This is a genomic window from Plantactinospora endophytica (genome assembly GCF_016862915.1).
GTDB lineage: Bacteria > Actinomycetota > Actinomycetes > Mycobacteriales > Micromonosporaceae > Plantactinospora > Plantactinospora endophytica.
Map to the genome: position 1 here is coordinate 288356 of NZ_BONW01000004.1, position 57671 is coordinate 346026.

Genomic DNA, 57671 nt, shown 5'->3' on the forward strand with positions numbered 1-57671 from the left:
TCCTGCCCCGGCTTCGGCTCGTCGTAGCTGGAGTCCACCTCGACCGGCCGGTCGAGCAGTTCGGCGAGCGGGAGCAGCGTCTGTACGCAGCGCCGAGGCGCCGCCGAGAGCAGGCGTACCGGGCGGAGCAGGGCGAGCAGTCCGGCAAGTTCCCGGGACTTCGCCACACCGGCGTCGTCCAGCGGACGGGCGGTGTCCGGCCCCGACCAGGTACCCCGGCTGCCGGCCGGGGCGTGCCGGACCAGTCCCAGCAGCACGCTCACCGGTGGCAGGGCGGCGAAGTCCTCCAGCACCCGTACGTCGTGCGGATAGCTGACCAGCCGGACCGCCTCGGACAGCGGCAGCCAGCGTACGTCGTCGACCTCGGTCTCCGGCTGAAAGCCGCCACTGCCGGCCGCCCGCATGGACCAGAAGTCGACGGTCTTCGGGGTGCCGTCCCGCATCAGGTAGTGCACCGGCGGCAGCCGCACCTCCGGTACCCCGTGCACGTCGGCCTCCTCGGCCACCTCGCGTACGGCGGCGGTCAGCGGATGTTCGCCCGGATCGAGCTTGCCCTTCGGCAGCGACCAGTCGTCGTAGCGTGGGCGGTGCACCAGGCACACCTGCACGGTGTCGCCGGAGCGGCGCCAGACCACGCCACCCGCCGCGCGGATCGGGGTCAGCCCAGCCATGCCGTCCGACGTCTCCGGCTCGCCCGGCGCCACGCGTCGGGAAAGGCCGCCCGGACGGTGCGGACGGCGGCCCGTTCCCGTTCCACCAGCCGGCCGGCGGCGACCGCGACGGCATGGTCGGACGGGTCCTGCGCGGCGATCGACAGCCAGGTCTCCGCTGCCACCGCCGCGTCCTGGTGCTCGCCGAGCAGGTCCTGCACCTTCGCCAGCGCCTTGGCCAGCTTCGCCGCGTCGCCGCCGAGCACCCCGGCGACGGCGTCGACGGCGTACCGGGCGCGCTTGCCGTTTATCCGGACCGCGTGCCAGCGCTCGTCCGGGGCGTACGGGTCGAGGTCGGCGGCGCCGTCGACCTCGTCGTCCCCGTCGGTCAGCCGGTGCCACGGCCGGGCCACCAGCCGGGGCAGCACCTCGTCGGCCGGCCCGCCGGCCCGGGCGGTCAGTTGTGGCGTACGGGCGGCGTCGACCAGCGCCTCGACCAGGGCGTGGTAGCGCGTCGAACTCAGCGCCTCGTCGACGGCTTCCAACGCCGCGGAATGCCGGGCGGCGAGCACCCGGTCGATCCGGTCCACCGCCGCCGAATCGAGCGGGCTGAGCGGGTCGGTGGCGGCGGTACGGGCCAGCCTGGCCCGCAGCACCTCGGCGTCCCGGGCCTGCCCCAGCACTCCCGCCAGCCACTTCAGTTCGTCGCGCAGCGGCTGTGCCCACGCCCTGCGGACCAGCGGCCCGAACGTCCGCAGGTCGCTGCGGAGCCGCCGGCAGCCGACCCGCATCTGGTGTACGGCGGTGTCGTCGTCGCCGACCGGTGCCCGCAACCGGACCAGCGGATCGTGCGCGAGCAGTCGGCCGACGCTGCGCCGGACGGCGAAGGTCACCACGTCACCGGCGCTGGGCCGCTCGGGCAGCGTGCCCGGTGGCACCAGTTCGGGCGGTGCCCCGGCGGCCGGGCCGAGCGCCCGGACGTGTTTCGGCGTGAAGTCGCCGGCCCGCGCGCCGGCTCCGGTCAGCGCCGACTCCACCGTGTCGAGCAGGTCCCGTCCGCCGTCCTTGCGTTCCACCTCGATCTCGCGGAACGTCGAGCGGACCTGCTTGCCGTCCCGCACCTGCACCGCGTCGTCGGCGAGTTCCGCCAGCACCCGGTCGGTGTCGTCGCGCAGCTCGTACGCCCGCCGGACGGTCCGGACCACCACGGCCGGCCGCAGTTCCACATTCCGCGAGTACGCGGTCACCAGGGCCACCAGTTCGGCCGGCGCGTTCTTCGGGCGGCCGGGCCGGGAGATCTCGTGCCGGACCCCCGGGCTGTCGGCCGGTAGCTTGACCGTCCAGGGCAGCTCGTCACCCTTGCGGTGCCGCAGCGACACCCCGGCCCGGGCCAGCCGTAGGTCGGTGGTGTCGAAGTAGGTCGCGGTGAGCGTCACCGGCGGCAACTCGACCACCCGTACGCCGTCCGGCAGCACGCCGGACAACTCGGGCAGGGTGAAGTCGGGGTCGACGTCGTACTTCCGTTCCTCCTCCAACATCCGCCAAGCCTAGTCCGCCATCCCGGACCCAGCGGTCGTGCGCCGATCTGCGGGCCCGCTCCTCCGGTTCACTTGGCGTTCCCGGCGACCCGGCGCAGCAGCGCCTCCTGGAGGTTCACCAGCGGCGCGTCCAGGCTGCCCCGGCGCCGGGTCCAGCAGCCGTCCCCGGCCAGCTCGAACGCCTCCACCTGCGGGCTCATCGCGGCGGTCAGCAACTCGTCCAGCTCGGTCCGGGCGACCGGGTCGGTGACCTGCACCAGGGCCTCCACCCGGCGGTCCAGGTTGCGGTGCATCAGGTCGGCGGAGCCGATCCAGAACTCGACCGCGCCGTCCGACCCGCCACCCTCGGCGGCCGGCGTGGCGACACCGCTGCCGAACCGGAACACCCGGGAGTGTTCGAGGAACCGGCCGAGGATCGACCGGACCCGGATGTTCTCCGACAGCCCCGGTACGCCGGGTCGCAGCGTGCACATGCCCCGGATCAGCAGGTCGACGTGCACCCCGGCCCGGGAGGCCCGGTAGAGCGCGTCCACGATCGCTTCGTCGACCAGCGAGTTGACCTTGAACTGGACCAGTCCCGGCAGGCCCCTGCGGACCTTTTCGATCTCGCCCTCGATCCGCTCGATCAGGCCGCGCCGGATGCCCTGCGGTGCCACCAGCAGCCGCCGGTACGACGTCTGCCGGCTGTACCCGGTGAGCACGTTGAACAGGTCGGTGAGGTCGGCGCCGATCTCCGGGTCGGCGGTGAGCATCCCGAAGTCCTCGTAGAGCCGGGCCGTCTTCGGGTGGTAGTTGCCGGTGCCGATGTGGCAGTACCGCCGGATCTGGTTGCCCTCCTGCCGGACCACCAGCGCGGTCTTGCAGTGCGTCTTGAGCCCGACCAGGCCGTAGACCACGTGGCAGCCGGCCCGCTCCAGCACCCGGGCCCAGCCGATGTTGGCCACCTCGTCGAACCGCGCCTTGATCTCGACCAGCACCACCACCTGCTTGCCGGCGGCGGCGGCGTCGATCAGCGCGTCGACGATCGGCGAGTCCCCGCTGGTGCGGTAGAGGGTCTGCTTGATGGCCAGCACGTTCGGGTCGGCGGCGGCCTGCTCGATGAACCGCTGCACGCTGGTGGAGAACGAGTGGTACGGGTGGTGCACCAGGATGTCGCCGTCCCGCAGGGTGGCGAAGACGCTGCGCGGTACCTCGCCCTCGGCCAGCCGGGGATGGGTGGCCGGGACGAACGGCGGGTCCTTCAGCTCGGGCCGGTTGGACTCGTTGTAGACCTGCCAGAGCGCGGTCAGGTCGAGCAGCCCGGGCACCCGCAGTACGTCCTGACTGTCCATGTCGAGTTCCCGGACCAGCAGGTCGAGGACGTGGTCGGAGACGGAGGCGGCCACCTCCAGGCGTACCGGCGGACCGAACCGGCGCCGGGCCAGCTCCCGTTCCAGGGCTTGCAGCAGGTCCTCGTCCCGGTCCTCGTCGACCTCCACCTCGGCGTTGCGGGTGACCCGGAACAGGTGGCACTCGACCACCTGCATCCCGGAGAAGAGCTGGTCGAGGTGGGCCGCGATCAGGTCCTCCACCGGCAGGAACCGGTAGCCGGGCGCCTCCCGTTCGACCCGGACGAACCGGGGTACGTTGTTCGGCACCTTCACCCGGGCGAAGAGTTCCGAACCGTGGTCGGAGTCCCGGACCACCACCGCCAGGTTCAGCGACCGGCTGGAGATGTACGGAAACGGGTGCGCCGGATCGACGGCGAGCGGGGTGAGCACCGGGAAGATCTGTTCCCGGAAGTACGTCCGCAGCCGCTGCCGCTCCGGGGCGGCCAGCTCGGTCCAGTGCAGCAGGGCGATGTTCTCGGCGGCCAGCTTCGGCATCACCTCGTCGACGAAGCACGCCGAGTGCCGGGCGACGAGTTCGGCGGCGCGCTCGGAGACCAGTTCGAGTTGGGTGGTCAGCGGCATCTGGTCGCCGCCCCGGACCGGCAGTCCGGCCTGCAACCGGCGCTTCAGCCCGGCGACCCGGACCATGTAGAACTCGTCCAGGTTGTTGGCGAAGATGGCGAGGAACTTGGCCCGCTCCAGCAGCGGCGTGTCCGGATCCTCGGCCAGGGAGAGCACCCGGGCGTTGAAATCCAGCCAGGACAGCTCCCGGTTGAGGAACCGGTCCGGCGGCAGCGGCTCGAACGGCTCGGGGTCCGGCTCGGCCTTCGGCTCGGTCGTCTCGGGCCGGGCGCCGAGGCCACTGTCCGGGGTGGGACTGCCGGGGCCGGTCGCCGGCCCGCCACGCCGGACCCGCGACGGGTTGTCGGCCAGGCCGGTCGCCGGGGTCCGGTCCGGTCCGCCGGCCGCACCCCGCGCCGCGTCGGCGGCCTGGTCCTGCCCAGCCGCCCGGTCCGGCTCCGCCGTCCCGTCCGGCTCGACGGTGCCGTCCGGCTCGGCGGCCGGCTCGCGGTCGGCGGGCACGGAGGCCCGGCCGGCCCTGGGGGTACGCGTCGCGCGGCCCGCGCCCGTCGTCGACGAGGGTGTCGCGGTGCGCCGGGATCGTCCTGTCTGCCGGGATTCGTCCGCGCCGTCCGTTGCCGGATCCGGCGTCGACCGTTCGGTGGCGCGGGACCGCGCCTGTCGCGAGGAAAGGGGGCGGCGGGACGGCGGGGTGCTCACCACCCCATCATTCCCCGGCGGCGGTTAACGGAAAATGAACTTGACCGACCGGGTCAGGGGAAGGTCGGCAGCGTGATCCTGACGAGGGTGCCGGTGTCGTCGTGCTCCAGTCGGACCCGTTGACCCAACCGGAGAAGGCGCAGGCCCGAGGCGTCGAACGCGGTCGCCGGAAAGCCGACCCGGGTGCCGTCGTCGAGCAGCAGCGTGCCGGTCCGGGTCTGCGGGTCGTAGTCCGCCACCGTGCCCTGCATGCCCAGCACCGTACACCGGTCGCCCGGGTGACGGGTCCGGCCGAGTGGGTGGCGCAGCGCCGACGACGGCAGTTCGGTGCGGGTCAGCGGGTCAGCGGGTCAGCGGGTCAGCGGTCCGCGCCGGCCGGTGCCGCTCGTCTCGTCACCGCAGTGGTGTGCCGGCCGAGACCGAGTACGGCCGCCGCCCGCAGGTCGGCCGGGGTGTCGACGTCCCGGCGCAGGGTGGGCCAGGCGCCGGTGAGCGGACGGGCGCCGGAGGACGCGTGCGCCGCCGCCGAGTGCGGGCCGAACCGGGGGTCCAGGGCGGCGCCGGTGGCGGCGGTGAGCAGTACCGTGCCGGTGCCGGGGGCGTCCGCGACGAACCGGCGTACCCCGGGCGGCCCGGCCTCGGCGGCCCGCAGCGCCTCGGCCAGCTCGTTCGGGCGCAGCGCCGGCAGGTCGGCGGTGAGTGCCGCCACCGGGCCGCCGGAGACGAGTCCCGCACCCCGGGCGAAGGCGGGATTGAGCCCGGCCGTCGACGGCTCCGGCACGATCCGGACACCGGGCCGGCCCAGCGTCCGGGCGGCCTGCGGGTCGCCGGTCACCACCAGCAGTTCCCGAACCGCCGCACAGGCCAGTACGGCCTCGACGGTGTCCTCGGCCAGCGCCAGGGCGAGCAGTTCGTGCGGTACCCCGTGCACCGCGCCGCGCAGCCGGCTCTTCGCCGCGCCGAGGCGCTTGACCGGCACCACCACGGTCCAGTTCCGCTCTCCCACACGACAATCCTGCCAGCCCTGCGCCGCCGGCCGGGATGTGGCGTTCCCCGATCCGGGGGCACCCCTGGCTGGCCGTACCCGGGGCGAGCAGGCATGATTTCGCTGCGGGCGGACCCCGGTCGGGCCGCGCCAGGATGGGACGACGAGGAGGCAGAGTGGCACGGCGCAGGCTGGGATTCTGGCGACGGTTCGCCGTGTCGGTGGTGAAGCCGACGCTGACCGTCTGGACCCGCCGCGACTGGCGGGGCATGGAGCACATCCCGTCGTCCGGCGGTGTGATCCTGGTGCCGAACCACCTCTCCCACTTCGACCCGCTCGTCTCGGCGCACTACATCTACGACGCCGGCCGCTGGCCCAGCTACCTGGGCAAGGCGAGCGTCTTCAAGGTGCCGGTGATCGGGAAGATCCTGCTCAAGTGCCGGCAGATTCCGGTGGAGCGCGGCACCGTCGACGCGGCCCGGTCGCTGGACGCGTTGGACCGGGCGGTCCGGTCCGGTGCGGCAGTGGTGATCTATCCGGAGGGCACCACCACCCGGGAGCCCGAGCTGTGGCCGATGCGCGGCAAGACCGGCGCCGCCCGGCTCGCCCTGGCCACCGGTGCCCCGGTGGTCCCGATCGCGATGTGGGGCCCGCAGCGGATCTTCGACCCGCGCACCAAGAAGTTCAGCCTCCGGCCGCGTACCCCGGTGACGGTGGTCGCCGGCCCGCCGGTGGACCTGAGCCGGTGGGCCGGAGCGGCGCCCGGCAAGGCGGTGCTGGACGAGATGACCGACGCGATCATGCTGCGGCTGCGGGACATGCTGGCCGAGATCCGCGACGAGACGCCGCCGCCGATCTGGTCGCCGCAGCAGAACCGCCGTGTCGAGGAGCAGCAGAACCCCGGTGCCGACGGGCAGCAGAACCTCGGTGCCGACGGGCAGCAGAACCTCGGTGCCGACGGGCAGCCGGGCGGGCGGACCGAGGAGCAGCCGGAGCGGCGTACCGGGGACCGGGCATGAGCCACGCCGTGGTGCTCGGCGCCGGCTCCTGGGGTACGGCCTTCGCCAAGGTGCTCGCCGACGCCGGCCGGGACGTGGTGATTTGGGCCCGTCGACCGGCGGTGGCCGAGGCGATCCGCAGCACCCGGACCAATCCCGACTACCTGCCCCAACTGCGGCTGCCGACGGCGGTACGCGCCACCTCCGACGCCGCCGAGGCGATCACCGGCGCCGACCTCGTGGTGCTGGCGGTACCGGCGCAGACCCTGCGCGGCAACCTGGCCGAATGGGCCCCGCACCTCGACCCCGACTCGACGCTGGTCTCCCTGATGAAGGGCATCGAGCTGGGCACCACCAAGCGGATGAGCGAGGTGATCGTGGAGACCGCCGGGGTGGCGGCGGACCGGGTGGCGGTGGTCTCCGGTCCCAACCTGGCCGCCGAGATCGCCGCCGAACAGCCCGCCGCGACCGTGGTCGCCTGCACCGACACCGAGCGGGCGAACCTGGTGCAGGCGTCGGTCACCACGCCGTACTTCCGGCCGTACACCAACGACGACGTGATCGGCTGCGAGTTGGGCGGTGCGGTCAAGAACGTGATCGCCCTCGCGTACGGCATGATCACGGCGATGGGGTTGGGCGACAACACCCGGGCGACCCTGATCACCCGAGGGCTGGCCGAGACGGCCCGGCTCGGGGTGGCGCTCGGCGCCGACCCGCTCACCTTCGCTGGCCTGGCCGGCCTCGGCGACCTGGTCGCCACCTGCTCGTCGCCGCTGTCCCGGAACCGGACCTTCGGCGAGCACCTGGGCCGGGGCGAAACCCTGGAGGAGGCGCAGGCGGCGACCCGGCAGACCGCCGAGGGCGTGAAGAGCTGCCTCGCGATCCGCGACCTGTCCCGGGCGCACGGGGTGGAGATGCCGATCACCGAGCAGGTCGAGCGGGTCTGCCACGAGGGCGCCGACCTGAGTTCCGCGATGGCCGTGCTGATGAGCCGCAAGCCGAGGCCCGAGTGACCGGGGTCGGTGCCGACCGAGGGGAGAAGACGGTGTCCGACCGCTCCGACTACGGCGACGGCACCCGGGTCGTCCACGCCGGGCTGCCGGAGCCGGTGCCAGGGCAGCCCTTCCTGCCCGGTCCGGTCTTCGCCGCCCCCTACCATCTCGACCCGGCGATCGGCCCGGAGGCGACCCCGAACGGGTACGGCCGGCCGGACAACCCGACCCGGCGCGGGCTGGAGTCGGCGATCGGCGAACTGGAGGGCGGCAACTGTCTCGCCTTCTCCAGCGGACAGGCGGCGATCACCGCCGTACTGCTCTCGGTGCTCCGGCCCGGTGACACCGTGCTGCTGCCCACCGACGGCTACTTCCCGGTACGGGCGTTCGCGGCCGAGACGCTGCGCGGGATCGGAGTACGGGTCGACTTCGTACCGACCGCCGGGCCCTATCCGGCGTTCGACGGCGTACGTCTGGTGCTGGTCGAGACGCCGGCCAACCCGGGCCTGGACGTCTGCGACATCGCCGACCTGGCAGCTCGGGCGCACGCCGCCGGGGCACTGCTCGCGGTCGACAACACCACCGCGACGCCGCTCGGCCAGCGTCCCCTCGACCTCGGCGCCGACCTGGTCGTCGCGTCCGGCACCAAGGCGCTGACCGGCCACTCCGACCTGCTGCTCGGTTACGTGGCCAGCCGGACCGCCGGGCTGCTCGACACGATCCGGGGCTGGCGGACCACCACCGGCTCGATCCCGGGCGCCTTCGACGCGTGGCTGGCGCACCGTTCACTGGCCACCCTGGACCTGCGGCTGGCTCGGCAGAGCGCCAACGCGGCGGCGGTGGCGGCAGCACTCCGGGCCCGGCCGGACGTCTCCGCCGTGCGCTGGCCGGGGCTGGCCGACGACCCGGCGTACCCGATCGCCAGCCGGCAGCTCCGGCGGATTCCCGGGATCGTCGCCTTCGACCTCGGCGACGCCGACCGGGTGGCCCGGTTCCTCACCGCCAGCCGGCTGGTCTTCGCGGCCACCTCGTTCGGCGGCCTGCACACCAGCGCCGACCGGCGGGCGCAGTGGGGGGACGACGTCTCCGCCGGCTTCGTCCGGCTCTCCTGCGGCGTGGAGGACACCGCCGACCTGGTCGCCGACCTGGTCGCCGCGCTCGACGCCGCCGGTGGTGGCGCGTAGCGCCGCGACCCGTCCGGGCGGGCCGCGCCCGGAACCCGGGTGCGGCGCGGTGACTCGACCCGGCGTGAGGACAGCGCTGCGGATCCTGCCCGCCCTCGTCGCCACCGGCCTGCTGGCCGCCGGCTGCACCGACCCGGCCCCCGACACTCCGCCCGGCCCGACCGCGACCGTCAACCCCGGTTCCGGCCCGGCAGCGGGCGGCACCCCGGAGTCTGGCCAGCATGGTCCGGCGGCGAGCGGCAATCCGGGGTCCGGCCGGGATGGTCCGGCGGCGAGCGGTCCGGTACCGGCCGGTGCCGGGACGACGATCTCCTGCGCGCACGTGATCGACCGGTCCGAGGCGCCACCGGAGGGCTGGACGGTACTGGCCGACGCGGTGGCGCTCACCCCGGACCGACTCCAACCGTCCTCGACCGGTGGGAGCGACCCGGCCCGACTCTTCGCCAAGACCGGCCTGCTCGTACGCGCCGACGCCCGCGTCGACCTGATCGTGCCGGCGACCTCTGCTGGCCGGCCCTGGATCGGCTGGGGCAGCCCGGCCCGCCCCGCCCGTACCCTGCACTTTCCGGGCTGCGCCGCCGAGTCCGGCTGGCTCGCCTTCGCCGGTGGCTTCTGGGTCGACGCGCCGGCCTGCGTGCCGCTGACGATCCGCTCCACCGGACGCGAGCAGCAGTCCCGGCCCGAGGAGCTGACCCCGATCGAGGAGGTGGCCCGGATCGAGGTCGGCGTCGACTGTCCGGGGTGACCGAGCGGCTGCGGTCCGGCGCGGTGTGCCGGCGGGATCGGCCGGACGATGCGGTCGGCACGGACGTGACCAGGGTCGGCTGGGGCGGCGACGTCGACTGTCCCGGGTGAGCGAGCACGATGCGGTCACACCCGGGCGACGGGGCAGGCGGTCGGCGTTGCCGGAACCGGGCGAATGTCCCGTTTCCGGCGACGGTGAGCCGGCAACCGGCAGCCGACCGTGACGTCCCGGCGGGCGGGCAGGGGGGTGCGGGACTACCCCGGGTACGGCAGGGTATGGACATCGGTCGGCTGGCGGTCGGAACCCGGCCCCGGCTCGGCCGTCGTACCGGGAGGCACACCATGGCGAACTCGGAAGTACCGGTCGTGGTCGGGCTCGACAACGGCGGCAACAGCAACAACGCCACCGTGCTGGACGCGACCGGGCGGTTCCTGGTCGACCAGTTGGTCGAGAACCCGTGCCGGGTGCTGGAGGGGCCGGAGGCGGCGGTCGAGGCGCTCGCGGCGGCGATGGAGCAGGTGCTGGCGCGTACCGGTACCCGACCGGAACTGGTCCGGGCCGTCGGGCTGGACACTCCGGGGCCGGCCAGCGCCTCCGGGGTCATCTCCTCGAAGGGCTCGACGAACTTCTCCCAGCCGGCCTGGCGCGGCTACGACATCCGCAGTGCCCTCGAACGCCGGCTCGGGCTGCCGGTGGTCTACCACAACGACGGCAACGCGGCGGCGCTCTACGCCCACCACTCCTACTTCGGCGCCGACGCGCCGGAACGCTCGTCGGTCTCGGCCATCGTCGGCACCGGGCTCGGCGGCGGCGTGGTCGAGCGGGGGCAGGTGGTCACCGGCACCGCCGGGATGGCCGGCGAACTCGGGCACGTGCACATCCCGATGTTCGGCCTGCTCGCCGAGGGGCAGCCGGTACCGGCCTGCAACTGCGGGTTCGTCGCGGACGTGGAGAGCGTCGCCTCGCTCACCGGCATCCGGCGCAACCTGCTGCCGTACTGGCTGACCCGGTTCGCCGGGCACCCGCTCGGCGAACTCGATCCGGTACGCGCCGCCAAGCAGGTCCGGTCGTACGGGGTGGACGGCGACCCGATGGCGTTGCGGATCTTCGAGCAGCAGGCGATGGCGCTGGGCCGGCTCTTCACCATCGTGGCCAACTTCACCGACCCGGACGGGTACTTCGTCGGCGGCGGGGTGGTGGAGGCGACGCCGGAGTTCCGGGACTGGTTCCTGGCCACCGTCCGGGAACACACCACACTGCGGGCCGAACAGGCGGCGCGGGCCCGGTTCGCGCTGGTGCCCGATCTCGACATGGCGGGTGCCCGGGGCTCCGCGATCGCCGCGTTGAAGCTGCTCGACGGGGCGGTCACCCCGGCACTCCGCTAGCTACCGTACGTGTCGATGGTGCTGGGGGTAGTCGGCGCGGTAGGGCCTACCCCACCCTGATCCGCTCAGGGTCGCGGAACCCGGGGATCGGTCCGGGATCGCGCCGGATCCGTTGCCGTGCCGGCGCGACCACGCTGGTCACATGATGTCCGGATCCCATCCCCAGCCGTGGACCGCCCGCCCGCTCACCCTGGTCGCGGCGCTCGGTCTGTCCCTTACGGCGGCCCTGGGCGTCGCGGCGCACCTCGCCCCCGACCCCGGGATGAGTCCGCTGTCCCTGACCATCAGCGACTACGCCGTGTCGAACAACGGCTGGCCGATGAACCTCGCGATCCTGGTCCTCGGCGTGACCTCGTTGGCCGTACCGCTGGCGTTGCGGGCCGCCCGGGTCGGCGTGGGACGTCTCGCCGAGGCGCTGCTGTTGGTCTGGTGCCTGGGGCTGATCGCCTCGGCGCTGATCCCGACCGACCCGATCGGGGTCGTCGAGCTGAGTACCCAGGGCTACGTGCACCGGTACGTCTCGGTGGCCGCCTTCGTCGCCCTGCCGGTCGCGACGCTGCTGGCGATCCGGCGACTCGCCGCCGACGCGCGCTGGCGGGACGCCGTACGCCGGTTGCGGGCGCTCGCGGTGACCAGCGTGCTCGCCCTGCTCGCGCTCTACTACGTCGCGTTTCCCGGCGGCCGGGTGATGATGGGTCTGGTCGAGCGGATCCTGGTGGTGGTCGAGCTGGCGCTGCTGGCGGTCCTGGTCGGCCGGCTGTACCGCTGCACGGGTTCGCGGACGCGCTCGACGCCGAGCCGGCCGCCGAGGGTTGCCGGTGACCGGGCCGGGCAGGTTTCACACCTCACCTCCGCCCGGTGACGCCCACTCAGGACCGGGTGGTGGCGATCCGTTCGACCAGGTCGCGGTAGTCGGCCTTCATCGGCAGCTCGCGCTCGATCCGCAGCCGGCGGCGGGTGGTGACCGCCTCGGTGCCGCGCACCGGGTCGTGGCCGGGGCGCTGCTGGCTCTCCCACCAGAGGCCGACTCCCCGGCGCTGCCAGGCGGGCAGCTCGGCGAAGTTGATCCCGTGCTGGAACAGCAGCTCGTTCTTCTCCGACGTGCTTGCCCCGTCGAGGGTCCGAGTGGCGTCCCGGGCGGAGTGGCCGGCCTGGCGCAGCGTCCAGTAGCACCAGCCGTTCAACGCGCAGCGGGCCGCGTCGGACTGCCGCCAGGAGAAGTAGTCGACCACGTCGCCGACGTCGACGCCCAGCCAGAGCCGGGAGTCGAAGTGCGCCGACTCGCCGGCGGCCCGGGTGAACTCGGCGCTGGCGATCCCGGCCGAGATCGACACCAGCTTCTCCACCCCGCCGCCGAACAGGCCGTGGTCGGGGGCAAGCAGCACCGAGATCTCGTCGCTCTCGGTGTACGCGTACCGCGCGCCCAGCTCGGTCAGCAGCGTCCGGGCGGTGTCGACCATCAGCTCCCCGAACCGGGGGTCGAACGGCTTGTCGAAGTGTTCCTCGGTGAACCGGGTGAAGCCCCGGCCGTCCAGCCGGAGCACCGTCCAGGCGCCGGGCAGCACCCGCAGCGAGTGGAAGTACTCCCGGGCCCGCTGTCGCGACTCGAACTCGTCGTCCCGCATCGTCGCTCGCTCCGGTCAGTCGGTCGGGTAGCGGGCCTGGAAGTCGAGGCGCGCGTCGGCCTGCTCGGCGATCCGGCTCAGGACGTCGTCGAGTTCCAGGAACGCCGCCCAGCGCTGCTGGTCGCCGACGACGGCCAGCCGGTCCACGACCCGGTTCTCCAGGTCGGTTTCGCGCCGCCCCTTCCAGACCTTGTCGGCGAGGCTGACCAGCAATTCCTCGATCGTCACGTCCGGGGAATCCCAACTGGCGTGGGTGGCGGCGAACCGGGCCAGGTCCGGATGGACGCCGTACCCGAGCAGGATCTCCTCCCCGGCGGGCTCGTGCCGGGAGCCCGGTCCGGAGAGTTCCTCGGGGTGGCGGGTCTTGCCGATGTCGTGGGTGGCCGCGCCGAACAGCACCGCCCGGTGGTCGACGGGAAGGTCGGGGTGGCGCTGCCCGAGCCACTCCAGGAGTTGCGCCGCGACGTCGTGCACCGCCCGCAGGTGCGCGGCCAACCGGGCCGGGGCGTGCAACGCGAGAAGCAGTTCGGCGGCCTCCGCCGGCAGTGGCCGCAGCGGCGGCGTACCGGGATCGGCGAGGGCGCGGTGCAGTGGGGTGGCGGTCACGACGATCAACATTAGCGACGCGGCCGGGAGCCGTCGGCCGAGTTTTTCCCGGGGTCCTTGGACCGCCACACCCCCTGCCCGCCGACCCGGACCGGCGGAACAGGGGGCGTGGGGCACCGGAGCTGGGCGGGCCGAGCCTTGCCGGGGGGACGCAGCTCGGTGACCGCCTGACCTCCCCCCGGTCAGGGGAGAATGGGGGAGGCGTCCAGCGCGGTGGTGAATGCGGTCCAGGCGGCCGGTGTGAAGAGCAGCACCGGTCCGGCGGTGTCCTTGGAGTCGCGGATGGCCACGGCGTCGTCGGCGGCCCCGGCGAGCAGGGCGAACTCGACGCAGGCGCCCTGGTCTCCGCTGTGGCTGCTCTTGCGCCAGGGGGCCCGGCCGAGCAGGTCGGTCGTCTCCGGTGACATCTCACAGTCCTTTCAGGAGGCGGTTGATGGTGTCGCGGCTTTCCGCGGGACTCAGCGCGACGGCCCGCAGGTGTTCCATGATCTTCGCGCAGGTCCGCAGGTCGTGCGGCCGGTCGAGGATCAGTTGTCCGGCGACCGTCTCCACCGAGGCGAGGGTCGGATCCTCCGGGTCCTCGAATTCGAGGATGTGCAGTGACCCACGGGTGCCTCGGTGGTAACCGGCCTTGAGCGGGATGACCTGGATGGTCACGTTCGGCAGCTCGGACATCTTGAGCAGGCTCTTCAGTTGCGCCGCCATCACCGCGTCGCCGCCGACCGGGCGGAGCAGCGCGCCCTCGTCGACGATGGCGTCGAAGATCGGCGGGTCGGTCTCCTTCAGTCGTTCCTGCCGGCCGATCCGGATCTGCACCCGCTGCTCCACCTCCTCGTCCCCGAGGGTGTGCGGCCCGCCCCGCATGATCGCCCGGATGTACTCCGTGGTCTGGAGCAGGCCGGGCACCACCGACGGCTCGAAGTTGGCGATGGCGGTGGCCTCGGCCTCGACCGCGATGAAGTCGATCGTGCGGCGGTCCAGGATGTACGAGTAGGAGACCCACCAGCCAGGCTTCCGGGCCTCCTTGGCGAGCGCCACCATGTCCTCCAGCTCGCTCTCCGGCCGCTTGTAGAGCGTGAGCAGGGCGCGTACCGAGGCCGGGCTGACCATCGTCTGCGCGTTCTCGTACCTGGAGAGCGTGCTGCGGGTGCTGTTGATCTCGTCGGCGGCCTGTTCGAGGGTGAGCCCGGCCGCCTCGCGGGCGTGACGCAGGGCGATCCCGAGGCGGCGGGCACGGAACGACTTCGGAGCCATGCATCGATCCTGTCACATGGAACCGGGAATGTGTGCATGAGAGAAGGTACGTGAGAGTTGCATTCACGCGTTCACAACTGGCAATCTGTCATCACGTCCTCACCGCCGGTGGTCGTGTCGACGGTGGCTGTGGGTGACCGAAGGGGAATGAGGCGCACGGCGATCGGACCTTCCCGTACCCGATCGCCGTGTCCCTCCCGCCGGCAAGCGGACCTGGAGGTGACAGATGACCGCGACCCCGTGCTGGCCTCGGGTTTCCCGATGCCGGTGGTGTGCGCGACCCGTGTTGCGGGACAACGAGGGGGCGTGGATCCACACCGACCTGGCCTACGTGTGCCGGGACCGGTGGGGTGGGCTGGCCGGCACGACGGCCCAGCCGGAGGCGGCCCGCCGTGGCCGCTGACCGGCACGGACATCGGAGTGACCGCGGGTGGGGAGACCACCCGCGGTGTCGGCCGGGGCGGTCACGGTGACCCGGTTCCTGGTGGTGCTCACCGACGTGCGCCCGCTGACCAAGGAGGGCCGGGACGAGCGGATCGAGCCGGAGCGGCGCCGTCAGGTGGTGGGCGCCACCAGCCGGGAGGCCGCCGACCGGATCGCCAGCGCCTTCACGGCACTGGGCATGGTGCGGGCGGGGCGGCAGCGGGTCAAGGTGCTCGCCGTCGGCCGGAAGAGGTCACTGGCCGCCTGACCACCGACCCCGCCAGCCGGGCCGACCGGCCGGGTCGAGCCGGTGCGGCCGAAAGTCAGCCAGGTTGGCCGGCCCGAGTTGGGCCGCTGCGGCCGGGAATCCGCCAGTCGGTCGCCCGAACGAGGCCGGTGCGGCCGGAGGATCAGTCGGGCCGACTGCCGGAACGGAGCCGGTGCAGCCGGAACCAGGCCCGGCGGACCAGCAGGCCCACCTCGACCGCAGCTCGGCTGCGCCACCTGACGATCAGGGTGAGCAGCGGAACGACCAGCGCCGTCGTGCCGACGACCACGACGGCAACCGGCGGGTACGGGCCGACCGTGAACAGCAGCATGCCGAGCAGGATCGCGGCGAGCCGGAGCGGCGCGGTGACGAACGAGAACCGGTACCGGTTGGCCCGCACCAGCGCGCGGGTCGGCGCGGACAGCCGGCGGAACCGCCAGCGCAGCAGCGCGAACACCGCCGCCGCGCCGGCCAGTGCCACCAGCACCCCGACGGCCGCCGCGACCGGCCGGGACGCGATCGCCTCCTGCGACATTCCCACCAGGAAGGCGACCAGTAGGAGCACGACGCAGCCGAGATCGGTCAGCAGCCAGATCGCCCGCCCGGCGTTGACCGTGCCGGCCCGGATGGCCGCCGGATCGTCGGGCACCGTCTGGAGCACTCCGGCCATCGCCGGCGAGGCGCGTACCGCCCGGCCCCGGTCGCTGTCCAGGCTGGCCAGGCCGTACAGCGCCGACACGTCGTCGGGGGCGAGCCGCAGCGCCTCCAGGTAGGCGGCCCGGGCCCGCCCGAACTCGGCCATCCGGCGCTGCACCCTGCCCTCGGCGACGTGCGCCCAGACACTTGCCGGGTCGAGTTCCCGGGCCCGCCGGGTCGCGGCCAGGGCGGCGAGCACCTTCCGGGTACCCCGGCCGCGCAGCAGCGCCTCGGCCCGGGCGAGTTCGTTGCGGGCGTCGTCCGGATCGAGGGTACGGGCCAGTTCGGCGGCTGCCAGCGCCTCGGGGATCCGGCCCAGGTGGCGCAGTGCCAACGACCTGTTGCGCTGCAACTGCGGGTTGTCCGGGGTACGTCGGGCCGCGATGTCGAGCACCGTGATCATGTCGCTCCAGCGGCCCTCCCGCTGGTAGCAGTGGCCGAGTACCTGGAGGGTGTGGCTGTCGCCCGGGTCGGGGCGCAGCGCCTCGGTGACCAACGGGTACGCCGCCTTGACCCGGCCGACCGCGGCGAGCTGCAACGCCCGCTCCAGCAGTGACGCCTTGACGTCCGTGGCCGGGCCGGCGGCCGGTGCGTCCCCGTCGGCGGTCGAGCCGGTCCCGGTCCCATCGCCGCCTCCTCCGGCCCCGGCTCCGACTCCGGCGGTCATCAGAGCAGCTTTCGCCGCTTGAGGTAGCTGACCAGGTCGTCGTACACGCCGCCCTCGTTGGCGAACATCGCGACGTTGCGGGCGGTGGCGAACCACGGCTTGGTGGACGGGCGCACGTCCTTGAGAGCCCGGTCGAAGTCGCGCTGCTCGATCATCCGTACCTCGCCGCGCCGGATCGAGTCCGCCATCGCGTACTCGGCGGCGGACTCGCAGAGGTGCGCCAGGTCGGCGCCGGAGAAGTCCTCGGTGGCGCCGACGATCCGGCGTACGTCGATGTTGGCGATCGGCCGGTCCCGGAGGTGGTACTCCAGGATCGAGGTGCGGGCCGGCGCGTCCGGCGGCAGCACCAGGACCACCCGGTCGAGGCGGCCCGGCCGGCGCAGTGCGGGGTCGACGTCCCACGGGGTGTTGGTGGCGGCCAACACGAAGACGCCCTCGTTGTTGCCCTCCACACCGTCGAGTTCGGCGAGCAGTTGGTTGCCGATCGTCCGCATCCCGCTGGAGGTGACCTTGGAACGCTTGTGCCCGAGCGCGTCGACCTCGTCGAGGAAGAGTACGCACGGCGCGCTGCGCCGGGCCGTCTGGAACAGCTCGTGCAGGTTGCGCTCGGAGTTGCCGATCCACATGTCCAGCACGTCCACGATGGACAGTGAGATGAACTTGGCGCCCATTTCCCCGGCGATCGCCTTGGCCAGGAACGTCTTGCCGCAGCCGGGCGGGCCGTAGAGCATCAGGCCGCCGCGCAGGCTCTTGCCGTACAGCTTGCGCAGTTCGGGGTTGCGCAGCGGGCCGAGGAAGGCCAGTTCGAGCCGTTCCTTGACGTCGGTCATCCCGCCGACGTCGCCGAGCCGGACGGTGGAGATCTCGACGTCGAACATCCGGTCGGCGTCCCCGGTCACCGGTTCCGGCTGGTCACCGGCGGGCGAGAAGCGCGGCGGTACCACGTCCGCGAGTTCCTGCTCGTAGGCGGCGAGCGGATCGTCGCCGGGCAGCCCCGGGCCGGGGTGCGGCCGGGCCGGGCGCTCCGGTCCGGTGCCGGTGCCGCCGGCCGCCGGTCCGGTCGGTACGCCGGTCGCTGCGCCGGATGCAGCAGTGCCCGATGCGGGAGTGCTCGGTGCGGAAGTGCCCGGTGCGCCGGTGCCCGGTGCCGGCGTGCCGCCGCCGAGGGCGCGTTGCATCAGCGTCTGCGCCTGCGGGTCGGCCGGATTCCGGGCGAGTGCCTGCCCGACGTGCGCGATCGCCTCGGCGGCGCGGCCGGCGTCGAGCAGCAGCCCGGCCAGATGCAACCGCAGCGGGACGTCGTCCGGGTTCGCGTCGACCGCGGTGGTCAGGCTGTCGATGACCGAATCGGAACTCACAAGACGAGCAGCCTAGACGGCGCCGCCGACGGGGGCGACACACCGGTAACACGGTTCGCTCCGATCCCTCGGATGCCCGTCCGCCACCGGTTACCCGTTGTGCTCGCGTCGCTTCCTCCGGTGGAGGTTTCCCGGCGCTGAAAAGGGGTGTAGGTCCGGAAGTTCGCCACGCAGAGTAGGGTCACCCGGTGAGCGCCGGCCACCGGCGGCGGCCGGGGGCCCGGGCGGACCGACCGGCCATAGTGACGCGAACGATCAGCGGTGACGCCGACCAGCGGTGACGCGAACGAAAGGTGACCGGAGTGACCACCCCAGGCAAGACCCGCGTGGCCGTCGTCTTCGGCGGCCGCAGTACGGAGCATGCGATCTCCTGCGTCAGTGCGGGCAGCATCCTCGCCGCCCTGGACCCGGACGAGTACGACGTGGTTCCGGTGGGCATCACCCGGGCGGGTCAGTGGGTGCTGACCGACGGTGACCCGGCCCGGTTCGCCATCACCGACCGTCGACTGCCGGAGATCACCGCCGCTGCCGGCGCCACCGTCGTGCTGCCGGCCGACCCGACCGGCGACGGCCTGATGGTGCTGGACCCGGCCTCGGGGCCGCAGGCGCTGGCCGGGGTCGACGTGGTCTTCCCGGCCCTGCACGGCGCCTACGGTGAGGACGGCACCATCCAGGGGCTGCTGGAGATGGCCGGCATCCCGTACGTCGGCGCGAACGTCTTCGCCTCGGCGGCGGCGATGGACAAGGAGTTCACCAAGAAGCTGGCGGTCGCCGAGGGCATCCCGGTGGGGCCGTACGTGGTGCTGCGCAGCGGGGTGAGCCTCACCGAGGAGGACAAGGAGCGGCTCGGGCTGCCGGTCTTCGTCAAGCCGTCCCGAGCGGGTTCGTCGGTCGGGATCAGCAAGGTCACCGACTGGGCGGCTCTCGACGCCGCCGTCGCGCTGGCCCGGCAGGTCGACCCGAAGGTGCTGGTCGAGGCGGCGATCATCGGCCGCGAGATCGAGTGCGGGGTGCTGGAGGCCGAGGCCGGTGGCGGCCCCGAGGCGTCGCTGCTGGCCGAGATCCGGGTCGCCGAGCACGACTTCTACGACTTCGAGGCCAAGTATCTCGACGCGAGCGACTTCGACATCCCGGCCGACCTGCCGGACCGGGTGACCCGGCAGGTGCAGGACTACGCCTGTCGTACGTTCACCGCGCTGGACTGCGCCGGTCTGGCCCGGGTCGACTTCTTCGTCACCCCGGAGCTGGACGTCTACCTCAACGAGATCAACACGATGCCGGGGTTCACCCCCACCTCGATGTTTCCGCAGATGTGGTCGGCGACCGGACTGGAGTACCCCAAGCTGGTGAACCGGCTGATCCGGACCGCGCTGCGTCGAGGCACCGGTCTGCATTGACGAACGTCCGTACGCCGCTCGTCCGGGGGCGGTCGGCCGGGCCGGGGACGGTACGGCGTGCCGGATCCGCGCCGGTCCGGAGATGTTCCCCCGTCGTGGGTGCTGGTCAGCCGGCGCTGGGTGCCGGTCAGCCGGCGCAGCCGGACGGCACGTCCGGCACCGAGGGTACCGAGGCGACCAGGGTTTCCGACACCGGTGCCGCCCACTGCACCGTCTGCTCCTGCTTCGCCGGCACGGTGAGCCGGACCGGCACCTCACGGTCCACAGTGGTCAGTACCAGGCCGTCGGTGCCGTGTTCGGTGAACCAGCAGACCCCGTTGACCATCCAGAGGTCGGCGACCGCCGGAACACTCGGCCGGGCGACGCCGCAGGCCAGCGTGACGGCCGGGTCGCCGTACGCGGCGTTCTGCTCGGGACCGGCGGTGACCGGCCGCTGGCCGAGGTCGCGGAGCGTGGCGGGCAGCCGGGACAGCAGAGCCCGACAGACGGTGGCCGGTCGCTCGGCCAGCGCCGGGGCGGCCATCTGCACCGGAGTGGTCGCCTGCGGGGCGGCCGAGGTCGGCGTCGGGGCGGGCCGATCGGCCGGGTCCGGGTTGAGCTGGCCGAAGACCAGTACCGCGACGAGGGCGGTCAGCGGCAGGGCGACCACCGTGGCCCAGAGCGCCGCCTGTCGGGTGGTCCGGTCCGGCCCGTTCGGGGTCGGTGAATCCACCGCACCGGCCACCGCCGCCCCCGGCCCGGTCCGTGCCGTCCCCGGCGTGGTCTGCGCTGCCTCCGGCTGCTCTGGCCTCGTCGCCCGCTCCACTTACAACCGCACCACGGAGCAGGTGAGCGTGCGGGTGATGCCGGGCACCAACTGCACCTTGCTGACGATCATCTTGCCCAGCTCGTCGACGGTGTGTGCCTCGGTGAGCACGACCACGTCGTACGGCCCGGTGACCGCGTCGACCCGGACGACTCCGGCAATATCCGAGATGTGCGCGGCCACGTCACGTGCCCTTCCGACCTCAGTCTGGATGAGGATGTACGCCTGGACCACGACCCGCCTCCCGTCCGCCGCCGAGCGGCTAGACCGTGAAAATACCGTACGGAGCAGGTCGGATCCCGATCGGTGGTCGGAGGAGACACGATGAGCGATCGAATCGGCCGGCCCGGTGCGGTTGCGGTACCGGGCCGGGGAGTGGCTGGCGGTAGCTGGCCGCAGGCCCGGCCCGAGCCAGAGTTAGTACAGACCGGGGCGGATCGGGTCGGACCGGGCGACGAGTGTGCGCGGAGGTCGATGTGAGCGTCGCGCGGGCCGGTGAGTTCGGCCTGATCGCCCGGGTCACCGCCCGGCTGGGCACCGGCCACGCCACCCTGCTCGGTCCAGGCGACGACGCGGCGGTGGTACACGCCCCCGACGGCCGGGTGGTCGCCTCCACGGACGTACTGGTCGAGGGCCGGCACTTCCGTCGGGACTGGGCGAGCGCGGTGGACATCGGGCATCGGGCGGCGGCGGCGAACCTGGCCGACGTGGCCGCGATGGGCGCGGTGCCGACCGCGCTGCTCGTCGCGCTCTGCATGCCGCCGGACCTGGAGGCGCAGTGGGCCGAGGAGCTTGCCGACGGGCTGGCCGCCGAGGCGGCCCGGGTCGGCGCGAGCGTGGTCGGCGGGGACATGTCGGCCAGTCCCACCCTCACCATCGCGGTCACCGCCCTCGGTGACCTGGGCGGCCAGGCCCCGGTGGTGCGCAGCGGGGCACGGGCCGGCGACGTCGTCGCGCTGGCCGGCCGGCTCGGGTACGCCGCCGCCGGCTACACGGTGCTGTCCCGAGGGTTCCGCACCCCGAAGGTACTGGTCGAGGCGTACCGGCGGCCCGAGGTGCCGTACGGGGCGGGTCCGGCGGCGGCCCGGTTCGGCGCCACCGCGATGATCGACGTCTCGGACGGGCTCCTCGCCGACCTCGGACACGTGGCTACGGCGAGCCGGGTCGCCATCGACCTGCTCGGCAGCGCCTTCGAGGTGCCGGAGCAGATGCGGGACGCGGCGCACGCGCTCGGGGTGGATCCGCTGGCCTGGGTACTCGGCGGCGGCGACGACCACGCACTGGTGGCGACGTTTCCGGAGGACCTGCCGCTGCCCGGCGGGTTCCGGCTGATCGGCCACGTGGTGCACGGTGCCGGGGTGACCGTGGACGGGCGGGCGTACAAGGGACCGGGCGGCTGGGACCACTTCCGCTGACCTGACCTGACCTGCCCGGCCCGGCCCGTTGAGCGGGTGTGCCGGACCGGCGCGGACGGCACCCGAGATCCGTAAGGTGCGGTCACGGGTCGTACCCTTTACCGCGTGACCGAGCTGGATATCCGCGTCGTCCCCTACGACTTTCCTGACGCGCGGGAGTTGGTCGTCGCCGCGCTCGCCGACCTGGCCCAGCGGTACGGCGGTGTGGGCGACGAGACCCCGGTGGCGGTGAGCGAGTTCGCGCCGCCGGCCGGCGCCTTCCTGGTGGCGTACCTCGACGGGCTGCCGGTGGGCTGCGCGGGGTGGCGCAGCCACGGTGACACCGGCGAGATCGCCGAACTCAAGCGGATGTACGTCTCCCCGGTGGCGCGGGGGCGCGGCGTGGCCCGCCGGGTGTTGGCGGCGGTCGAGGACTCGGCCCGGGAGTACGGGCGTCGCCGGCTGATCCTGGAGTGCGGCGACCGGCAGCCGGAGGCGATCGCGCTCTACAAGGGCAGCGGCTACGAGCGCATCCCGGACTTCGGCTACTACCGCGACCAGCCGGACGTCCTCTCCTTCGGCCGCTCGCTCTGAGCAACCCGACCCGACCAGCCCCGTACGGCATCCGGAAGCCGAATACGGCCCACCCGGACGGCGCGGCGTACCCGGACGGGGTCTGACGCGCACAGCGACAGCCGCCGGAGCGGTTGCTCCGGCGGCTGTCGCGCGTCAGGTTGTGCCCAGGCTCAGGCGCGGGCGACCTTGCCGGCCTTGATGCACGAGGTGCAGACCTTGAGCTTGCGGGTCGTGCCGCCACCCGCCGGGGTACGCACCGACTGGATGTTCGGGTTCCAGCGACGGTTGGTCCGCCGGTGCGAGTGGGACACGTTGTGGCCGAAGCCAGGCCCCTTGCCACAGATGTCGCACACGCTAGCCACGGGATACTCCTGGGAATTGATCGTCGTCAGGTCGCCGGGCAGGGTACTGACCGGGCAACCTGGTCAGGTTACCCGATGCCCTGGCCGCCGGGCGAATCGGCTCCGCCGGTCCCGGCGAACCGGTGACCGCGCCGGCCCGCCACAGGACCGCCCGCCGGGCGCCAGCGGTGACAGGAGACGGCTGGCGGGACGCCGCCGGCCCGCCATCGGGTGATTCGCAGGGTGGCAGCGATGGCCGGAGCCGGCTGGCGGGACCGCGCCGGCCCGCCATCGGGTGATCCGCAGGGCGGCAGCGGCGGCCGGTGCCGGCTGGCAGCGCCAGCGCGGCGTCAGAGTACGCCAGTAGGCTTCTCGCCGTGCTGGAGACCCTCGACGCCACGGCCCTGCACCGGTGGTGTGCCGGCGGGTTGGCCGCGCTCAAGCGGCACCAGGACGAGATCAACCAGCTCAACGTCTATCCGGTTCCCGACGGTGACACCGGCACCAACCTGGTGCTGACGATGAGCTCGGCCGAGCAGGCGCTGCGGCTCGAACGGGACGATCCGGGCGTCGACGGACAGCCGGCACACGCCCGGGTGCTGCGGCTGCTGGCCCGGGGTGCGCTGCTGGGCGCCCGGGGCAACTCGGGCGTGATCGTCTCGCAGCTCCTGCGCGGCCTGGCCGACGCCCTCGGCGACATCCCCGTGGTCCGGGGCCGGGCCCTTGCGGTGGCGCTGCGGGCGGCCAGCACGGCGGCGTACTCGGCGGTGGCCGAGCCGGTGGAGGGGACCGTGCTCAGTGTCGCCGCGGCTGCGGCGACCGCCGCCGGGCGGGCCGACACCGACGATCTTCCGGTGGTGATCCGGGCCGCCGCGACCGCCGCCGACGAGGCGCTGGCGCGTACCCCGGAGCAGTTGCCGGCGCTGGCCCGGGCCGGTGTCGTCGACGCGGGCGGGCGTGGTCTCTGCGTACTGCTGGACGCGCTGGTCGAGGTGGTCACCGGTGCCGCTCCGGTTCGGCCGGCGTCCGCCCCGGCACCGCCGCGCCGGCCCCTGGCCGCCGCCCGGGAGACCGGTTCGACGGAGTACGCCTACGAGGTGCAGTTCCTGCTCGACGCCGACGCCCCGGCCGTACGCCGACTCCGGGCCGAACTCGCCCGGCTGGGCGACTCGCTGGTGGTGGTCGGGGACGGGGCCGACGACGCCACCGGCCCGTCGACCTGGAACGTGCACGTACACGTCAACGACGTCGGTGCGGCGATCGAGGCCGGGGTGGTGGCCGGCCGGCCGTACCAGATCTCGGTCACCCGGTTCGAGGACCAGGCGGCCGACGCGGCCCGGCCGGAGTCGGCGCCGGTGCCGGCCGGGGCGCCGGAGCGGGCGGCGGTGGTGGTCGCCGCCGGTCCCGGGCTGGCCGCGATCTTCGCCGCCGAGGGTGCGGTGGTGGTGCACGGCAACCCGTCCGCCGGGGAACTCCTCACGGCGGTCCGGTCGACCGGCGCGGCCCAGGTGGTGGTGCTGCCGAACGACCCGAACACCCAGGCGGTGGCCCGGGTGGCGGCCGAGGAGGCGCAGCCGTTCGGGATTTCGGTGAGTGTGGTGCCGACCCGCTCTCCGGTGCAGGCGCTGGCCGCGCTCGCGGTCCGGGATCCGGCTCGCCGGTTCGCGGACGACGTGATCGCGATGGCCGAGGCGGCCGGCGCCTGCCGGTACGCCGAGGTCTGCCACGCCTCCCGGGAGGCGCTCACGGTGGCCGGCCGCTGCCAGCCGGGCGACGTGCTCGGGCTGGTCGACGGCGAGGTGCACCTGATCGGCAACGACCTGGTGCAGACCTGCGCCGCGCTGCTCGACCGGATGCTCGGCGGTGGCGGCGAACTGGTCACCCTGCTGCTCGGTGCCGACGCGCCGGACGACCTGGCGGAGATCGTCCGGGCCCACCTGGCCCGGCGCTGGCCCTTCGTCGAGGTGCACCACTACTCCGGCGGTCAGCCGTTCTACCCGTTGCTGGTGGGAGTCGAATGACGCTGCCGGGGAAGCCGGCCGGGTGGGTACCCGGGGGAGTGGTCGGATGACAGCGCACGTGGAGGGCCGATGACAGCGGACGGTGTGACCTCGGCCGGAACGGATCGTGCCTCGGCGGGGGCGGGTCAGACCTCGGCGGGGGCGGGTCAGACCTTGGCCGACCTGGAGACGCCGCTGCGCAAGCTGGTCGGCGAGAAGACTGCGAAGGCGCTCGCCAGCCATCTCGACCTGCACACGGCCGGCGACCTGCTCTACCATTTCCCCCGCCGGTACGACGAGCGTGGCGAGCACACCGACATCCGCTCGTTGGAGGTCGGGGAGCAGGTGACGGTGCTCGGCCAGGTGCAGCGTACGGCGGTCCGGCCGATGCGCCAGCGCCGGGGAAACCTGCTGGAGGTGACCGTCGGGGACGGCTCCGGCGGGGTACTGACGCTGACCTTCTTCGGCAACCAGGCGTGGCGGGAGCGGGACCTGAAACCCGGCCGGTGGGGGATGTTCGCCGGCAAGGTCACCGAGTTCCGGGGCAAGCGCCAGCTCAACGGCCCGGAGTACGTCCTGCTCGGCGACGGTTCCGACGGCGGTGAGCCCGGCAGCGGCGGCGAGGCGGGGGAGGAGATCGAGGAGTTCGCCGGTGCGCTGATCCCGGTCTATCCGGCAGCGGCGGCGGTGCCGACCTGGGTGATCGCCCGCTGCGTCCGGGTGGTGCTGGACACCGTCACCCCGGCGGAGGATCCGCTGCCGGCCACGCTGCGGGCCACCCGCAACCTCGTCGGGCTGGCCACCGCGCTCCGCGAGATCCACCGGCCGGCGAGCAAGGAGGAGCTGTACCGCGCCCGGCACCGGTTGAAGTGGGACGAGGCGTTCGCCCTGCAACTGACCCTGGTGCAGCGCAAGCACCGGGCGTCGGCCTGGCCGGCGCAGCCCCGGCCGCGCCGCGAGGACGGCCTGCTGACCGCGTTCGACGGCCGGCTGCCGTACGAGCTGACCGCCGGGCAGCGTGCCGTCGGCGAGGAGGTCGCGGCGGACCTGGGTACCGCGCATCCGATGCACCGGCTGCTCCAGGGCGAGGTCGGCTCCGGCAAGACGGTCTGCGCACTGCGCGCGATGCTCCAGGTGGTCGACGCGGGCGGCCAGGCCGCGCTGCTGGCCCCGACGGAGGTACTCGCCGCGCAGCACTACCGGGGCATGCTCGACCTGCTCGGTCCGCTCGGCCGGCGTGGCGAGCTGGACGGCGACCCGGAGGGTACCCGGCTGGCCCTGGTCACCGGCTCGCTCGGCGCGGCGGCCCGGCGCCGTGCCCTGGAGACCGTCGCCGCCGGGGAGGCCGGCATCGTCGTCGGCACGCACGCGCTGCTGTACGAGGGCGTCGATTTCGCCGACCTTGGACTGGTGGTGGTGGACGAGCAGCACCGGTTCGGGGTCGAGCAGCGGGACGCGCTGCGGGCCAAGGCCGAGCAGCCGCCGCACGTGCTGGTCATGACGGCGACGCCGATCCCGCGCACCGTGGCGATGACCGTCTACGGCGACCTGGAGATCTCCACCCTGTCCCAGTTGCCGCGCGGCCGGTCGCCGATCGCGTCGCACGTCGTACCGGCGGCGGAGAAGCCGGCGTACCTGGACCGGGCCTGGCGCCGGTTGCGCGAGGAGGTCGCCGCCGGCCACCAGGCGTACGTGGTCTGCCCGCGCATCGGCGACCAGGCGGCGACCGCCGAGGAGGTCGGTGCAATCGGCGAGGACGGTCGGCGTCCCCCGCTGGCGGTGGCCGAGGTGGCGCCGCTGCTCGCCGAAGGTCCGCTGCACGGACTGCGGATCGGCGTACTGCACGGCCGGCTGCCGGCCGACGAGAAGGACTCGGTGATGCGTACCTTCGCCGCCGGCGACCTGGACGTGCTGGTGGCGACCACGGTGATCGAGGTCGGGGTCGACGTGCCGAACGCCACCGTGATGATCGTGCTCGACGCCGACCGGTTCGGCGTCTCGCAACTGCACCAGCTCCGGGGCCGGGTCGGCCGGGGCTCGGCGGCCGGGCTCTGCCTGCTGGTCACCGAGGCGGTCGAGGAGTCGCCGGCCCGGGAACGACTGGACGCGGTGGCCTCCACCACCGACGGGTTCCGGCTGGCCGAACTCGACCTGGAACAGCGGCGCGAGGGGGACGTACTCGGGGCGACCCAGTCCGGGCGGCGTTCGCACCTGCGGTTGCTGTCGCTGCTCAAGGATTCCGAGCTGATCCGCAACGCCCGGGTCGAGGCGATCGCACTCGTCGAGGAGGACCCGGAACTGGACCGGCATCCGGCCCTGGCCGCCTCGGTTGCCGCCCTGGTCGACGAGGAACGCGCCGAGTACCTGGAGAAGGGCTGATCGGCCAACGCTCCGGGAGCTACGGGCGCCGAGTCAGCTCATCAACGAAGGCACGCCAGGCGACCGGACCGAAAGTGAGCGTGCCACCGTCACGGTCCTTGGTGTCGCGGACCAGGACCACGCCAGGGAGGTTGTCGGCGACCTCGACGCAGGATCCGCCGTTGTTGCCGCTGCGCGTGCTCTTGCGCCACTGAGCCCCGGTCACATCCATGATCTGGCCACTTCCCTGAGGAGGTCGAGGGACTGCTCTTCCGAGAGAGCCTTCCCCCGGATGCGTTCCCATCGTCGGGCAAGCGTAGCAATGTCGGCCGTCCCGTCGACGATCTGCGCACGGACCTGGCTGTCGACGTGCGCGGCGCGTACGCCGTCGGGCAGGTCGGCGAGGATGAACGGCCCGCCGAGCCCGGGGTACATCCCGACGTTGGCCGGTACGACGTGCACCTGGACGGCCGGTAGTTGAGCGCAGGCGATGATCCGCTCCAACTGCTCACGCATCAGCGCCTTGTCACCGTCGACGTGCCGGCGAAGAACGGATTCGTCCATCACCGCGACGAAGAGCGGTGGCCGGTCGCGCTGGAGGATGGCCTGGCGGCCGACTCGGGAGGAGACGAGCCGGTCGGTCTCGTCGGCGGTCAGCGACTCGCCCGCCAGAGTCGCCCGCGCATACGCCTCGGTCTGGAGCAGGCCGGGAACCCAGGCCAGTTCATACCACCGGAGTGCGGTCGCCTCACGCTCCCACTCGATCCAGCCGCGCAGCCACACTGGCTCCCGTCTCTTCAAGACGTCCGGCCAAAGGTCCAAAACGTCCCGACCAACCAGCTCAGCAACTTTGGATCGATGCCGAGTCTGCGGTATCCGTCCATGCGTCACCCACCGCGCCGCCGTCTTCGGATCCACGCCGATTCTGCCTGCTAATGATTCGGCGGTCTGGCCGCTCTCGACCATCGCTCGCTGGAACTCCCGGTTCATACCGCCTCCAAAGCGGACGTGCCGAAGGTCAGAAGTACGAAGTGAAGCGCGGTGTAATCATCCCGTGACAGCGGGCACGATCTCAAGTACCCGCTCCCGCTCGGATCCGTCAATGCGGTGCACAAGGGACGGGCGGGACGGCTCACGGCGGTGGTGCTCGACCACGCAGAGCCGGAGCGCCGCCCCGGTTCCCATCGAGAGGAGACAGCATGCCGTTTTTCAGTAGGCCGCGCGCCGGCCACCGTCGAAGCTGGCGTCGCCTCTGGCGATACTGCCGCTGTGGCTTTCGCTGGCGATGCCCGGATTCCATCGACCTGGTTCCGATGCCATACGAACCAAGAGTCCCGCCACTGACCAGTTCGCGGTACCGGGCCGCCGTCCGCGCTCCTGTTCCGGTGACCCCGGACGTCCCATCCCCACCCGCCCGTCCCAGGACGTGGAACACCCGCCATTCGCTGTGGGGTTCGCAGAGCGGCGGGCGCGAAATCAACCGGGCGGACGAACCGACCCGGGCCACGGAGCGCCGTGCCGGGTACTCCGAGCGAGTCGGCCGGGCGTAGCCGTGATCGGCCCGGAGGAACGCTGGCACGTGCACACTCCCGCGCACCCGTCCTATCGCTGTCGGGCATGCGGCTGCAGTTGGCCGTGTCAACCAGCCCGCCTGGCGCTCGTGACCTCGTTCCAGGGGAACCGGGTGGGCCTCATGGTCTATCTCGGCGCCCATCTGGCCCGCGCCCTGCAAGAGCTTCCCGACGTGCACCCCGCGCTTCTGGCAGGCCAATTCCTGCACTGGGTACCCCGCCGCTGACCGCTCTTTAAGTGGCCGTACCCGGAAAGACGCTGAGGGCGCGCCGACCGTTTCCGGTCGACGCGCCCTCAGGCGGTTGGATCAGTTGGTGCGGTCGCTACCGATCAGGCGGTGAAGGTCACCCGACGGCGGCGGGCCACGATGTAGAGCACCACACCGGCGGCGAGCAGCAGCACCGCGCCACCCGCGATGCCACCGGCAGCGGCACCGGTCAGCGGCAGTTCGCCACCGCCGCCGCCACCGCAGTCCGCCGGCTTCTCGTAGACGATCGGGTCGCCCTCGAGGCCCTCACCACTGGGGGTGACGGTCAGGCCCTCCTCGGCCGGGAACTTGACGCTGCCGGTCTCGCCGGGCGCCACGGTCAGGGTCTTGGCCTCGCCCTCGTTCGGGGTGAGGACGACGCTGATCTCCTCGTCGGTGGTGTTCTCGAGCGTGATGATCAGCTCGTCACAGGTCGACTCGAAGGTGCCCACCGGCTCGACCGGCTCCGGGGTGACCGACGGGGTCGGCTCCGGGGTGGCGGTGACCGTCGGGGTCGGCTCCGGGGTCGGCGTCGCGGACGGCGTCGGCTCCGGGGTGACCGGCGGGGTCGCCGGGGGAGTCGTCGGCGGGGTGGTCGGCGGCGTGGTGGGCGGGGTGGTGCACTTGCCCTTGTCCTTGGCCTCGACCTTGCGGAACTCCTTGACGACCCGATCGGGCTTCTTCCACTTGGCCTCGACGAGCAGGTTCTTGTCGAGCTGGCCCTTCGACGCCGCCGTCCGGGTCTCGGTGCCGGTGAGCGGGGCGCCACCCCTCGGGTTCATCTCGGCGCCGACCTTGATGTCACCGACCGCACCGGGCTCGACCCGGATAACCTCGGCCTTGATGTTCTCGCTGTTGCCGACCGTCCACTTGAACTCGTAGTTGTTGCTCCCCTGGACCTTGCAGAAACTGCCGTAGATCTCGGGGTGGTGGGCGCTGGCCGGCGCCGCAATCGCGACTGCCGCGCCGAGGCCGAGGAAAGCAGCCCCGATGACGGCAGCCGATCGCCGGAGCGACAGCTTAGGACGGATCACGCGTACTCCTGGAAGATGAGAGCGTCTTGGTACGACACGGGTGAGGGGTGAGCGGGGGCGCCATGGGGTGGCGCGCAACCTGCGAGTAGCGCCCTTCCGAAGTCGTAGGCCGGCAAGCGGCAGCCGGCACAGCGCACGACCTTAGCGATTGGCGTGGTACAGGAACACCTTTCAGAGTCCTCTAACGATGATGTTGTCAATTCGAGATGATTGATAGACGCGTGGTAGTGAAGGTATTTCCCTCGGTGTGCGCGGTGTGCCCTTTTGTCTGTTGGTGTGTATCCGAAGGACGTTCTGCCCCGTCCCGTCGACGCGACCGTGCTGACCGAGGCCGGCTGAACCGACCCGACCGGTGGGTCGCGTAGCGTCGCTGTCATGCAGGAGACGGGTGGGCGGGTGACCGCGTTGCTGGTGACGGCGTCGCGGGAGACGTCGGGATGACCCGGATCGTGGCGGGCGTACTCGGCGGGCGCCGGATCTCCGCGCCGCCCGGTGCGGGTACCCGGCCGACCAGTGACCGGGTCCGGGAGGCGCTGTTCAGTGCGATCGAGGCAACTACCGACCTGGACGGCGCCCGCTTCGTCGACCTGTACGCCGGCTCCGGTGCCGTCGGCCTGGAGGCGCTGTCCAGGGGTGCCGAGCACGTGCTGCTGGTCGAGTCCGACGCCCGGGCCGCCCGGACCATCCGGGAGAACCTCGCCGCGCTCCGGTCGACTCCGGCCAGCCCGGTTGCCGGCACCGCCCGACTGGTCACCGGAAAGGTCGGCCAGGTGCTCGGTACCCCGCCCGAGGACGGTCCCTACGACGTCGTCTTCGCCGACCCGCCGTACGCCGTACCCGAATCGGATCTTGCGGCGGTCCAGGCCGCGCTGCGCGACCAGGGCTGGCTGGCCCCGGACGCCCTGCTGGTGATCGAGCGGTCCAGCCGGACCGGGCCGGTCGAGTGGGTGCAAGGGATCACTGCCCAGCGCAGCCGCCGTTACGGCGAGACCACTCTTTGGTACGGTCGCCGATCGTGAGACGTGCGGTCTGTCCCGGCTCCTTCGATCCGGTCACCAACGGTCACCTCGACATCATCGGCCGGGCGAGCCGGCTGTTCGACGAGGTGATCGTCGGCGTGCTGATCAACGAGTCCAAGCGCGGGCTGTTCACCGTCGACGAGCGGATCGACATGCTCCGCGAGGTGACCGGCTCCTACGGCAACGTCCGGGTGCAGTCCTTCCAGGGGCTGCTTGTCGACTTCTGCCGTACCCAGCAGGCCGGCGTCGTGGTCCGGGGCCTGCGCGCGGTCAGCGACTTCGACTACGAGTTGCAGATGGCCCAGATGAACATCGGGCTGGCCGGCGTCGAGACCCTGTTCATGCCCACCAGCCCGCTGTACTCGTTCCTCTCCTCGAGTCTGGTCAAGGACGTGGCGAAGTGGGGCGGCGACGTCTCCCCGCACGTGCCGGACGTGGTCCGGGAGCGGCTGCGGGAACGGCTGGTCCGGCCGGGCTCCTGACCGACCGGGGTCCCCGGCCGGCGTCTCGACGCGTCTGGTCCAGGCGCCGCCGGTCGTCCGGGTCAGGTCCAGCACGTCGGGGTGCGGGAAGCGCGTCCGTCGGCACCGGTGCCGATACTGATACCGACACCCGGCCGAGCGTCCGCCGACGGCCGCGCAGCGCCGAGACGTGGCGCTTCGGCCCTGGTCACGGCCCCGGCGACGCGCCGGTCCCGGGTCGATCACCTACCGGGTACGGCCGGCACCGCATCATTGGTTGAGCAGTAATCCGGTCCGACACCCCATCATGTATGTCGACCGAAGCAACGACGGGAGTGAGGTACCGGTGGACCCGCTCGATCGCATAGACGAGATCATCGGCATGGTGGAGACGGCGCGATCCGTCCCGATGTCCCGCAACAACGCCATGGTCGACCGCGCCGAGATGATCGGCGCCCTTGAGGAACTGCGCGTCGAGTTGCCCGTCGACCTGCGCCGCGCGGCGGCGCTGCTGGAAGAACGCGACAAGATCATGGATGCCGGCAAGCGCGAGGCGGACCGGATCATCAGCGAGGGCGAGGCCGAGCACGCCCGGCTGGTCTCGGTCAACGAGATCACCGTCTCCGCCGAGCACGAGGGCGCCCGGATCATCGCGGAGGCCCGGGCCGAGGCCCAGCGGCTACGTGAGGAGGTCGACGACTACGTCGACACGGCCCTGGCCAACTTCGAGCAGTTCCTGACCCGGGCACTCGCCTCGATCGAGCGCGGTCGGGACAAGATGCACGCGCTGCGGGAGATCGGCACCTTCGTGGGGGAGGAGAACGAGCGCCCTCTGCCGTTCTGACCGTACTGTCCGATTGGTCGGTCGCTCCGAGTGTCGGCCGGGACGGGCGCCGCGACCCGGTCGACGGTCGGCGGGCTCGCCCCGGTTCGACGGTAAGCCCCCTGCTCAGGTAACCTGTTTCGTCGGCCTCGCACAGGCCGGAGTCTGACTATGCCCAAACATCTGCCGACCCATCTCAACCCCAGGTCGCCGCTGGTCCTCGACACGAGGGAACTGCCGCGCCGACCTGGAGTGTTGCGTACGGTCAGTCGGACGGTTGCGGCACCGGCGGACCTCGGTGTGGAGCTGATCGGCGTGCCGGAGGGTGCGGACCTGAGCCTCGACCTGAGGCTCGAGTCGGTGTCCGAGGGCGTACTCGTCTCGGGGACCGTCACCGGTCCGATCGAGGGCGAGTGCGGTCGTTGCCTGCGCCCGATCACGGACTCGCTGACCGTCACGATCCAGGAGCTGTACGCCTACGAGCACAGCACCACGGACGAGACGACCGACGAGGACGAGGTGGGCCGGCTGCAGGGCGACCTGATCGACCTGGAACCGGCGCTACGGGACGCGGTGGTGCTCGCGCTGCCGACCAACCCGGTGTGCCGGGAGGACTGCCCAGGACTGTGCCCCGAGTGCGGGGTGCATTGGGACGAGCTGCCGGCTGGGCACAGCCATCAGCAGGTCGACCCGCGCTGGGCGGGCCTGTCGCAACTGACCCGTCAAGAGGAGTAGGAAGAACCGTGGCCGTCCCCAAGCGCAAGATGTCGCGCAGCAACACCCGGTCCCGCCGGGCGAACTGGAAGACCACCGCGGTCGCGACCGTCGCCTGCCCGCAGTGCAAGTCGCCGAAGCTGCCGCACGCGGCCTGCAGCGTCTGTGGCACCTACAACGGCCGCCAGGTCATCGAGGTCTGACCTACTGGACATCGAGTGACGCCACCGACCTCTGGTCGGGCGGCGCACCCGCCCTGGCGACTGCCCGGTGCACCGGCTCCCGCCGACGCCGACCGACCTTGGACGGCCGGCGTTCCCGTGGAGCCGGGCACCGTGCGGATCGCCGTCGACCTCCTCGGCGGGGACGAAGCTCCCGCCGTCGTGGTTGACGGCGCTCTGCGGGCGTTCGGCGCTGATCCCGATTTGCGTCTTCTGCTCGTCGGCCCCGTCGAGGTGGCCAACGAGCTCATCGCCGCGCTCCGCCCGGCCGACCGGGACCGGGTAGCCGTCCGGCCGGTCCGTGACGTGGTCGCGATGAACGGGGATCCCGCCGCGATCGTCCGCTCGGACAACACCATCAAGGCCGCGGTGGCCGCCGTCGTCGAGGGGGCCGCCGACGCGGTCGTCTCGGCCGGCGCCACCGGCGGGACCGTGACCGCCGCCGTACTCGGCTTCGGCCGCTGGCCCGGCGTACGCCGACCGGCGCTCGTCGCGACCCTGCCCGCCGTGGACGGGCCGGTGGTGTTGCTCGACGTCGGCGGCTCCCTGGAAGCCCGAGCGGCCACCCTGGCCCGGCACGCCGTACTCGGTGCCGCCTACGCCGCGGTCACCCACGGGGTGACGGCGCCCCGGGTCGGGCTGCTCTCGATCGGTACCGAACCGGGCAAGGGCGACCGGATCCGCCGAGCCGCCGATCCGGCCCTGGCCGAACAGGCACTGCCGGCAGGCGCCCGCTACGTCGGGCTGGTCGAGGGGTACGACGTGGCGTTCGGCAACCGTGCGGACGTCGTCGTCACCGACGGGTTCACCGGCAACGTCCTGCTCAAGGGGATCGAGGGCGCGTACGCGATGGCCGGCGGCCCACCGGCCGGTGGCGGCGCTCCCCGGGCGGCCACCCTGCTCGGGGTGGCCGGTGCCGTGGTGGTCTGCCACGGTGCGGCCCGGGACGACGACGTCGCCTCGGGCATCGCGCTCGCCGCCCACCTGCACCGTCGCCGAACCATCCCGGCGGTGGCGGCGCTGCTCGCCGAGTCCACGGTGACGGGCCCGGTCACCGGCACCGGTGGTGGCCCGGTCACCGGCACTGGCGCGGGTCGGGTTGCCGGCGCCGAGCCGGGTCAGGACGGCGGCGGTGCGGCGGGTCCGGTTGGCGGCGCCGAGGAGGGCCGGGGCAGCGGCGCCGGACCGGGTCGGGTCGCCGATACCGGGGTGACGGCATGAGCGAAGAGAACAGCCGGCTCGGGGGCCGGCCCCGGAACGCCGACCGGCGCGGCGGGGCGGACGGCGTGGGCGAACCCGACGAGCGGACCAGCCAGCCCAGCCGCCCGGGTCGTGGCGGCGGTGGGCGAAGCGAGGAGACGGCATGACCAAGGACAAGCGGCGGCGGCCACCGATCACGCACCTGGAGGCGGCGTTCGGGATCGCCCTGGATCCGGAACTGCTGGAGCGCGCCCTCACGCACCGGTCGTTCGCGTACGAGAACGGCGGCCTGCCGACCAACGAGCGGCTGGAGTTCCTCGGCGACTCGGTGCTGGGCGTGGTGATCACCACGGCGCTGTTCCACAACCATCCGGACCTGCCCGAGGGACAGTTGGCGAAGCTGCGGGCCAGCGTCGTCAACATGCGGGCGCTGGCCGACGTCGCCCGGCGGCTCGGCCCGGCCGGGCTCGGGCCGTACCTCCTGCTGGGCAAGGGCGAGGAGAGCACCGGTGGCCGGGACAAGGCGAGCATCCTCGCCGACACCCTGGAGGCGCTGCTCGGCGCGATCTATCTCCAGTACGGGCTGGACACCGCCGCCATCGTCATCCACCGGCTCTTCGATCCGCTGATGGCGGAGTCGGCCGGGCGGGGGGCGGCGCTGGACTGGAAGACCAGCCTCCAGGAGTTGACCGCCGCGCTCGGGCTGGGCGTACCGGAGTACCGGATCGACGAGGCCGGTCCGGACCACGCGAAGACCTTCACCGCCTGGGTGGTGGTGGCCGGTCGGAAGTACGGCGGCGCCGACGGCCGCAGCAAGAAGGAGGCCGAGCAGCGGGCCGCCGAGGCGGCCTGGCGGACCCTCTCCGAGCAGCCGGACGAGCCCGCCGTCGAGCCGTCCGGCGTCGAGCCCGCCGTCGGACCGTCCGCTGTCGAGTCTGCCGTCGGGCCGTCTGGCGTCGAGTCTGCCGTCGGGCCGTCCGGCGTCGAGCGGTCCGCCGATGCGGCGCCCGACGCTGCCGGTCCGGCCGTCGAGCCGGACTCCGTCCCGAACTGAACGAAGGTGGTACATGCCTGAGCTGCCCGAGGTGGAGACGGTCCGGGAAGGGCTGTCCCGCTGGGTGACGGGTCGGCGGATCGCAGCCGTCGACGTACGCCATCCGCGCGCCGTCCGCCGCCACCTGCCCGGTGCCGAGCACTTCGCCGCCGTACTCGTCGGCCGGACGATCCTGGCCGCCCGACGCCGGGGGAAGTACCTCTGGCTGCCGTTGGACAGCGGTGACGCGGTCGTCGGACACCTTGGGATGTCCGGGCAGCTCCTGGTCCGGCCCACCGAGGCGGCCGACGAGATCCACCTGCGGATCCGGTTCACCTTCGACGACGGCGGTACCGACCTCCGCTTCGTCGACCAGCGCACCTTCGGCGGGCTGGCGGTCTCGGAGGGTGGCGCGACCCTGCCGGCCGAGATCGCGCACATCGCCCGGGACCCGATGGACCCGGAGTTCTCCGACCGCGACTTCGTGGCCGCCGTGCGACGGCGGAGGACCGAGGTGAAGCGGGCGCTGCTCGACCAGACCCTGATCTCCGGGGTCGGCAACATCTACGCCGACGAGGCGCTGTGGCGGGCCCGGCTGCACGGCGGCCGGCCGACCGAGGCGCTCACCGGGCCGGCGGTTATCCGGCTGCTCGGCCACGTCCGGGACGTACTCGGTGAGGCGATCGAGCAGGGCGGGACCAGCTTCGACGCGCTCTACGTCAACGTCAACGGGGAGAGCGGCTACTTCGACCGCGAGTTGAACGTGTACGGCCGCGAGGGGCTGCCGTGCCGCAACTGCGGTACGCCGATCCGCCGCGAGGCGTTCATGAACCGGTCGTCGTTCAGTTGTCCCCGCTGCCAGCCCCGCCCCCGGACGGTGGTGCGACCGGCCCGCTGAGTTCTCACGCCGGGCAGGTGTCCCGGCGTACGCCGAGGTCGCGGTCCTTGCGGATCGAGGTGAGTCCGTAGCCGACCGTGGTGGCGCAGAACTCCGCCGTCGACCCCTGGTACTCGACGTGGAACACCGGCTTGCCGGCCTGGGTGAACGGCACCAGCCGGGCACACTCCGTACGCCGCACACACTCCTCGTTCACCGCGAAGTCGAAGTACGGCTCCAGTGCCAGTACCTGGTCGATGTCGTTGCTGAGCCCGGGCGAGAGTCGCGCCTGCCGGACCAGGTCGGCGACCCGCCGGTTGAAGGTGAGCTGGTCGTCGAAGGTCAACGGGAACCCGGACCGGTGCGCGTAACCGTCCATCCCGACCGGCAGTACGGCGACGAAGCCCTTGCCCCGGCAGAGCCGGAACCGGTCGGCGAGCACGGGTTCGAGGATCGACCACTGCCGGATGTCCAGCCACCGGCCGGAAGCAGGTCCCGCCGACTGTCCGGGCACCCGGGCCGGCGCACCGCGTACGGCGGCGGGGAACCGGGTCGCGTCGGGACGGGAGTTCTGGTGGATCCCGACCTCGACGTGGCAGACCAGCCGCCGTCCGTCCGCCCGCAGTCGTCGGGCGGTCTCCAGCGACGTCCGGAACCCGTCGAGCACGTACACCTGGGCGTCGACGGTGGGGTCGAGTTGACCCGTGACCTGCCACTGCCAACTCGGCATCGATCCACCCGGCCACGGCGGCACCGGGGCGGACCGGTCCGGCAGGAGGCGGCAGCCCTGGCCCGGCAGCAGCAGCGCGACCGCGAGGAGCAGGCCGGCGGCCCGGCGTACCCCGGGCACCTCAGCCAGCAGCGCTCAGCACGGCGCGCACCCCCTCGTACCGGCCAACGAACCAGCCGATGGCTCGGGCACGGCGGATCGGGAAAGCGCTTCAATCCCAGGTCGAGCCCGGACATCCGTTGGTCAGGCGACGGCGCCGAACACCTGCGTCCAGTAGAGCCGGCCGTCGGCCCCGGTGGCCACGCCGACCCCCATCGCCTTGGCGTCGCAGTTGAGGATGTTGGCCCGGTGCCCGGAGCTCTTCATCCAGCCGTCCATCACGGCGGCGGCGTTCTCGTAGCCCATCGCGACGTTCTCGCCGATCGGGCTGTCGTAGCCGGCCCGTCGGGCACGCTCCACGAAGTCGCTGCCGTCGCTGCCGGTGTGCGACATGTTGGTGTGCTCGCCCTGGTCCTGGCTGTGCAGCCGGGCCGCCTCGGTCAGGTCGCTGTTCATCACGACGGCCGCGCAGCCCTCTGCGGCGCGCTCGCGGTTGACGATCGTGAGTACCTGCGCCTCCTGGCTGCTGCCCGCCGCGCCCGACCCCGACCCCGATCCGGCCGGCGTACGCCGAACGGGTGGGCTGCTGGTCTTCCGGGCCGGCTTGGGTGCGGTGGTGGTGACCCGGGGCTTCGGGGCCGCGCGGGTGGCGGTCGGGGTCGGGGCGACGGTCTGTTCGGCCACCTCGGTCGGCTCCGCCGCCGGGTCGGTGGACTCCTCGGGGCCGGCCGCCTCGACCGCCGGCTGGTTGCCCCGGTTGCCGGCCGGCGCGTCGGCGAGGCTCGGCGGGAGCAGGGCCGCGCCGACACCGAGGAGGCCGAGCAGCGCGGTCACCGCGACGCCCAGGCCGACCGGGCCGCGTAGCGGCGTCCGCCGTCGGTGCCGCCCGGAACTGCTCCGGTCGGGTCGTGAGTCGTCCTCGTCCCGGGCGTCGGGGCGGACCCGGCGGACCGGGCCGCCGTCGTCGTCCCGGCCCATCTCGAACGCCCCGAGATCTGCCGGCTCGTCCGCCCAGCGCGCCGCGGCCTCCTGGCGTCGCCCGGCCGGCTCGTCCGCCCGGTCGAGCCCGGCCCGCCGCCACCGCTCGGTGACCTCGTCCGCCCAGCCAGCCTCGCCGCGCTGCGGGCCGCCGTCCGGCCCGTCCGCCCAATCGGCGTCAGTGGGGTGCGGGTCGCCGTTCGGCTCGCCTGTCCAGCCGGCGTCGGAATGCGCGCCGCCGTCCGGCTCGTCAGCCCAGCGGGCGTCGACCGGGTACCGGCCGTCGCCCGGTGCCTCCGGCCAGTCCGGTTCCCTCTGTCGCCCGTACTGCTCCGGTTCCCTCTGTCGCCCGTACTGCTCCGGTTCCCTCTGTCGCCCGTACTGCTCCGGCTCGGTCTGCTGCCGGTCCTCCATCGGCCAGTCCGCCTCCGCGTACCGGCGGGGGTCTTCCGGGGCGTCCTGCCAGTCGGGCTCCGGGTGGTGGCGGGCGGGCTCGGGCCGGTGCCGGAGGTCGTCCGGGCCGGGCTGGCGGGGCCGGTCGTCCGGATATCCGGCGCGGACGGCCGGGTAGGCAGGACCGTCGGGCCGGCTGGCCCAGTCGGCGCCATCCTCCCGGTCGGTCTGCTCGCTCCACCCCTGCACGCTGCGCCTCCGTTGCTTCCGGTCCTGGTCAGGGCCTTGTCGCTGACCGTGCGGACGCTACGCGGGCCCTCCGGCCAGGGGCAACGTGGCTAAGGAAGATATAAGGGGGGTTCCGCCGGCGGGATCGTGCCGCTGGCCAGGGCCGTCGTCATTCCGGACATCGACCGGGGATAGACTCCTGTCGTCCGGACAATGACCTGGTTCGTGCCTGCACGGCAGCCCTCGGCGGGTGAGTGGTCGACGGCACAGGTGGCCCGCGTCCCGGTGGAACTTGACTCAGCCGGGACATCGGCACACTATGTAAGTGTCGCCAGTCGCGCCCGACCATGCCCGCGTTCGCTTTGCGGGTGGGTAGTCGCGTACGAGTTGGGCGCGCGTTGGCCGGCCTTTCCGGCAGCGCATTACAAGGAGACGATATGGCGAAGGCCCTCTACGGCCACGTTGGTGCGGCGCCAGACCGGCGCCTCCTCGACGAGGTCACCCGACTGCGTGCCAGGGTTCAGGCACTGGAGTTCGAGACGACGCGGTTGCGTGCCGAGAACGATCGGCTCGCGGCGGCGGCGGCCGAGGCAGACGACCTGCTGCGGCTGGCCGAGCCCGCGCTGACCTGAGCTCCCGGGCGCCGGGCGACCGGCGCCCGCCTGGACAACTGAAACGCACCAGAAAACGCGCGCCGACACACCTGTGGCGGCGCGCAGTTCTGTTTCCGGCGAACTGACCGTCGTTTCCTGGTCGCGGGCAGGTCGACGGCGATCCGGCGAGGTGAGGGCTCCAGCTCCGGGGCGGTTGACCGAGGTGGCGGCTCTTTCCGGCTCGGGGGCGGCCGAGGGCGATCCGATACGCTGGTCGGTGCGTGCCGCGTCGCGCAGGACCAGCGCCCCCGGGTTACCCTGCGGGATGACCAGGCTCCCACCACCGGGGGCACGCAATCTCCGCCGAGTTCGGGCGCGGCCGGGCGGCTGACGGCCCGCCAGGCGGTACCGGACCGGAGGCGGGACGGACCGGAGGCGGGACGGACCGGAAAGCGCTGGGATCCCCCGGCGGTCGCGCCGGACGAGGATCGGGAACGTGTATCTCAAGAGCCTGACGGTGAAGGGCTTCAAGTCCTTCGCCTCCAGCACGACCTTCAGACTGGAGCCGGGGATCACCTGCGTGGTGGGTCCGAACGGTTCCGGCAAGTCGAACGTTGTCGACGCGATCGCCTGGGTGCTCGGCGAACACAGCGCGAAGGCGCTGCGTGGCGGCAAGATGGAGGACGTGATCTTCGCCGGCACCGCCGGCCGGGCGCCGCTGGGGCGGGCCGAGGTCACCCTGACGATCGACAACACCGACGGCGCGCTGCCGATCGACTACACCGAGGTGTCGATCACCCGCCGGATGTTCCGGTCCGGCGAGAGCGAGTACGAGATCAACGGCGACTCCTGCCGGCTCCTCGACATCCAGGAACTCCTCTCCGACTCCGGCATCGGCCGGGAGATGCACGTCATCGTCGGGCAGGGCCAGCTCGACGCCGTACTGCACGCGAAGCCGGAGGACCGGCGGGCCTTCATCGAGGAGGCGGCCGGGGTACTCAAGCATCGCAAGCGCAAGGAGAAGGCCCTGCGCAAGCTCGACGCGATGCAGGTCAACCTGAACCGGCTGACCGACCTCACCGCCGAGTTGCGCCGCCAGCTCAAGCCGCTGGGCCGGCAGGCGGAGGTGGCCCGGCGGGCCCAGGGGATCCAGGCCGACCTGCGGGACGCCCGGCTGCGGCTGCTCGCCGACGACCTGGCCACGCTCCGCTCGACGCTGGACAAGGAGATCGCCGACGAGGCGGCCCTGCGGCAGCGGCGCGAGCAGGTCGAGGCGGAACACGCCGAGGTGCAGTCCCGGCTCGCCGAGCTGGAGGAGGCGCTCGCCGAGGACGCCCCGCTGCTGGCCCGGGCCCAGGACACCTGGTACAAGCTTTCCGCACTCGGCGAGCGGTTCCGCTCCACCGAGCAGTTGGCCCGGGAGCGGCTGCGGCACCTGAGCGCCACCCCGGACGACGAGCGTCCCGGCCGGGATCCGGAGCGGCTCGAAGCCGAGGCCGAGGAGGTCCGCGCGCACGAGGAGGAGTTGCGCGCTGCGCTCACCGAGGACCAGATCCGGCTGGCCGAGGCGGTGGAGAGCCGGCAGCAGCTCGAACGTCAGCTCGCCGACGCGGAGCGGGCGCTGGTGGCGGCGGCGAAGGCGATCGCGGACCGGCGGGAGGGGCTGGCCAAGCTGACCGGGCAGGTCAACTCGGCCCGGGCGCGTACCGGGTCGGCGGCCGAGGAGATCGAACGGCTCGCCGCCGCACACACGGACGCGCAGATGCGGGCCGAGCAGGCCCAGCACGAGTTGGACGCCGTAGCCGAGCAGTCCTCGGAGGCGGATCGGGACAACGCCGAGCTCGACGCCCGGCACGCCGAGGCGGTCGCCGCGCAGGAGGAGGCGGCGGCCCGGGTGCGTACCCTCTCCGACGCCGAACGGGCGGCGGAGAAGGACGCGGCGACCTGGAAGGCCCGGGAAGAGGCGCTGGCCATGGGGCTGCGCCGCAAGGACGGTGCCGGGGCGCTGCTGGCCCGCGCCGACCAGGTGCCGGGACTGCTGGGCAGCCTGGCCGGGCTGCTTACCGTCGCGCCCGGGCACGAGGCGGCGCTGGCCGCCGCGCTCGGCTCGCTGGCCGATGCCGTGGCGGTGGCCGGGGTGGACGAGGCGGCCGAGGCGATGCGGTGGCTGAGGATCCAGGACGCCGGCCGGGCCGAGCTGCTGGTCGGCGGCCAGGCCGGACCGGGGATGATCGGCACGCCGGACGCGCTCCGCCCCGCCCTGCCGGACGGGGTGCGCTGGGCGCCGGACCTGGTCGGCTGCCCCGACGAGGTACGCCCGGCGGTGCACCGGGCGCTCCGCGACGTCGTACTGGTCGACACGCTGGAGAGCGCGACCCGGGTGGTGGCCGGCAACCCCGAACTGCGCGCGGTGACCGCCGACGGTGACGTGGTCGGCGGGTACGCGGCGGCCGGCGGGTCGGCCAAGGCGCCCAGTTTCATTGAGGTGCAGGCCGCCGTCGAGGAGGCCCGGACCAACCGGGCGACCGCCGAGCAGACCATCGCCGAGCTGCGCGAACAGCTCGGCGAGGCCCGGGAGGAGGTGGCCGAGCGGAAGCAGGAGGTGGCCGCCGCCGCAGCCGTGAAGCGGGACGCGGAGGGGCAGCGCAACGCCGCCGCCCGCCGGCTCGCCGAGCTGGGCGCCGCCGCCCGGTCGGCCAAGGGCGAGATGGACCGGCTGGCCGAGTCGCGCGGTCGCGCCGAGCAGGCCCGGGAGCGGGACCTCGCCGGGCTGGCCGAGTTGGAGGAGCGGCTCCGGCTGGCCGAGGCGACCCCGATCGACGCGGACCCGTCCACCGAGGAGCGGGACGAGCTGGCCGCGTACCTGCCGCAGGCCCGGCAGAACGAGATGGAGGTCCGGCTCGCGGTGCGTACCGCCGAGGAGCGGGTCGCCTCGATCGCCGGCCGGGCCGACTCGCTGGCCCGGCAGGCCGCCGCCGAGCGGGCCGCCCGGGAGCGGGCCGCCGCCCGGCGGGCCGCCCGGGCCCGGGGTGCCGGCATCGCCCGGGCCGTCGAGTTCGGCGCCCGCGAGGCGCTGACCCGGCTCGCGGTGTCGCTGGCGGCGGCCGAGCAGACCCGGGACGCCGTCGCGGCGGCCCGGTCCGCGCGCGAGGCCGAACTCCAGGAGGTACGCGGCGCGGCCAAGCGGCTCGGCGCCGACCTGGAGCGGCTGACCAGCGCGGTACACCGGGACGAGGTGGCCCGGGCCGAGCAGCGGCTGCGGATCGAGCAGTTGGAGGCGAAGGCGGCCGAGGACTTCGGGCTCGACGTGGAGACGCTGATCGCCGAGTACGGCCCGCAGCAGCCCGTACCGCCCAGCCAGGCCGAGATCGCCGCCGCCGAGCGGGACGACCGGCCCAAGCCCGAGCCGGTGCCGTTCGAGCGCCCGGTGCAGGAGAAGCGGGCCGCCAAGGCGGAACGCGAGCTGGCCCTGCTCGGCAAGGTCAACCCGCTGGCGCTGGAGGAGTTCGCCGCCCTGGAGGAGCGCTACAAGTTCCTCTCCGAGCAGCTCGAAGACCTGAAGGCGACCCGCCGGGACCTGCTCACCGTGGTCAAGGACGTGGACGACCGGATCCTGGAGGTCTTCGCCAGCGCCTACCACGACACCGCCCGGGAGTTCGAGCAGGTCTTCACGGTGCTCTTCCCCGGTGGCGAGGGCCGGCTGGTGCTGACCGACCCGGAGGACCTGCTCACCACCGGCGTCGAGGTCGAGGCCCGGCCGCCCGGCAAGAAGATCAAGCGGCTGTCGCTGCTCTCCGGCGGCGAGCGGTCGCTGACCGCCGTGGCGATGCTGGTGGCGATCTTCCGGGCCCGGCCCAGTCCGTTCTACATCATGGACGAGGTCGAGGCGGCGCTGGACGACGTCAACCTGGGTCGGCTGATCACGCTGATGGCCCAGTTGCGGGAGAAGAGCCAGCTCATCGTCGTCACCCACCAGAAGCGGACCATGGAAGTGGCCGACGCCCTGTACGGCGTGACCATGCGCAGCGGCGTGACCCAGGTGATCAGCCAGCGGCTGAGCAACGAGGAGGACTGAATGGCCCGGCGGGAACGCCCGACCGCACTGCTGGTGGACCTGGACGGCGTACTGCGCCGGTGGGATCCGGAGACGAGTGCCGCCGTGGAGCGCCGGTACGGCCTGCCGGCCGGCGCGCTCTACGACACCGCGATGCAGGGGGCACTGCTGCAACCGGCGGTCACCGGGCAGCTCAGTCACGCCGACTGGCTGGCCGGGATCGTCGACGCGCTCGCCGGACCGGCCGGTGGGGCGGACCGGGCCCGGGCGGCGGTGGACGAGTGGCAGGCCGACCGGGGCACCGTGGATCCGGAGGTGCTCGGCTTCGTCCGGGAGGTCAGATCGGCGGGCACCCGGGTCGGGCTGGCCACCAACGCCACCGACCTGCTCGACGCCGACCTGGCGCTGCTCGGGCTGACCGACGAGGTCGACGTCGTGGTCAACTCGTCGAAACTCGGCGTCTCCAAGCCGAGCCGGGAGTACTTCCAGCAGGCGTGTCTGGCCGTCGGCGCCCCGCCGGCCCAGGTGCTCTTCGTGGACGACTCGGACCGGTCGGTCCGGGGGGCCAGGGTCGCCGGGCTGTCGGCGTACCGGTGGAGCGGGCCGGCCGACCTGCGCTATCTGCGAGCCGTGCTGGCCCGCTGACCCGCGCTACTCGCCCGTGGTGCCGTCGAGGCGTTCGCGGATCAGGTCGGCGTGCCCGTTGTGCCGGGCGTACTCCTCGATCATGTGCAGGTAGACCCAGCGCAGGCTGATGTCCTTGCCGCGCGAACCGACGAAGGTGTCGTCCAGGGATCGTCCGGCGACCGCCTGCCGGACGAGTTCGATCTCGTTCCGCAGGGCGTCGAGGTCGGCTGCCGGGTCCGCGTCGTCGAGGCCCTCGAAGTCCCGGTCCGGCTGCGCCTCGGTGAAGTACAGCGAGGGCAGGTCGAGCCGGGCGAACTGCTGACGGAACCAGTACCGCTCGTTGTCGGCGGCGTGCCGGACCAGGCCGAGCAGGGTCAGCCCGGAGGGGGCGACGCTGGCGGTGCGGAGCTGTTCGGCGGTCAGCCCGGCGCACTTGGTCAGCAGGGTCTGCCGGTGGAAGTCGAGCCAGCCGTCGAGCATGCGGCGTTCGTCGGCGACGACGGGTGCGCGCTGCCGGTCGACATCGGGAGCGGTCCAGGTCATCGGCACATGATCGCACGATCACCCGCCCCGCCTGCTGCCCGTCAGGGGTCAGCCGGGGTTCGCGGCGACGACCTTGCGGACGCTGCGCAGGCAGAGGTCGAGGGCGCGGTGCTTGGAGACGCTGTTCTCCCGGGTGTGCTGCCAGGCGGCGTAGAGCACGGACCAGAGCACCTGTTGGACCCAGAGCGGGTCGAGGGCCGGGTCGAGGGTGCCCTCGGCGTGGCCCCGCTCGACCAGCCGGATCAGGGCGCGGTCGGCGTCGCTGCACTCCTCCCAGGCCGGGGTGTTCATCAGTTCGGGTTGGGAGAAGACACACATCAGGATGTCGCCGAGTTCGAAGAACTCCTGGCAGAGCCGGTCCAGCGCGTCCGGCGCCGGCCCCCGGTCGAGCTGGGCGCGTTCGGCGGCGGCGTCGATCTGGGCGAGTACGTCGGCGCTGAGCGCGGTCAGCAGGTCGGCGCGTTCCGGGAAGTAGCGGTGCAGCGTGGTGCGGCCGACGCCGGCCGCGTCCGCGACGTCGCCGAGCGAGGCGGAGCTGTGCTGCGACAGGACCGTTATCGCGGCGTCGAGGATGGCCCGCCGGGTGCGCGCCCGGGCCCGGCTCTCGACGTCGACGCTGGTTCTGTCCACCATGCCGGAAAGTTTAGACAACTTCGCCCCCATCTTGAATATTGGTTGCCCCTAATGGAACAGTCATGCTCCACTAGAGAGCATGTCTGTAGCGGAAGAGACCAACAGTGATCAACTTTCCTGGGGGAGACTGCGGATCCTCTGGTCGTTCGCACGGCCCCATCTCGGCAAACTGCTGCTCGGCCTGCTGCTGGCCCTGATCGGCTCGGCGACCGGACTGGCCTCGCCGATGGTCACCAAGTGGATACTCGACTCGCTCGGCGGCTCGACGTCACTGGCCGGGCCGGTGACCGCGCTTGCCGTACTGCTCGTGGTCGGCAGCCTGATCTGGCTGTGGCAGTGGATCCTGCTCGGCACGCTGGGCGAGCGGATCGTGCTGGACGCGCGCGCGTCGATCGTCCGGCGCCTCTTCCGGGCCACCGTGCCGGAGGTGACCCGCCGGCCGATCGGCGAACTCGTCGCCCGGGTCACCTCGGACACCGTACTGCTGCACCAGGCCGCCTCGGCGAGCCTGATCGGCCTGATCAACGGCACGGTCATGATCGCCGGAACGCTGATCCTGATGGGCGTACTCGACCTGGTGCTGCTCGGCACCATCGTCGGGGCGGTGATCGTGGTCGCGGTGCTGTTCGGGGTGCTGATGCCGGCGATCGCCAAGGCGCACGAGCGGTCCCAGGAGCACCTGGGTCGGCTCGGCGGAGCGCTGGAGGGCACGCTGCGGGCGATCCGGACCGTGAAGGTGAGCCGGGCCGAGGAGCGGCAGTCCGCCCGGGTGCTGGCCGAGGCGGGCGAGGTGGCGAAGTTCAGCGTACGGGCGGCGCGCCGGGAGGCGATGGCCTGGACGATCGTCTGGGGCGGCATCCAACTGGCGATCATCCTGATCCTCGGCATCGGGGCCTGGCGGGTCGGCGAGGGCGAGTTGGAGGTGTCCAGCCTGATCGCCTTCCTGCTCTACGCGTTCGGGCTGATGGGCCCGATCACCGAGGTCAGCCAGAACGTCACCACGTTGCAGTCCGGCATCGCGGCGGCCGGCCGGATCCGCCAGGTCGACGCGATCGAGGTGGAGAGCCCGGACGCGGAGGCGGTGCGGGCCGCCGGGCACGGCGCCGAGCACCGGGCCCGGGCCGAGCGCGCCGACCATCCGGTACTCGAACTGCGCGGGGTCTCCGCCCGGTACGGCCCGGACACCGCCCCGGCGGTACGCGAAATCGAGCTGGCCATCCCGAGACGGGGGCACACCGCGATCGTCGGCCCCTCCGGCGCGGGCAAGACCACCCTCTTCTCCCTGGTGCTGCGCTTCCTGGAGCCGCAGGACGGCGAGCTGCTGCTGGACGGCCGGCCGTACCGGGAGTACACCCACGCGCAGATCCGGCAGCGGCTCGCGTACGTCGAGCAGGAGGCGCCGGTGCTGCCGGGCACCATCCGGGAGAACCTGCTCTTCACCTATCCGGACGCAGGCGAGGAGGAGATCCGGCAGGTGTTGGCACAGGTCCGGCTCACCGCCAAGATCGACTCGTTGCCGGAGGGCCTGGACACCTCGTTGACCTCGTCGTCGGTCTCCGGTGGCGAGCGGCAGCGGATCGCCCTGGCCCGGGCCATCCTGCGTACCCCGGACGTGCTGCTGCTGGACGAGGCGACCGCGCAGATCGACGGGCTGACCGAGGCCGCCATCCACGACGTTATCCAGCACCGGGCCGCCGAGGCGGCGGTGGTCACCGTGGCGCACCGGCTCTCCACGGTGATCGACGCGGACACCATCGTGGTGATGGAGGAGGGCCGGATCAGGGCCCGGGGCAGTCATGCCGAGCTGCTGGCCGGCGACGAGCTGTACCGGGAACTGGTCGAGGCGCTGCGGATCGCCGCCGACGCAGACCAGATCCCCCGACCGGAGGTGGCTGCGGTCAGCGGGTGAGGGTGCGCCGGGTGACCGTGCGGAGGGTGCCGTCCGGCGCGGTGCCCTCGATGGTCACCTCGGCGGAGCGGCCGTCGTGCCGCAGCGTGCTGATCGCGTTGCCGAAGTAGGGCCCGTCGAGCTTGCGCCAGCGCACCGGTGGCCGGCGGACCCCCGCCGTCCGGGCCAGCGCCCGGGCCGCCACCGACGGCCCGCGCCACCAGCCGAGCCGGAGCAGCGGTCGCATCGGGCCGGGGATCTGGTTGTGGATCGGCGAGCAGGTCAACTGGTGTACCGGAGTGCTGGTCGAGCCGCCGGGGAACCGTGCCCGGGCGACGTACGAGTGGTGCACGTCGCCGGAGAGCACGCTGATCGACGCCGGTGGCGGGTACGCCGGCCCGGTGCCCACCCGGTCGCCCGGTTGCCCGGCCGGCCCGCTGCCGAGCCGGGCGAAGACCTGGGCGAGCGCGTCGAACGACCGGCGGAAGGCCGCCCAGTGCTCCAGGTCGAGCGCCCGGCGCAGCCGTTCGGCGAAACCCGCCACCCGGGGCCGCTGCGAGTCGGCCAGTTTCTCGTTCCAGGACTCCAGGTGGTGGATGCCGGGCGGCAGCAGCCAGGGCAGCGACGAGCCGACCACCAGGTGGTCGTACTCGCCGTGCACCTGGTCGGTGAACCAGGACCACTCGGTCGGCGGCAGCATCGCCCGGTGGTTCCGGTCGAGCACCCGACTGCACCGGTTGTCGAGCACCACGAGTCGGGTGCGGCCGACGTCGAGGGAGTAGCTCCACTGGTAGCGGCCGGGCGGGGCGGCCTCGGCCGGGGTCTTCCCCTCGCCCAGCGCGGCGTCGTAGCCGGTCGCCTCGGCGTCGACCCGCTCGCCGAACTCGCGCAGCACCGAGCTGGCGTCCTCGGCGGCGACGACCTTCGCGTACACCGGGTCGGCGGCGATCTCGTCCGGTTCGAGGTTGCCCAGGTGCTGGTAGACCCAGTACGACGCGAGCCCGCTGGCGATCCGCTCCGACCACCACGGCTCGCGGTGCGTCTCGGCCCGCCACGGCGTCGAGGTGTTCCAGTCGTCGATGATCTCGTGGTCGTCGAAGATCATCACGCTCGGCACGGTGGAGAGCAGCCAGCGGATCTCCGGATCCCGCCACGACTCCAGATAGAGCTTCGTGTACTCGTCGAAGCTGACCACCTGGTCGGCCGGGGCGCCGGCACTGCGGTCGCGGCGGCGGCGCAGCAGCTTGCGTACCGTCGGAGAGGTCTGGTCGGCGTAGACCTGGTCGCCGAGCAGCACGATCAGGTCCGGCCACCCGTCGGCGGCGTCCGCCGGACCGCCGCGTTCGCCCGCCCGTCCGGCACCGACCGCCGCCATCAACCGCCGGGAGTACGCGTCCAGCGCGTCCGGCGGCAGTTTCCGCGCCGTGGCGTGCTGGGTGGTCTCCCGGCACGAGCCGAAGATCAGCCGGGCCCCGAAGTCGCCGGCCGGCCGGGTGTGGATCACGCTCGGCGGGAACTTCGCCTCCGGCTCCGGCCAGACCTGCTCGCCGTCCAGGAAGACCCGGTACGGTGCCGCCGTCCCCGGGGTCAGCCCGTCCACCACCACCAGCGCGTAGTGGTGGTCGAAGGCGGTGAACGTGGGCGCCTGGCCAGCCGCGCCGTCCGGCGTGTCGACCCGCACCACGGCCGGGGCGCTGGTCTCCACCCAGATGGTGGCCCGGGAGCCGACCACGCGGCGCAGGATCGGGCCGATCAACAACCGGGCGGTGGGCATGCTGCGACCTCCGAGCGAGGGAAGGGGTGGTGGACGGAATCCTCCTACCCGGCTGGCCGGGGTAGTTACCGGAGCTTCGCGGCGAGCCTACTCGGCTGTAACAGCCCGGCACAGGTGCGGCGGCTGCGCCAACCCGTCCGGCGTCTGACAGGATCGCCCGTATGGACAACCTCGTCGTCATGCTGATCGTGGCCGGCGTGCTGGTGCTCCTCGCGGTGGGCCTGACGATCGGGCTGGTGGTGACCCGTCGGGGTGGCCGGGCCGCTCCGCCGCTGCCGCCGATCCCGCCCGCCCCACCGGTACCGCCGGTGCCGCCCAGCCCGACCGCGACGGCGCCGACGGACCTGCTCAGCCCGCCGGTCGAGGCGCCGCCGGCACCCACCGAGGTCGAGCCGCCGGTGGTGGTGGAGCGGCCGGAGCCGACGGCCGGGCGGATGGTCCGGCTGCGGGCCCGGCTCTCCCGCTCACAGAACGTCTTCGGCAAGGGCCTGCTCAGCCTGCTCGCCCGGGACCACCTCGACGAGGAGGTCTGGGAGGAGATCGAGGACAGCCTGATCGGCGCGGACGTCGGGGTCGAGGCGACCCGGGAGATCGTCGACCGGCTGCGGCAGCGGGTCGCCGTGCTCGGCACCCGCAGCGCGACCGAGCTGCGGGCGCTGCTCGCCGCCGAGCTGGTCGAGGTACTGGACCCGTCGCTGGACCGGTCGCTGCGGGCGACCCGGGACGGCGGCACCCCGGCGGTACTGCTGGTCGTCGGGGTGAACGGTGCCGGCAAGACCACCACCTGCGGCAAGGTGGCCCGGGTGCTGATCGCCGACGGTCGTACGGTGCTGCTCGGCGCCGCCGACACGTTCCGGGCCGCCGCCGCGGAGCAGTTGACCACCTGGGCCGGCCGGGTCGGCGCCGAGGTGGTCCGGGGCCCCGAGGGGGCGGACCCGGCCAGCGTCGCCTTCGACGCGGTACAGCGTGGCATCGAGGCCTCCGTCGACACCGTGCTGGTCGACACCGCCGGCCGGTTGCAGAACAAGGTCGGCCTGATGGACGAACTGGGCAAGATCAAGCGGGTGGTCTCCCGGCACGGTCCGGTGGACGAGACGCTGCTGGTGCTGGACGCCACCACCGGGCAGAACGGCCTGGAGCAGGCCCGGGTCTTCACCGAGGTGGTGGACGTCACCGGAGTGGTGCTGACCAAGCTCGACGGCACCGCCAAGGGCGGCATCGTGATCGCCGTGCAGCGCAAGCTCGGCATCCCGGTCAAGCTGGTGGGGCTGGGCGAGGGGCCCGACGATCTCGCACCCTTCGATCCGGCGCAGTTCGTCGACGCGCTCCTCGGCACCGAGCCGCTTGGCGTGGACGCGTAATCTCGGGGGACTGTTCGACAAACCGCGCCCACCCCCGGGCGCGACCCTGGTGACCCTGTTCCAGCGCCGCTCCTCGGGAGAGACGTACGTGACTTCGCAGGAGATCCCGCTGCACGGCGGGAACGTCAGCACCGTGGTACGCGTGGGCGACACGGTCCGGCGCAACGCCGGCCCGTGGACCCCGTCGGTGCACGCCCTGCTCCGGCATCTGGAATACGTCGGCTTCACCGGCTCGCCCCGGGCCCTCGGGATGGACTCGCGCAACCGCGAGGTGCTGTCCTACCTGGAGGGGGAGTGCGGGGAGTATCCGCTCGCCCCGCACTGGGTCACCGACGAGGCGCTGGTCACCGTCGCCACCATGCTGCGGATGTTCCACGACGCGCAGTACGGCTTCCAGCCGCCGCCGAGCGCTGTCTGGCGGTCGTTCGGGCCACCGCCGCCGGACACCGAGGTGATCTGTCACCACGACGCCGCCCCGCACAACGTGATCTGGCGGCCGGACGGCACGCTGGCGCTGATCGACTTCGACCTCGCCTCGCCGGGCGCCCGGATCTACGACGTGGCGTACGCGGCCTGGACCTGGGTGCCGCTCTTCTCCGACCGGGACTCCTACACCCTCGGCTGGCAGCGGCCGAACCGCCCGCGCCGGCTGCGGCTCTTCGCCGACGCGTACGGGCTGATCCCCCGGGACCGGCACCGGCTGGTCCGGACCATCCGGAAGCGGATCGTGGACCACGTCGAGGGGATCCGTCGGATGGCGGCGGCCGGTGACCCGGCGTTCGTCCGGATCGTGCACAAGGGTCACCTTCGGCGCCCGATGCGTGATCTGCGCCTGCTCGACTACGAGCGGCACACCCTGGAGTACGCGCTCAGGTAACCCCGTGTCGCTTTCCGTACATCTGCGGTGGCCTATTCGGTTGATATGCCCCCGTCCGTTCCAACGATAGTGCGGACTTCTTCACACGTTGGAAACAACCCGTGACGCCTCGGAAACCAAGGGGGCACCACGGGTGAAACCTCCAGCCAGGAAGCTTCCGCGCAACCGGCGTACGGGCGATGCTGCCTCGGTGGGCCGGGAAGGAGGGTAACCAACTTTAGGAGGCCAGCGTGCCTGAAGCACCGACGATCGACTCCGGCAACACCGTATGGCTGCTGGTGTCGACGGCGCTCGTGTTGCTCATGACGCCCGGTCTGGCGCTGTTCTACGGCGGCCTGAACCGGTCCAAGGGCGTGCTCAACATGATGATGATGAGCTTCTCCGCCATCGGGCTCATCTCTGTTCTGTGGTGGTTCTACGGTTTCAGCGTGGCGTTCGGTACGGACGTGAACGGCTTCTGGGGCGACCCGGGGCAATACCTCGGCACCAAGACCTTCCTGGCCGAGACGGACCTGTGGGGTGCGACGGCCGAGAACCCGAGCGGCATCGGGGTTCCGCTCTACGTCTTCATGGCGTTCCAGATGGTCTTCGCGGTGATCACCGTCGCGCTGATCAGCGGCGCCATCTCCGACCGGGCCAAGTTCGCCGGCTGGCTGCTCTTCGCGTTCGGCTGGGCGACCCTGGTCTACTTCCCGGTGGCCCACATGGTCTGGGGCGGTGGCTTCCTCGGCGCCGGTGACGGGCACGTCAAGGCACTCGACTTCGCCGGTGGCACGGCGGTGCACATCAACGCCGGTGCCGCCGCACTCGGTCTGGTGCTGGTACTCGGCAAGCGGCTCGGCTGGCCCAAGGAGGTCATGAAGCCGCACAACATCCCGCTGGTCGCGCTCGGTGCCGGTCTGCTCTGGTTCGGCTGGTTCGGCTTCAACGCCGGTTCGGAACTCACCGTCGACTCGGTCGCCGGCCTGGCCTTCATCAACACCCAGCTCGCCACCGCCGCCGCGGTGCTCGGCTGGATCATCGTCGAGTGGATCAAGGGTGGTAAGCCGACCCTGGTCGGTGCCTCCTCCGGCGCGATCGCCGGCCTGGTCGCGATCACCCCGGCCTGTGGGTTCATCGCGCCCTGGGCGGCGGTACTCCTCGGCCTGGTCGCCGGTGCGGTCTGCGCGCTCGCCGTCAGCCTGAAGTACAAGCTGGGCTACGACGACTCGCTCGACGTGGTCGGCGTGCACTTCGTCGGCGGCTGGATCGGCTCGCTCTGGCTCGGCCTCTTCGCCACCAACGACGTCAACGCCGCGATCGGCGACGTGATCGGCGCGTCGGACGGCCTCTTCTACGGTGGCGGGGCGACCCAGCTCGGCCGGCAGGCCCTGGCCGGCCTGATCGTCACCGTCTGGTCCTTCGCCATCGCCGCGCTGCTGGCCTTCGTGATCCAGAAGACCATCGGCTTCCGGGTCTCCCAGGAGGCCGAGGTCGACAGCATCGACATCGCGGAGCACGCGGAGAGCGGGTACGACCTCTCCACGGCTTCCGGCAGCGGCGGCGGCGCGTTCGCGATGGCCGGAATCGGTACGCCGAACAGCAGCACCTCGGCGGCCGAGCCCGCCGCCCCGGTCAGCGAGAAGGTCGCCGGCTAACGTTTCTGCGATGGAGGGGTTGGATATGAAGCTGGTGACTGCGGTCATCAAGCCGTACCAGCTGGACGCGGTCAAGGAGGCGCTGCACGCCCTGGGCGTGGCCGGCCTGACCGTCAGCGAGGTCCAGGGGTACGGACGCCAGAAGGGTCACACCGAGGTGTACCGGGGAGCCGAGTACACCGTCGAGTTCCTGCCGAAGATCCGGGTCGAGGTACTTACCGACGAGATCGACGTCGACAAGGTGGTCGACGCGGTGGTCACCGCCGCCCGTACCGGCAAGATCGGTGACGGCAAGGTCTGGGTGACCGGCGTCGAGGACGTCATCCGGGTCCGTACCGGCGAGCGCGGCCTCGACGCGCTGTAAGGGGAGATCGTCACGATGACCAGGGGACCCGTGCCGCTGACCGCCGGTCAGGTCGACCCGAGGCCCCTGGTCATCCCCGGCATCGGCGCCGCCGCCCGCGAGCAGCGTGCGGCGGCGCTCGACACCTGGCTGACCGGGCTGCTCACGGCCGGCCTGCGCGAGACGGCCGGCCGACGCAACGGCCCGGATCCGGCCTCGGCCACCGGCATCGCCCTGGTCGCGGTGGGCGGGCTCGGCCGCCGGCAGTGCGCGCCCTGCGGCGACCTGGACCTGGTGCTGCTGCACTCCGGGGTGCCCGGGATGGACGACTTGGCCGCCGCGCTCTGGTACCCGATCTGGGACGCCCGGCTCGGCCTGGACCACTCGGTGCGGACCATCCCCGAGGCGCTCTCCGTCGCGCACGACGACGTCAAGGTCGCGCTCGGCCTGCTCGACGCCCGGCACGTGGCCGGCGACCCCGAACTCTCCGCCCGACTGGTCGGCGCCGCCGCGGACCAGTGGCGGCGGACCGCCGTACGCGCCCTGCCGGCACTGCGCGAGGTCACCGCGACCCGCTGGCAGGCCCACGGCGAGCTGGCGTTTCTGCTGGAAGGTGACCTGAAGGAGGCGGCCGGCGGCCTCCGGGACGTGGCGCTGCTCCGGGCCATCGCCTTCGCCGGGATCAGCGACACGCTCCGCCCGGCGGTCCGGGCCGCGCACCTGCGGATGCTGGACACCCGGGACGCCCTGCACAGCTCGGTCGGCCGGCGGGTCGACCGGCTGCTCGCCCAGGAGCGGACCGCCGTCGCCGGACTGCTCGGGCTGCGGGCCGTCCGGTCGACGGTCGACCCCGCGCAGCGGCCGTTCGGGCCCGGCGCGGTCGAGCCCGCCCCCCGACAGCTCTCACCCGACCCGGACGGGACGCCCAACGGGCTCGCCGAGCCGGGCGACGCGCTGCTGCGCCAGGTCGCCGGGGACGCCCGGACCATCAGCCACGCCCTGGACGACGCCTGGCGGGCCGCCGACCGGCTCCGCTCGGGGCGACGCCGGGGCGCCGACGGCCGGCCGCTGCGCCGTCCCGTCGCCCGGGACGTCGTCGAACAGGACGGCGAGCTGGTCCTCGCCCGGACCGCCATCGGCGCCCGCCCCGACCCGAGCCTGTCGCTGCGGGTCGCCGCCGCCGCGGCCAGCGCCCGGCTGCCGATCGCCCGGGCCACCTGCGAGTGGCTCGCCGCGTACTGCCCGCCGCTGCCGACCCCGTGGCCGCCGGCCGCCCGGGCCGCGCTGATCACCCTGCTCGGCGCCGGTACCGGCCTGGTCGGCACCTGGGAGACCTGCGACCGGTACGGCCTCGTCGACGGCTGGCTGCCGGAGTGGCCCCGGATGCGCAGCCTGCCGCAGCACAACCCGGTACACCGGTTCACCCTGGACCGGCACCTGGTGCAGGCCGCCGCCGAGGCGACCGGGTACGCCCGTGAGGTGGATCGGCCCGACCTGCTGCTGCTCGCCGCCTTCCTGCACGACGTGGGGAAAGGACTCGGCGGGGACCACAGCATCGTCGGGGCGCCGATCGCGGCCCGGATCGCCGCCCGGATCGGGCTGCCGCCGGCCGAGGTCGACCTGATCGAGCGGCTGGTCCGGCTGCACCTGCTGCTGCCCGAGGTGGCGACCCGGCGGGACCTCGCCGACCCGGTCACCATCGCAGGCGTGGCCGACGCGGTGCAGGACACCGGCACGCTGAGCCTGCTGCACGCACTGGCCCAGGCGGACGCGAAGGCGACCGGGCCGGCCGCCTGGTCGGACTGGAAGGCCCGGTTGATCGCCGAACTGGTCCGCCGGGTGCACACCCGGCTCGACACCGGTCAGCTTCCCGAGCCGCCGACCCCGGACCCGGCGCTGGTGGCGGGGCCGCTGCCGGCCGTACACCTGGAGGGGGACCGGGTGGCGGTGGCCGCGGCGGACCGGCGCGGCCTGCTCGCCGCGGTCGCCGGATGTCTGGCCCTGCACCGGCTGGAGGTGCTGGCCGCCGACGCCAGCATGGTCGAGGAGACCGCCCTGGTCGAGTTCCTGGTCCAGCCCCGCTACGGCACCCCGCCCGACCCGGTCGCCCTCGCCGCCGACCTGCGCCGGGCGGTCACCGGCGACGTCTCGGTGACCCAGCGGCTGCGCGGTCGCGCGCTGGCGGCCCGGGGCGGCGGCTCGCCACCCCGGGTGGTCTGGCACCGGGCCGCCGCCACCGACGCGGTGGTGCTGGAGCTGCGCGCCGCCGACGCGGGCGGCCTGCTCTACCGGGTCGCCAGCGCCCTGGACGAGGCCGGCGCGCAGGTCCGGGCCGCCCGGATCTCCACCCTCGGCGGTGACGTGGTCGACGCCTTCTACCTCGTCGGAAGCTGGCCGGACGAGGCCGAGCGGGACCGGGTCGAGGCCGCCGTGCTGTCCGCCGCCGGCTGACCGCCCGCCCCGGCCCTGGACCGGGGCTGGTCTCGCCTCCGGCGGTGGGGCGGTCCCGGCACTACGTCAGCGGGCGTAGCCGGAGGGCCGCTCGCCGGACGACGCCGCCGGGCCCGCCGGGCGGGATCGTCGGGGGCATGACGGATATCCCACCCGAGCCGACCGGGCCGCCGCACCCGGTCGAGACCAGCGGCCTGAGCAAGCGGTACGGCGACCTCGTCGCCGTCGACTCGCTCGACCTCACCGTGCGGGCCGGCGAGGTGTACGGCTTCCTCGGCCCGAACGGCGCCGGCAAGACCAGTACCCTGCGGATGCTGCTCGGCCTCGTCCGGCCCACCGCCGGCACAGTCCGGCTGTTCGGCCGGCCACCCGGCGCACCCGGTCAACTGGACCAGGTAGGCGCGCTGATCGAGGGCCCGGCCTGCTACCCCTACCTCTCCGGCCGGGACAACCTGCGGGTGCTGGCCCGGTACGCCGGCACCCCGTCGATCCGGATCCGCACCGTGCTCGAACTGGTCGACCTCGCCGACCGGGCCGGCGACCGGTACGCCAGCTACTCGCTCGGGATGAAGCAGCGGCTCGGGGTCGCCGCCGCGCTGCTGAAGGACCCCCGGCTGCTGATCCTGGACGAGCCGACCAACGGGCTCGACCCGGCCGGGATGGCCGACATGCGCGCGTTGATCCGCCGGCTGGCGTCGGCCGGCTGCACCGTACTGCTCTCCAGTCATCTGCTCGGCGAGGTGCAGCAGGTCTGCGACCGGGTCGGAGTGGTCTCCCGGGGGCGGCTGGTGACCGAGAGCACCGTCGCCGACCTGCGCGGTACGGCCAGCCTGCGGGTGCTGGTCGAGCCGCTCGGCGCCGCCGAGGAGCGGGCCCGGGCGCTGCTCGGCCCGGACCGGGTCCGGGTGGTCGACGGCGGGCTCGACCTGGCGGTCGACCCGGACCAGGCCGCCCGGGTCAACACCGCGTTCGTCGAGGCGGGGCTGGCCGTACGCGAGCTGCGTCCCCGGGAACGCGACCTGGAGCAGGTGTTCTTCGAACTGACCGGCGGTACCGACGCCGCCGGTGCGCAGCGGAGCGAGGAGGTCGGACATGGCGTTCCGGCGACTTACTGACGTACTCGCCGCCGAGCTGGTTAAGCTGGTCCGCCGGCCGGCGAACTGGCTGCTGCTGGCGGTGGCCCTGGTGCTCAGCCTGACATTCACCTACCTGGTCCCGTACGCCGGCTATCTGGACGGCACCGACCCGGCCGGCGGGGGTACCGGGAACGTGCCGCCGACCGGTCCCGGTTCCGGCGGGGTGGCGGAGGCGGCCGGGGACGGGCTGGCCGCGCTGCTGCCGGCCGAACTGGTCGGCAACTCGATCGGCGGCCTGCCGATCTTCCTCGGTGCGATCATGCTGATCCTCGGCGTACTCACGGTCGGCGGCGAGTACGGCTGGGGCACCTGGAAGACCCTGTTCACCCAGGGACCGTCCCGGCTGGCCGGGTACGCCGGCAAACTCGGCACGCTGGCCGTGGCGACCCTGGGCACGGTACTCGCGATCTTCGTCTCGGGCGCCGCCGCCAGCGGGCTCGTCGCCGGGGTGGAGGGGCAGCCGGTGCACTGGCCGTCGCCGGCCGAGCTGGCCGTCGGGGTGGGCGCCGGCTGGCTGGTCGCGATGATGTGGGCGAGCTTCGGGGCGCTGTTGGCCGTACTGCTGCGCGGGGTGGCGCTGCCGGTCGGGCTGGGACTGGTCTGGCTGCTGGCCGTACAGAACCTGCTGGCCAGTCTCGCCGCGCCGCTGCTGGACTGGGTGGCGCAGGTGCAGAAGGGGCTGCCCGGACCGAACGCCGGATCGCTGGTCGCGGCGCTCGGCGCCGGCCCCGGTACGCCCGGGGTCGAGCAGGTCGTCGGCGGTGGGCAGGCGGCGCTGACCGTGGCCGGTTATCTGGTCGGGTTCGCGCTGCTGGCCGGTGCCCTGCTCCGTCGGCGTGACATCCTCTGAACCGATGACCCCGGAGGCTGGACCGATGACCCGGACGTTGCACCGATGACCCGGACACCCGGACCGCTGAGCCCGCCCGAGCCGGTGGCCGGAGCGGGGCGTGGCCGGTGGGTCTGGCTGGCGGACACGGCGCTGGCGGTCGGACTGTTCGCGATCACGGTGCCGGTGAGCACGGTGATCGGCCGGAACATGCCCGGTGCGGTCGAGGTGGACGGCTGGGGCTACGCGCTGATCGCGCTCGGCACGCTGAGTCTGGCGGTACGCCGCCGCTGGCCGCTGGGCACGCTGGCGGTCAACTCGCTGGCCGTCTCGACGTACCTGGTGGTCGGCTACCCGTACGGGCCGATGCTGCTCAGCTATCTGATCGCCGTCTACACGG

Annotated in this window: 53 protein-coding genes and 2 pseudogenes (2 of these 55 running past the window's edge); 33 read left to right on the top strand and 22 right to left on the bottom strand. The window is 72.9% G+C overall.

The window, feature by feature from the left end; genetic code table 11:
- The 5 genes from Pen02_RS06985 to cofC all read right to left on the bottom strand — a co-directional run.
- Positions 1–671, bottom strand: partial view of an NUDIX domain-containing protein gene (locus Pen02_RS06985; protein WP_203865090.1) — the 5' portion only. Its footprint begins 343 nt before the window's first position; 671 of the gene's 1014 nt are visible here — the first part of the coding sequence; it begins with the start codon at positions 669–671; its stop codon lies off the left edge, out of view.
- Entirely contained in the window at positions 659–2188 is a 1530-nt protein-coding gene (locus Pen02_RS06990; protein ID WP_203865091.1) for a CYTH and CHAD domain-containing protein, read from the bottom strand. Before Pen02_RS06990 ends, Pen02_RS06985 begins: the two co-directional genes overlap by 13 nt.
- A gap of 68 nt (positions 2189–2256) precedes the next feature.
- Positions 2257–4641: an RNA degradosome polyphosphate kinase gene (locus Pen02_RS06995; RefSeq protein ID WP_275413558.1), complete on the bottom strand. Its 2385-nt coding sequence runs from the start codon at positions 4639–4641 to the stop codon at positions 2257–2259.
- A 251-nt stretch (positions 4642–4892) separates the two neighbouring features.
- Complete coding sequence (locus Pen02_RS07000; protein ID WP_203865092.1) at positions 4893–5090, bottom strand: cold-shock protein; 198 nt, start codon at positions 5088–5090, stop codon at positions 4893–4895.
- A gap of 107 nt (positions 5091–5197) precedes the next feature.
- Positions 5198–5845 (bottom strand): 2-phospho-L-lactate guanylyltransferase, encoded by a 648-nt coding sequence (gene cofC, locus Pen02_RS07005; protein WP_203865093.1) that lies wholly within the window; start codon positions 5843–5845, stop codon positions 5198–5200.
- A 155-nt stretch (positions 5846–6000) separates the two neighbouring features.
- Here cofC and Pen02_RS07010 point away from each other — a divergent pair.
- From Pen02_RS07010 to Pen02_RS07035, 6 genes and pseudogenes are all read left to right on the top strand, one after another.
- Positions 6001–6732: pseudogene (locus tag Pen02_RS07010) on the top strand (lysophospholipid acyltransferase family protein); the annotation flags it as partial.
- A 107-nt stretch (positions 6733–6839) separates the two neighbouring features.
- Complete coding sequence (locus Pen02_RS07015; protein ID WP_203865095.1) at positions 6840–7835, top strand: NAD(P)H-dependent glycerol-3-phosphate dehydrogenase; 996 nt, start codon at positions 6840–6842, stop codon at positions 7833–7835.
- 32 nt (positions 7836–7867) lie between these two features.
- Entirely contained in the window at positions 7868–8998 is a 1131-nt protein-coding gene (locus Pen02_RS07020) for a cystathionine gamma-lyase (protein WP_203865096.1), read from the top strand.
- A 64-nt stretch (positions 8999–9062) separates the two neighbouring features.
- A complete protein-coding gene (locus tag Pen02_RS07025) occupies positions 9063–9743 on the top strand; it encodes a hypothetical protein (RefSeq protein ID WP_203865097.1) in 681 nt (226 codons plus the stop codon).
- Positions 9744–10084: 341 nt separating this feature from the next.
- Positions 10085–11128: an ROK family protein gene (locus Pen02_RS07030; protein WP_203865098.1), complete on the top strand. Its 1044-nt coding sequence runs from the start codon at positions 10085–10087 to the stop codon at positions 11126–11128.
- A gap of 142 nt (positions 11129–11270) precedes the next feature.
- A complete protein-coding gene (locus Pen02_RS07035; protein ID WP_203865099.1) occupies positions 11271–11990 on the top strand; it encodes a DUF998 domain-containing protein in 720 nt (239 codons plus the stop codon).
- 7 nt (positions 11991–11997) lie between these two features.
- Here Pen02_RS07035 and Pen02_RS07040 read toward each other — a convergent pair whose 3' ends face one another.
- From Pen02_RS07040 to Pen02_RS07055, 4 genes are all read right to left on the bottom strand, one after another.
- Entirely contained in the window at positions 11998–12753 is a 756-nt protein-coding gene (locus tag Pen02_RS07040) for a tRNA(His) guanylyltransferase Thg1 family protein (RefSeq protein WP_203865100.1), read from the bottom strand.
- 15 nt (positions 12754–12768) lie between these two features.
- Positions 12769–13359 (bottom strand): HD domain-containing protein, encoded by a 591-nt coding sequence (locus Pen02_RS07045; RefSeq protein WP_203865101.1) that lies wholly within the window; start codon positions 13357–13359, stop codon positions 12769–12771.
- 182 nt (positions 13360–13541) lie between these two features.
- On the bottom strand, positions 13542–13766 hold the full coding sequence (locus Pen02_RS07050) for a DUF397 domain-containing protein (protein WP_203865102.1): 225 nt from the start codon (positions 13764–13766) through the stop codon (positions 13542–13544).
- 1 nt (position 13767) lies between these two features.
- Complete coding sequence (locus tag Pen02_RS07055) at positions 13768–14613, bottom strand: helix-turn-helix domain-containing protein (protein WP_203865103.1); 846 nt, start codon at positions 14611–14613, stop codon at positions 13768–13770.
- Positions 14614–15082: 469 nt separating this feature from the next.
- On the opposite strand from Pen02_RS07055, the gene Pen02_RS07060 reads away from it, so the two are divergent.
- Positions 15083–15304: a hypothetical protein gene (locus tag Pen02_RS07060; RefSeq protein WP_239140202.1), complete on the top strand. Its 222-nt coding sequence runs from the start codon at positions 15083–15085 to the stop codon at positions 15302–15304.
- Between the two features lie 142 nt (positions 15305–15446).
- On the opposite strand, the gene Pen02_RS07065 is transcribed toward Pen02_RS07060, so the two are convergent.
- Complete coding sequence (locus Pen02_RS07065) at positions 15447–16667, bottom strand: tetratricopeptide repeat protein (protein WP_203865105.1); 1221 nt, start codon at positions 16665–16667, stop codon at positions 15447–15449.
- On the bottom strand, positions 16667–18025 hold the full coding sequence (locus Pen02_RS07070) for an ATP-binding protein (protein WP_203865106.1): 1359 nt from the start codon (positions 18023–18025) through the stop codon (positions 16667–16669). Before Pen02_RS07070 ends, Pen02_RS07065 begins: the two co-directional genes overlap by 1 nt.
- A 302-nt stretch (positions 18026–18327) precedes the next feature.
- Between Pen02_RS07070 and Pen02_RS07075 the strand changes: the two genes are divergently transcribed.
- The gene (locus Pen02_RS07075) at positions 18328–19422 is read left to right on the top strand and encodes a D-alanine--D-alanine ligase family protein (protein ID WP_203865107.1); all 1095 of its coding nucleotides are present in this window, start codon (positions 18328–18330) and stop codon (positions 19420–19422) included.
- 127 nt (positions 19423–19549) lie between these two features.
- On the opposite strand, the gene Pen02_RS07080 is transcribed toward Pen02_RS07075, so the two are convergent.
- A complete protein-coding gene (locus Pen02_RS07080) occupies positions 19550–20227 on the bottom strand; it encodes a DUF3515 family protein (protein WP_203865108.1) in 678 nt (225 codons plus the stop codon).
- Positions 20228–20461: an Lrp/AsnC ligand binding domain-containing protein gene (locus tag Pen02_RS07085; protein ID WP_203865109.1), complete on the bottom strand. Its 234-nt coding sequence runs from the start codon at positions 20459–20461 to the stop codon at positions 20228–20230.
- Between the two features lie 242 nt (positions 20462–20703).
- Between Pen02_RS07085 and Pen02_RS07090 the strand changes: the two genes are divergently transcribed.
- Together Pen02_RS07090 and Pen02_RS07095 are read left to right on the top strand one after the other, a co-directional pair.
- The gene (locus tag Pen02_RS07090) at positions 20704–21642 is read left to right on the top strand and encodes a thiamine-phosphate kinase (protein WP_203865110.1); all 939 of its coding nucleotides are present in this window, start codon (positions 20704–20706) and stop codon (positions 21640–21642) included.
- 105 nt (positions 21643–21747) lie between these two features.
- Complete coding sequence (locus tag Pen02_RS07095; protein WP_203865111.1) at positions 21748–22215, top strand: GNAT family N-acetyltransferase; 468 nt, start codon at positions 21748–21750, stop codon at positions 22213–22215.
- Between the two features lie 152 nt (positions 22216–22367).
- Here Pen02_RS07095 and rpmB read toward each other — a convergent pair whose 3' ends face one another.
- Entirely contained in the window at positions 22368–22559 is a 192-nt protein-coding gene (rpmB, locus tag Pen02_RS07100; protein WP_101370273.1) for a 50S ribosomal protein L28, read from the bottom strand.
- 356 nt (positions 22560–22915) lie between these two features.
- On the opposite strand from rpmB, the gene Pen02_RS07105 reads away from it, so the two are divergent.
- Together Pen02_RS07105 and recG are read left to right on the top strand one after the other, a co-directional pair.
- Positions 22916–24559, top strand: a complete 1644-nt coding sequence (locus Pen02_RS07105; protein ID WP_203865112.1) for a DAK2 domain-containing protein — start codon at positions 22916–22918, stop codon at positions 24557–24559.
- Positions 24560–24628: 69 nt separating this feature from the next.
- Complete coding sequence (gene recG / locus Pen02_RS07110; RefSeq protein WP_203865113.1) at positions 24629–26917, top strand: ATP-dependent DNA helicase RecG; 2289 nt, start codon at positions 24629–24631, stop codon at positions 26915–26917.
- Between the two features lie 19 nt (positions 26918–26936).
- On the opposite strand, the gene Pen02_RS07115 is transcribed toward recG, so the two are convergent.
- The 3 genes from Pen02_RS07115 to Pen02_RS07125 form a co-directional block, all read right to left on the bottom strand.
- Positions 26937–27128 (bottom strand): DUF397 domain-containing protein, encoded by a 192-nt coding sequence (locus Pen02_RS07115; RefSeq protein WP_203865114.1) that lies wholly within the window; start codon positions 27126–27128, stop codon positions 26937–26939.
- The gene (locus Pen02_RS07120) at positions 27119–27886 is read right to left on the bottom strand and encodes a DUF5753 domain-containing protein (protein ID WP_203865115.1); all 768 of its coding nucleotides are present in this window, start codon (positions 27884–27886) and stop codon (positions 27119–27121) included. The genes Pen02_RS07115 and Pen02_RS07120 overlap by 10 nt, the downstream gene beginning before the upstream one ends.
- Before the next feature lie 912 nt (positions 27887–28798).
- On the bottom strand, positions 28799–29749 hold the full coding sequence (locus Pen02_RS07125) for a cell wall anchor protein (RefSeq protein WP_203865116.1): 951 nt from the start codon (positions 29747–29749) through the stop codon (positions 28799–28801).
- Positions 29750–30186: 437 nt separating this feature from the next.
- Between Pen02_RS07125 and rsmD the strand changes: the two genes are divergently transcribed.
- The 9 genes and pseudogenes from rsmD (at position 30187) to mutM (ending at position 36118) form a co-directional block, all read left to right on the top strand.
- Entirely contained in the window at positions 30187–30768 is a 582-nt protein-coding gene (rsmD, locus tag Pen02_RS07130) for a 16S rRNA (guanine(966)-N(2))-methyltransferase RsmD (protein ID WP_203865117.1), read from the top strand.
- Positions 30765–31250, top strand: a complete 486-nt coding sequence (gene coaD, locus Pen02_RS07135) for a pantetheine-phosphate adenylyltransferase (RefSeq protein WP_203865118.1) — start codon at positions 30765–30767, stop codon at positions 31248–31250. The genes rsmD and coaD overlap by 4 nt, the downstream gene beginning before the upstream one ends.
- Positions 31251–31575: 325 nt before the next feature.
- Complete coding sequence (locus Pen02_RS07140) at positions 31576–32073, top strand: ATP synthase subunit B family protein (protein WP_203865119.1); 498 nt, start codon at positions 31576–31578, stop codon at positions 32071–32073.
- A gap of 150 nt (positions 32074–32223) precedes the next feature.
- Positions 32224–32787: a YceD family protein gene (locus Pen02_RS07145; protein ID WP_203865120.1), complete on the top strand. Its 564-nt coding sequence runs from the start codon at positions 32224–32226 to the stop codon at positions 32785–32787.
- 8 nt (positions 32788–32795) lie between these two features.
- Positions 32796–32969 (top strand): 50S ribosomal protein L32, encoded by a 174-nt coding sequence (rpmF, locus tag Pen02_RS07150; RefSeq protein WP_192767583.1) that lies wholly within the window; start codon positions 32796–32798, stop codon positions 32967–32969.
- 117 nt (positions 32970–33086) lie between these two features.
- Positions 33087–34031, top strand: a pseudogene (locus Pen02_RS07155) (phosphate acyltransferase PlsX); the annotation flags it as partial.
- Between the two features lie 173 nt (positions 34032–34204).
- Entirely contained in the window at positions 34205–34354 is a 150-nt protein-coding gene (locus Pen02_RS07160) for a hypothetical protein (protein WP_203865121.1), read from the top strand.
- Positions 34351–35241, top strand: a complete 891-nt coding sequence (rnc, locus tag Pen02_RS07165) for a ribonuclease III (protein WP_239140179.1) — start codon at positions 34351–34353, stop codon at positions 35239–35241. The genes Pen02_RS07160 and rnc overlap by 4 nt, the downstream gene beginning before the upstream one ends.
- Positions 35242–35254: 13 nt before the next feature.
- Positions 35255–36118, top strand: a complete 864-nt coding sequence (gene mutM, locus Pen02_RS07170; protein WP_203865122.1) for a bifunctional DNA-formamidopyrimidine glycosylase/DNA-(apurinic or apyrimidinic site) lyase — start codon at positions 35255–35257, stop codon at positions 36116–36118.
- A 4-nt stretch (positions 36119–36122) separates the two neighbouring features.
- On the opposite strand, the gene Pen02_RS07175 is transcribed toward mutM, so the two are convergent.
- Together Pen02_RS07175 and Pen02_RS07180 are read right to left on the bottom strand one after the other, a co-directional pair.
- Positions 36123–36947, bottom strand: coding sequence for an endo alpha-1,4 polygalactosaminidase (locus Pen02_RS07175; protein ID WP_239140181.1), 825 nt, complete (start codon positions 36945–36947; stop codon positions 36123–36125).
- A 123-nt stretch (positions 36948–37070) separates the two neighbouring features.
- Entirely contained in the window at positions 37071–38546 is a 1476-nt protein-coding gene (locus Pen02_RS07180; RefSeq protein WP_203865123.1) for a CAP domain-containing protein, read from the bottom strand.
- A gap of 416 nt (positions 38547–38962) precedes the next feature.
- Between Pen02_RS07180 and Pen02_RS07185 the strand changes: the two genes are divergently transcribed.
- The 3 genes from Pen02_RS07185 (at position 38963) to Pen02_RS07195 (ending at position 43817) form a co-directional block, all read left to right on the top strand.
- Positions 38963–39157 carry a hypothetical protein gene (locus Pen02_RS07185; protein WP_203858414.1) on the top strand — a complete coding sequence of 65 codons (195 nt, stop codon included), beginning with the start codon at positions 38963–38965 and terminating at the stop codon, positions 39155–39157.
- A 457-nt stretch (positions 39158–39614) separates the two neighbouring features.
- The gene (gene smc, locus Pen02_RS07190) at positions 39615–43193 is read left to right on the top strand and encodes a chromosome segregation protein SMC (RefSeq protein ID WP_203865124.1); all 3579 of its coding nucleotides are present in this window, start codon (positions 39615–39617) and stop codon (positions 43191–43193) included.
- Positions 43194–43817 (top strand): HAD-IA family hydrolase, encoded by a 624-nt coding sequence (locus tag Pen02_RS07195; protein ID WP_203865125.1) that lies wholly within the window; start codon positions 43194–43196, stop codon positions 43815–43817.
- Positions 43818–43823: 6 nt separating this feature from the next.
- Here the strand turns inward: Pen02_RS07195 and Pen02_RS07200 are convergent, their stop codons facing one another.
- Positions 43824–44342, bottom strand: a complete 519-nt coding sequence (locus Pen02_RS07200; protein ID WP_203865126.1) for a DinB family protein — start codon at positions 44340–44342, stop codon at positions 43824–43826.
- Between the two features lie 48 nt (positions 44343–44390).
- Entirely contained in the window at positions 44391–44975 is a 585-nt protein-coding gene (locus Pen02_RS07205) for a TetR/AcrR family transcriptional regulator (RefSeq protein ID WP_203865127.1), read from the bottom strand.
- Between the two features lie 79 nt (positions 44976–45054).
- On the opposite strand from Pen02_RS07205, the gene Pen02_RS07210 reads away from it, so the two are divergent.
- The gene (locus Pen02_RS07210) at positions 45055–46884 is read left to right on the top strand and encodes an ABC transporter ATP-binding protein (RefSeq protein WP_203865128.1); all 1830 of its coding nucleotides are present in this window, start codon (positions 45055–45057) and stop codon (positions 46882–46884) included.
- Here the strand turns inward: Pen02_RS07210 and Pen02_RS07215 are convergent.
- The gene (locus Pen02_RS07215; RefSeq protein ID WP_203865129.1) at positions 46874–48637 is read right to left on the bottom strand and encodes an alkaline phosphatase D family protein; all 1764 of its coding nucleotides are present in this window, start codon (positions 48635–48637) and stop codon (positions 46874–46876) included. The genes Pen02_RS07210 and Pen02_RS07215 overlap by 11 nt on opposite strands.
- 161 nt (positions 48638–48798) lie before the next feature.
- Between Pen02_RS07215 and ftsY the strand changes: the two genes are divergently transcribed.
- From ftsY to Pen02_RS42475, 8 genes are all read left to right on the top strand, one after another.
- Positions 48799–49998, top strand: coding sequence for a signal recognition particle-docking protein FtsY (gene ftsY / locus Pen02_RS07220; RefSeq protein ID WP_203865130.1), 1200 nt, complete (start codon positions 48799–48801; stop codon positions 49996–49998).
- 46 nt (positions 49999–50044) lie between these two features.
- Positions 50045–50875: an aminoglycoside phosphotransferase family protein gene (locus Pen02_RS07225; protein WP_239140206.1), complete on the top strand. Its 831-nt coding sequence runs from the start codon at positions 50045–50047 to the stop codon at positions 50873–50875.
- A gap of 230 nt (positions 50876–51105) precedes the next feature.
- Positions 51106–52512, top strand: coding sequence for an ammonium transporter (locus tag Pen02_RS07230; protein ID WP_203865132.1), 1407 nt, complete (start codon positions 51106–51108; stop codon positions 52510–52512).
- 25 nt (positions 52513–52537) lie between these two features.
- Positions 52538–52876, top strand: coding sequence for a P-II family nitrogen regulator (locus Pen02_RS07235; protein ID WP_196205300.1), 339 nt, complete (start codon positions 52538–52540; stop codon positions 52874–52876).
- Between the two features lie 15 nt (positions 52877–52891).
- Positions 52892–55306, top strand: coding sequence for a [protein-PII] uridylyltransferase (locus Pen02_RS07240; RefSeq protein WP_203865133.1), 2415 nt, complete (start codon positions 52892–52894; stop codon positions 55304–55306).
- 137 nt (positions 55307–55443) lie between these two features.
- Entirely contained in the window at positions 55444–56421 is a 978-nt protein-coding gene (locus Pen02_RS07245) for an ABC transporter ATP-binding protein (protein ID WP_203865134.1), read from the top strand.
- Positions 56399–57292, top strand: coding sequence for an ABC-2 transporter permease family protein (locus Pen02_RS07250; protein WP_203865135.1), 894 nt, complete (start codon positions 56399–56401; stop codon positions 57290–57292). The genes Pen02_RS07245 and Pen02_RS07250 overlap by 23 nt, the downstream gene beginning before the upstream one ends.
- Before the next feature lie 45 nt (positions 57293–57337).
- Positions 57338–57671 carry the 5' end (the start) of a sensor histidine kinase gene (locus Pen02_RS42475; protein WP_203865136.1) on the top strand. The gene runs 842 nt beyond the window's last position, so 334 of the gene's 1176 nt are visible here — the first part of the coding sequence; it begins with the start codon at positions 57338–57340; its stop codon lies off the right edge, out of view.

What these genes read in the sequence shown, in the direction of transcription:
- mutM (WP_203865122.1), top strand. Translation starts at nt 35,255, where the DNA reads ATGCCTGAGCTGCCCGAGGTGGAGACGGTCCGGGAAGGGCTGTCCCGC.
- Pen02_RS07055 (WP_203865103.1), bottom strand. Translation starts at nt 14,613, where the DNA reads ATGGCTCCGAAGTCGTTCCGTGCCCGCCGCCTCGGGATCGCCCTGCGT.
- Pen02_RS06990 (WP_203865091.1), bottom strand. Translation starts at nt 2,188, where the DNA reads ATGTTGGAGGAGGAACGGAAGTACGACGTCGACCCCGACTTCACCCTG.
- Pen02_RS07065 (WP_203865105.1), bottom strand. Translation starts at nt 16,667, where the DNA reads ATGACCGCCGGAGTCGGAGCCGGGGCCGGAGGAGGCGGCGATGGGACC.
- Pen02_RS07215 (WP_203865129.1), bottom strand. Translation starts at nt 48,637, where the DNA reads ATGCCCACCGCCCGGTTGTTGATCGGCCCGATCCTGCGCCGCGTGGTC.
- recG (WP_203865113.1), top strand. Translation starts at nt 24,629, where the DNA reads ATGACAGCGGACGGTGTGACCTCGGCCGGAACGGATCGTGCCTCGGCG.
- ftsY (WP_203865130.1), top strand. Translation starts at nt 48,799, where the DNA reads ATGGACAACCTCGTCGTCATGCTGATCGTGGCCGGCGTGCTGGTGCTC.
- Pen02_RS07015 (WP_203865095.1), top strand. Translation starts at nt 6,840, where the DNA reads ATGAGCCACGCCGTGGTGCTCGGCGCCGGCTCCTGGGGTACGGCCTTC.
- rnc (WP_239140179.1), top strand. Translation starts at nt 34,351, where the DNA reads ATGACCAAGGACAAGCGGCGGCGGCCACCGATCACGCACCTGGAGGCG.
- Pen02_RS07050 (WP_203865102.1), bottom strand. Translation starts at nt 13,766, where the DNA reads ATGTCACCGGAGACGACCGACCTGCTCGGCCGGGCCCCCTGGCGCAAG.
- rsmD (WP_203865117.1), top strand. Translation starts at nt 30,187, where the DNA reads ATGACCCGGATCGTGGCGGGCGTACTCGGCGGGCGCCGGATCTCCGCG.
- Pen02_RS07205 (WP_203865127.1), bottom strand. Translation starts at nt 44,975, where the DNA reads ATGGTGGACAGAACCAGCGTCGACGTCGAGAGCCGGGCCCGGGCGCGC.
- Pen02_RS07200 (WP_203865126.1), bottom strand. Translation starts at nt 44,342, where the DNA reads ATGACCTGGACCGCTCCCGATGTCGACCGGCAGCGCGCACCCGTCGTC.
- Pen02_RS07195 (WP_203865125.1), top strand. Translation starts at nt 43,194, where the DNA reads ATGGCCCGGCGGGAACGCCCGACCGCACTGCTGGTGGACCTGGACGGC.
- Pen02_RS07250 (WP_203865135.1), top strand. Translation starts at nt 56,399, where the DNA reads ATGGCGTTCCGGCGACTTACTGACGTACTCGCCGCCGAGCTGGTTAAG.
- Pen02_RS07115 (WP_203865114.1), bottom strand. Translation starts at nt 27,128, where the DNA reads ATGGATGTGACCGGGGCTCAGTGGCGCAAGAGCACGCGCAGCGGCAAC.
- Pen02_RS07185 (WP_203858414.1), top strand. Translation starts at nt 38,963, where the DNA reads ATGGCGAAGGCCCTCTACGGCCACGTTGGTGCGGCGCCAGACCGGCGC.
- Pen02_RS07235 (WP_196205300.1), top strand. Translation starts at nt 52,538, where the DNA reads ATGAAGCTGGTGACTGCGGTCATCAAGCCGTACCAGCTGGACGCGGTC.
- Pen02_RS07035 (WP_203865099.1), top strand. Translation starts at nt 11,271, where the DNA reads ATGATGTCCGGATCCCATCCCCAGCCGTGGACCGCCCGCCCGCTCACC.
- Pen02_RS07245 (WP_203865134.1), top strand. Translation starts at nt 55,444, where the DNA reads ATGACGGATATCCCACCCGAGCCGACCGGGCCGCCGCACCCGGTCGAG.
- Pen02_RS07210 (WP_203865128.1), top strand. Translation starts at nt 45,055, where the DNA reads ATGTCTGTAGCGGAAGAGACCAACAGTGATCAACTTTCCTGGGGGAGA.
- Pen02_RS07030 (WP_203865098.1), top strand. Translation starts at nt 10,085, where the DNA reads ATGGCGAACTCGGAAGTACCGGTCGTGGTCGGGCTCGACAACGGCGGC.
- Pen02_RS07000 (WP_203865092.1), bottom strand. Translation starts at nt 5,090, where the DNA reads ATGCAGGGCACGGTGGCGGACTACGACCCGCAGACCCGGACCGGCACG.
- Pen02_RS07120 (WP_203865115.1), bottom strand. Translation starts at nt 27,886, where the DNA reads ATGAACCGGGAGTTCCAGCGAGCGATGGTCGAGAGCGGCCAGACCGCC.
- Pen02_RS07040 (WP_203865100.1), bottom strand. Translation starts at nt 12,753, where the DNA reads ATGCGGGACGACGAGTTCGAGTCGCGACAGCGGGCCCGGGAGTACTTC.
- Pen02_RS07145 (WP_203865120.1), top strand. Translation starts at nt 32,224, where the DNA reads ATGCCCAAACATCTGCCGACCCATCTCAACCCCAGGTCGCCGCTGGTC.
- Pen02_RS07240 (WP_203865133.1), top strand. Translation starts at nt 52,892, where the DNA reads ATGACCAGGGGACCCGTGCCGCTGACCGCCGGTCAGGTCGACCCGAGG.
- Pen02_RS07160 (WP_203865121.1), top strand. Translation starts at nt 34,205, where the DNA reads ATGAGCGAAGAGAACAGCCGGCTCGGGGGCCGGCCCCGGAACGCCGAC.